At 63.3% G+C, this 57,413-nt stretch carries 51 protein-coding genes, 2 tRNA genes and 1 other RNA gene; 11 read left to right on the forward strand and 43 right to left on the reverse strand.

All coding sequences use genetic code 11. From position 1 onward, the window contains the following. The coding region (locus BVH06_RS06530; protein ID WP_177345391.1) for a transposase domain-containing protein at positions 1–568 on the reverse strand (568 nt) is incomplete at its 3' end. A gap of 127 nt (positions 569–695) precedes the next feature. Beyond that, positions 696–1,700 carry a DUF481 domain-containing protein gene (locus BVH06_RS06535; RefSeq protein WP_075930913.1) on the reverse strand — a complete coding sequence of 335 codons (1,005 nt, stop codon included), beginning with the start codon at positions 1,698–1,700 and terminating at the stop codon, positions 696–698. A 133-nt stretch (positions 1,701–1,833) separates the two neighbouring features. Here BVH06_RS06535 and BVH06_RS06540 point away from each other — a divergent pair, with 133 nt between their 5' ends. Further along, complete coding sequence (locus BVH06_RS06540) at positions 1,834–2,202, forward strand: MGMT family protein (RefSeq protein WP_075933572.1); 369 nt, start codon at positions 1,834–1,836, stop codon at positions 2,200–2,202. Between the two features lie 100 nt (positions 2,203–2,302). Beyond that, positions 2,303–3,847 (forward strand): AmpG family muropeptide MFS transporter, encoded by a 1,545-nt coding sequence (locus BVH06_RS06545; RefSeq protein ID WP_075930915.1) that lies wholly within the window; start codon positions 2,303–2,305, stop codon positions 3,845–3,847. Positions 3,848–3,903: 56 nt separating this feature from the next. Here the strand turns inward: BVH06_RS06545 and BVH06_RS06550 are convergent, their stop codons facing one another. Together BVH06_RS06550 and BVH06_RS06555 are read right to left on the reverse strand one after the other, a co-directional pair. Continuing rightward, a complete protein-coding gene (locus BVH06_RS06550) occupies positions 3,904–4,740 on the reverse strand; it encodes a mechanosensitive ion channel family protein (RefSeq protein WP_075930916.1) in 837 nt (278 codons plus the stop codon). A gap of 116 nt (positions 4,741–4,856) precedes the next feature. Beyond that, positions 4,857–5,336: a YajQ family cyclic di-GMP-binding protein gene (locus BVH06_RS06555; protein ID WP_075930917.1), complete on the reverse strand. Its 480-nt coding sequence runs from the start codon at positions 5,334–5,336 to the stop codon at positions 4,857–4,859. A gap of 262 nt (positions 5,337–5,598) precedes the next feature. On the opposite strand from BVH06_RS06555, the gene BVH06_RS06560 reads away from it, so the two are divergent. From BVH06_RS06560 to BVH06_RS06575, 4 genes are read left to right on the forward strand one after another with little or no spacing between them, the layout of a single operon-like run. After that, positions 5,599–6,561 carry a response regulator gene (locus BVH06_RS06560; RefSeq protein ID WP_075930918.1) on the forward strand — a complete coding sequence of 321 codons (963 nt, stop codon included), beginning with the start codon at positions 5,599–5,601 and terminating at the stop codon, positions 6,559–6,561. Further along, on the forward strand, positions 6,558–7,469 hold the full coding sequence (locus BVH06_RS06565; RefSeq protein ID WP_075933573.1) for a putative 2-dehydropantoate 2-reductase: 912 nt from the start codon (positions 6,558–6,560) through the stop codon (positions 7,467–7,469). The genes BVH06_RS06560 and BVH06_RS06565 overlap by 4 nt, the downstream gene beginning before the upstream one ends. Before the next feature lie 46 nt (positions 7,470–7,515). Beyond that, entirely contained in the window at positions 7,516–9,519 is a 2,004-nt protein-coding gene (locus BVH06_RS06570) for a HAMP domain-containing sensor histidine kinase (protein WP_075930920.1), read from the forward strand. 19 nt (positions 9,520–9,538) lie between these two features. Then, complete coding sequence (locus BVH06_RS06575) at positions 9,539–10,114, forward strand: cob(I)yrinic acid a,c-diamide adenosyltransferase (protein ID WP_075930921.1); 576 nt, start codon at positions 9,539–9,541, stop codon at positions 10,112–10,114. On the opposite strand, the gene BVH06_RS06580 is transcribed toward BVH06_RS06575, so the two are convergent. The 7 genes from BVH06_RS06580 to BVH06_RS06610 form a co-directional block, all read right to left on the reverse strand. Further along, on the reverse strand, positions 10,104–10,988 hold the full coding sequence (locus tag BVH06_RS06580; protein ID WP_075930922.1) for a pseudouridine synthase: 885 nt from the start codon (positions 10,986–10,988) through the stop codon (positions 10,104–10,106). The genes BVH06_RS06575 and BVH06_RS06580 overlap by 11 nt on opposite strands. A gap of 22 nt (positions 10,989–11,010) precedes the next feature. Then, entirely contained in the window at positions 11,011–11,940 is a 930-nt protein-coding gene (locus BVH06_RS06585) for an AEC family transporter (RefSeq protein WP_075933574.1), read from the reverse strand. A 70-nt stretch (positions 11,941–12,010) separates the two neighbouring features. After that, a complete protein-coding gene (locus BVH06_RS06590) occupies positions 12,011–12,961 on the reverse strand; it encodes a Nudix family hydrolase (protein ID WP_075933575.1) in 951 nt (316 codons plus the stop codon). Beyond that, on the reverse strand, positions 12,958–13,590 hold the full coding sequence (locus BVH06_RS06595; RefSeq protein WP_075933576.1) for a glutathione S-transferase family protein: 633 nt from the start codon (positions 13,588–13,590) through the stop codon (positions 12,958–12,960). Before BVH06_RS06595 ends, BVH06_RS06590 begins: the two co-directional genes overlap by 4 nt. Before the next feature lie 137 nt (positions 13,591–13,727). Beyond that, complete coding sequence (gene argJ, locus BVH06_RS06600; protein WP_075933577.1) at positions 13,728–14,945, reverse strand: bifunctional glutamate N-acetyltransferase/amino-acid acetyltransferase ArgJ; 1,218 nt, start codon at positions 14,943–14,945, stop codon at positions 13,728–13,730. A gap of 241 nt (positions 14,946–15,186) precedes the next feature. Continuing rightward, entirely contained in the window at positions 15,187–17,922 is a 2,736-nt protein-coding gene (gene secA / locus BVH06_RS06605) for a preprotein translocase subunit SecA (RefSeq protein ID WP_075930927.1), read from the reverse strand. 167 nt (positions 17,923–18,089) lie between these two features. Further along, the gene (locus BVH06_RS06610; RefSeq protein ID WP_075930928.1) at positions 18,090–19,016 is read right to left on the reverse strand and encodes a M23 family metallopeptidase; all 927 of its coding nucleotides are present in this window, start codon (positions 19,014–19,016) and stop codon (positions 18,090–18,092) included. A gap of 88 nt (positions 19,017–19,104) precedes the next feature. On the opposite strand from BVH06_RS06610, the gene BVH06_RS06615 reads away from it, so the two are divergent. Next, complete coding sequence (locus BVH06_RS06615) at positions 19,105–19,563, forward strand: DUF721 domain-containing protein (protein WP_075933578.1); 459 nt, start codon at positions 19,105–19,107, stop codon at positions 19,561–19,563. A 179-nt stretch (positions 19,564–19,742) separates the two neighbouring features. On the opposite strand, the gene lpxC is transcribed toward BVH06_RS06615, so the two are convergent. The 18 genes from lpxC to rsmI form a co-directional block, all read right to left on the reverse strand. Continuing rightward, complete coding sequence (lpxC, locus tag BVH06_RS06620; protein WP_013792645.1) at positions 19,743–20,654, reverse strand: UDP-3-O-acyl-N-acetylglucosamine deacetylase; 912 nt, start codon at positions 20,652–20,654, stop codon at positions 19,743–19,745. 111 nt (positions 20,655–20,765) lie between these two features. Next, complete coding sequence (gene ftsZ, locus BVH06_RS06625; RefSeq protein WP_075930930.1) at positions 20,766–21,956, reverse strand: cell division protein FtsZ; 1,191 nt, start codon at positions 21,954–21,956, stop codon at positions 20,766–20,768. 77 nt (positions 21,957–22,033) lie between these two features. Next, positions 22,034–23,281 carry a cell division protein FtsA gene (gene ftsA / locus BVH06_RS06630; protein WP_075930931.1) on the reverse strand — a complete coding sequence of 416 codons (1,248 nt, stop codon included), beginning with the start codon at positions 23,279–23,281 and terminating at the stop codon, positions 22,034–22,036. 22 nt (positions 23,282–23,303) lie between these two features. After that, positions 23,304–24,158, reverse strand: a complete 855-nt coding sequence (locus BVH06_RS06635; protein WP_075930932.1) for a cell division protein FtsQ/DivIB — start codon at positions 24,156–24,158, stop codon at positions 23,304–23,306. Positions 24,159–24,160: 2 nt separating this feature from the next. After that, positions 24,161–25,111: a D-alanine--D-alanine ligase gene (locus tag BVH06_RS06640; protein WP_075933579.1), complete on the reverse strand. Its 951-nt coding sequence runs from the start codon at positions 25,109–25,111 to the stop codon at positions 24,161–24,163. Further along, positions 25,108–26,514 carry a UDP-N-acetylmuramate--L-alanine ligase gene (murC, locus tag BVH06_RS06645; RefSeq protein WP_218189108.1) on the reverse strand — a complete coding sequence of 469 codons (1,407 nt, stop codon included), beginning with the start codon at positions 26,512–26,514 and terminating at the stop codon, positions 25,108–25,110. The genes BVH06_RS06640 and murC overlap by 4 nt, the downstream gene beginning before the upstream one ends. Before the next feature lie 34 nt (positions 26,515–26,548). Then, positions 26,549–27,619, reverse strand: a complete 1,071-nt coding sequence (murG, locus tag BVH06_RS06650) for an undecaprenyldiphospho-muramoylpentapeptide beta-N-acetylglucosaminyltransferase (RefSeq protein ID WP_075933580.1) — start codon at positions 27,617–27,619, stop codon at positions 26,549–26,551. After that, positions 27,609–28,829 (reverse strand): putative lipid II flippase FtsW, encoded by a 1,221-nt coding sequence (gene ftsW / locus BVH06_RS06655; RefSeq protein ID WP_075930936.1) that lies wholly within the window; start codon positions 28,827–28,829, stop codon positions 27,609–27,611. The genes murG and ftsW overlap by 11 nt, the downstream gene beginning before the upstream one ends. Continuing rightward, the gene (gene murD / locus BVH06_RS06660; RefSeq protein ID WP_075933581.1) at positions 28,829–30,175 is read right to left on the reverse strand and encodes a UDP-N-acetylmuramoyl-L-alanine--D-glutamate ligase; all 1,347 of its coding nucleotides are present in this window, start codon (positions 30,173–30,175) and stop codon (positions 28,829–28,831) included. The genes ftsW and murD overlap by 1 nt, the downstream gene beginning before the upstream one ends. Before the next feature lie 7 nt (positions 30,176–30,182). Continuing rightward, entirely contained in the window at positions 30,183–31,265 is a 1,083-nt protein-coding gene (gene mraY / locus BVH06_RS06665; RefSeq protein ID WP_075930938.1) for a phospho-N-acetylmuramoyl-pentapeptide-transferase, read from the reverse strand. Beyond that, positions 31,266–32,645 carry a UDP-N-acetylmuramoyl-tripeptide--D-alanyl-D-alanine ligase gene (gene murF / locus BVH06_RS06670; protein WP_075933582.1) on the reverse strand — a complete coding sequence of 460 codons (1,380 nt, stop codon included), beginning with the start codon at positions 32,643–32,645 and terminating at the stop codon, positions 31,266–31,268. Then, complete coding sequence (locus tag BVH06_RS06675; RefSeq protein WP_075933583.1) at positions 32,638–34,101, reverse strand: UDP-N-acetylmuramoyl-L-alanyl-D-glutamate--2,6-diaminopimelate ligase; 1,464 nt, start codon at positions 34,099–34,101, stop codon at positions 32,638–32,640. The genes murF and BVH06_RS06675 overlap by 8 nt, the downstream gene beginning before the upstream one ends. Beyond that, the gene (locus BVH06_RS06680) at positions 34,101–35,837 is read right to left on the reverse strand and encodes a penicillin-binding protein 2 (RefSeq protein WP_168172894.1); all 1,737 of its coding nucleotides are present in this window, start codon (positions 35,835–35,837) and stop codon (positions 34,101–34,103) included. Before BVH06_RS06680 ends, BVH06_RS06675 begins: the two co-directional genes overlap by 1 nt. Then, on the reverse strand, positions 35,837–36,130 hold the full coding sequence (ftsL, locus tag BVH06_RS06685; protein WP_075930942.1) for a cell division protein FtsL: 294 nt from the start codon (positions 36,128–36,130) through the stop codon (positions 35,837–35,839). Before ftsL ends, BVH06_RS06680 begins: the two co-directional genes overlap by 1 nt. After that, positions 36,127–37,068 (reverse strand): 16S rRNA (cytosine(1402)-N(4))-methyltransferase RsmH, encoded by a 942-nt coding sequence (gene rsmH, locus BVH06_RS06690; protein WP_139315590.1) that lies wholly within the window; start codon positions 37,066–37,068, stop codon positions 36,127–36,129. The genes ftsL and rsmH overlap by 4 nt, the downstream gene beginning before the upstream one ends. 2 nt (positions 37,069–37,070) lie before the next feature. Continuing rightward, positions 37,071–37,526 (reverse strand): division/cell wall cluster transcriptional repressor MraZ, encoded by a 456-nt coding sequence (gene mraZ / locus BVH06_RS06695; RefSeq protein ID WP_013792660.1) that lies wholly within the window; start codon positions 37,524–37,526, stop codon positions 37,071–37,073. 301 nt (positions 37,527–37,827) lie between these two features. Further along, an RNA gene (gene rnpB, locus BVH06_RS06700) (RNase P RNA component class A) lies at positions 37,828–38,177 on the reverse strand. Positions 38,178–38,218: 41 nt separating this feature from the next. Further along, positions 38,219–39,088, reverse strand: a complete 870-nt coding sequence (gene rsmI / locus BVH06_RS06705) for a 16S rRNA (cytidine(1402)-2'-O)-methyltransferase (RefSeq protein ID WP_168172895.1) — start codon at positions 39,086–39,088, stop codon at positions 38,219–38,221. Positions 39,089–39,275: 187 nt separating this feature from the next. Here rsmI and BVH06_RS06710 point away from each other — a divergent pair, with 187 nt between their 5' ends. The 4 genes from BVH06_RS06710 to BVH06_RS06725 all read left to right on the forward strand — a co-directional run bounded on the left by BVH06_RS06710 (position 39,276) and on the right by BVH06_RS06725 (position 42,616). Beyond that, on the forward strand, positions 39,276–41,033 hold the full coding sequence (locus BVH06_RS06710) for a penicillin-binding protein activator (RefSeq protein WP_075933586.1): 1,758 nt from the start codon (positions 39,276–39,278) through the stop codon (positions 41,031–41,033). Continuing rightward, positions 40,993–41,391: a YraN family protein gene (locus BVH06_RS06715; RefSeq protein ID WP_075931043.1), complete on the forward strand. Its 399-nt coding sequence runs from the start codon at positions 40,993–40,995 to the stop codon at positions 41,389–41,391. The genes BVH06_RS06710 and BVH06_RS06715 overlap by 41 nt, the downstream gene beginning before the upstream one ends. 101 nt (positions 41,392–41,492) lie before the next feature. After that, a complete protein-coding gene (locus BVH06_RS06720; protein ID WP_075930946.1) occupies positions 41,493–42,086 on the forward strand; it encodes a phosphoheptose isomerase in 594 nt (197 codons plus the stop codon). Next, positions 42,083–42,616, forward strand: coding sequence for a BON domain-containing protein (locus BVH06_RS06725; RefSeq protein WP_075930947.1), 534 nt, complete (start codon positions 42,083–42,085; stop codon positions 42,614–42,616). The genes BVH06_RS06720 and BVH06_RS06725 overlap by 4 nt, the downstream gene beginning before the upstream one ends. A gap of 251 nt (positions 42,617–42,867) precedes the next feature. Here BVH06_RS06725 and pnp read toward each other — a convergent pair whose 3' ends face one another. From pnp to ftsH, 14 genes are all read right to left on the reverse strand, one after another. Further along, positions 42,868–44,973 (reverse strand): polyribonucleotide nucleotidyltransferase, encoded by a 2,106-nt coding sequence (pnp, locus tag BVH06_RS06730; RefSeq protein ID WP_075933587.1) that lies wholly within the window; start codon positions 44,971–44,973, stop codon positions 42,868–42,870. A gap of 189 nt (positions 44,974–45,162) precedes the next feature. Beyond that, positions 45,163–45,432, reverse strand: a complete 270-nt coding sequence (gene rpsO, locus BVH06_RS06735) for a 30S ribosomal protein S15 (RefSeq protein WP_042554902.1) — start codon at positions 45,430–45,432, stop codon at positions 45,163–45,165. Positions 45,433–45,570: 138 nt separating this feature from the next. After that, positions 45,571–46,488 (reverse strand): tRNA pseudouridine(55) synthase TruB, encoded by a 918-nt coding sequence (gene truB / locus BVH06_RS06740; protein WP_075933588.1) that lies wholly within the window; start codon positions 46,486–46,488, stop codon positions 45,571–45,573. Between the two features lie 4 nt (positions 46,489–46,492). Continuing rightward, positions 46,493–46,900, reverse strand: coding sequence for a 30S ribosome-binding factor RbfA (rbfA, locus tag BVH06_RS06745; protein WP_013792669.1), 408 nt, complete (start codon positions 46,898–46,900; stop codon positions 46,493–46,495). A 109-nt stretch (positions 46,901–47,009) separates the two neighbouring features. Next, a complete protein-coding gene (gene infB, locus BVH06_RS06750; protein WP_075933589.1) occupies positions 47,010–49,499 on the reverse strand; it encodes a translation initiation factor IF-2 in 2,490 nt (829 codons plus the stop codon). A 26-nt stretch (positions 49,500–49,525) separates the two neighbouring features. Continuing rightward, a complete protein-coding gene (gene nusA, locus BVH06_RS06755; RefSeq protein ID WP_075930950.1) occupies positions 49,526–51,007 on the reverse strand; it encodes a transcription termination factor NusA in 1,482 nt (493 codons plus the stop codon). Between the two features lie 63 nt (positions 51,008–51,070). Next, the gene (rimP, locus tag BVH06_RS06760) at positions 51,071–51,529 is read right to left on the reverse strand and encodes a ribosome maturation factor RimP (RefSeq protein ID WP_013792672.1); all 459 of its coding nucleotides are present in this window, start codon (positions 51,527–51,529) and stop codon (positions 51,071–51,073) included. 126 nt (positions 51,530–51,655) lie between these two features. Continuing rightward, a tRNA-Met gene (locus BVH06_RS06765) sits at positions 51,656–51,732 on the reverse strand. A 98-nt stretch (positions 51,733–51,830) separates the two neighbouring features. After that, a tRNA-Leu gene (locus BVH06_RS06770) sits at positions 51,831–51,916 on the reverse strand. Between the two features lie 11 nt (positions 51,917–51,927). Continuing rightward, on the reverse strand, positions 51,928–52,314 hold the full coding sequence (gene secG / locus BVH06_RS06775) for a preprotein translocase subunit SecG (RefSeq protein ID WP_075930951.1): 387 nt from the start codon (positions 52,312–52,314) through the stop codon (positions 51,928–51,930). Between the two features lie 4 nt (positions 52,315–52,318). After that, positions 52,319–53,074, reverse strand: coding sequence for a triose-phosphate isomerase (tpiA, locus tag BVH06_RS06780; RefSeq protein ID WP_075933590.1), 756 nt, complete (start codon positions 53,072–53,074; stop codon positions 52,319–52,321). 65 nt (positions 53,075–53,139) lie between these two features. Next, positions 53,140–54,477 (reverse strand): phosphoglucosamine mutase, encoded by a 1,338-nt coding sequence (gene glmM, locus BVH06_RS06785; protein WP_075930953.1) that lies wholly within the window; start codon positions 54,475–54,477, stop codon positions 53,140–53,142. Positions 54,478–54,499: 22 nt separating this feature from the next. Further along, entirely contained in the window at positions 54,500–55,351 is an 852-nt protein-coding gene (gene folP / locus BVH06_RS06790) for a dihydropteroate synthase (RefSeq protein ID WP_075933591.1), read from the reverse strand. 10 nt (positions 55,352–55,361) lie between these two features. Further along, positions 55,362–57,278, reverse strand: coding sequence for an ATP-dependent zinc metalloprotease FtsH (ftsH, locus tag BVH06_RS06795; protein WP_168172893.1), 1,917 nt, complete (start codon positions 57,276–57,278; stop codon positions 55,362–55,364). Between the last annotated feature and the right edge of the window lie 135 nt (positions 57,279–57,413).

A 57,413-nucleotide genomic window follows, 5' to 3' on the forward strand; every position in this document is an offset into this window, starting at 1 on the left:
CGCTGCCCCGATAAGGGCTGAGCTGCGCATCGAGGATCACGTGTGAGCGCACATTCATCAAGGCTACGAGGCGCAGCATCGGAAAGGGTGTCTGGCGCTCGGTGCCCGTATTACCAGAGCCAAAATGCTCCCTCAGCTCAGGAGAATCAGGGGTTCTCAGTAATGCGCCATCTACCGCGAACACTTGCAAGCCGTGCCATTGATCACCTTCGTAGCGCTCGCAACCCCACTGCATGCCTGTTTGGCGGAACAAGGATTCGACCGGATCAGCTCCCAGTCGCTTACGCGCTTCGGTGACTCCGCTGCGCGCCAGCAACTGATCGGAAGCCAGGCCTTGAGCACAGATATTCAGCCGTCTGGCCACCTCATGCACAGGCTCATCGCGGAACAAGGCCATGCCCAGTACCAGCCAAAGCACTTGATCACTCGGCAGGCGCCTGCGCCGAATAGTGGCTTGAGCGGAGAGATTGAGCGCACTGGCGACCCATTCGACAGGAATGTTCTGAGTGAAGGTGCTGAGGTCGGAGAAGTTGAAGAGATCGCCGAGGTCGAGCAACTGCTGCTGAATGGGCATAAAAAATCCGATACCAGGAAGCTGGTATCGGATTTTCTAGAAACCCCGGCTTGGACTCAAATGCTTAAGTGAACAGCATTACGCACGCTGGCGGGGCTTGCTTTCGATACGTCAGCTCGCGTTACCAGCCCACACCGAAACCGATGGTGTAGCGGGTTTCGTCCTTGTCGCCATCCGAGCCACTGACCTGATCTTTCGAGGCCTTCATGTTCAGCGAGGCCCAGTCGGTGACCTTGTAGCGCAGGCCCACTTCGGCATCCAGTGCGTAATCGGCGGCACTGGCAAGCGGCTTGCCCACTTCGCCGGTGCTGAACAATTCGAAGGTCTTGCCGATCAGGTAGCGGTTGTAGTCCCAACGCATACTGATGGCGTAGAAGTTGTCCTGCTCGCCATTGGCATACTCGTAGTCGGAGCGGTTGAGCAGACCGGCAACGGAGAATGCGCCCAGCTCGTTATCCCAGAACTGGTAACCCGGACCGGTACCGATGGTGCGCTGACGCTCCAGGTCTTCGACCTTGTCGCGCTTGTATTCCAGGCGCCCTTGCCAGAACCACTGTTCGTCGAGGAAACGGTCGAGGGCGTATTCGGTGCCCCAGTTGTCGGTGCTGACCACGTCATTGCGCAATTCACGGTTGTAATCGACCGTCGCGTTGTGGCGCCATTTGCCATGACGGGCCTGGGTCTTGAGGTCGACGTCGTAGTCGTCGGTGTCGCTCTCGGCCCGTTTGTAATCCATGGCCACATCGACGTTACCCTTCCACATGAAGTCTTCGACGAAGGGCTTGGGCTTCATGATCTGCTTGATGCTGGCCAGCTCTACGGTCTTCGGCGCGTCGCCATTGGCGAGAATAACCTTGCCCGAATCGGCGGCCTGCAGCGACTTGGCCCGCTCGCCGGTGACGTCGTTTTCCTTGACCAGCAGCTCGCGATCACTTTCCAGGGTGGCGACCTGTTTCCAATCCAGCGGGATGGAACCACCGTAGGCGGTTTCCAGCATCAGTTTGCCGCCGTCGAAAACCTTGATGGTTCCGGTCAGGCGGTCGCCGTTCTTCATCCATACGGTATCGGCCAGCAGCGGAGTGGCGGCTACGCTGAGGCCCAGGCACAACAAGGTACGAGTAAACATAAGCGGATGCTGTTGCTCCGGTTCGCGGTAAATCGGGCATTATCCGCATACCCGACATTTGAGCAAGAAATGACCGACGGAAATGCCTCAAGTTCATCGACGGCCGACAGCCAAGCGGAACCAGGAGCCTGCCATGCCAACACGACAGTCCAATTACAGCGCGCCGCTGGCCGACGGTGACCAGCAGGCCCGCCGTGATGCGCTGTACCTGGTGCTGGCCCAGGTGCCGGCCGGCAAGGTGGTCACCTATGGCGAGCTGGCCGCGCTGGCAGGCCTGGGGCGCGCCGCACGCTGGGTCGGCCGGACCCTCGGTCAACTGCCCGATGGCACCGCCCTGCCCTGGCATCGCGTGGTCGCTGCCGGGGGCCGACTGAGCCTGACGGCGGACTCGCCAAGCGGGGTTGAACAACGTGCCCGATTGCGCGTCGAAGGGGTGCTATCCCACAATGGTCGGGTGGATATCCGACGTCACGGCTGGCGGCCCCTGGAGCACGAGACATGAGACTCGGCGCACCACACGCAACCGGCTTGCACTGACCCGACCCTAGCCCCTAGAGTGCGCCACTTGTTCATGCTTTCTCCCCCCAGGCCGACCCCTTTCAATGCATCGTAAAAGCTGGCGCGACGCGATCGCCGCCTACTCCAGCCCCTCGACACTGGTTCTTCTGGTGCTTGGGTTCGCCGCCGGCCTGCCTTACATGTTGGTGTTCTCGACCCTGTCGGTGTGGCTGCGCGAAGCCGGCGTGGCGCGCGAAACCATCGGCTTCGCCAGCCTGATCGGCCTGGCCTACGCCTTCAAATGGGTGTGGTCGCCACTGCTCGACCAATGGCGCCTGCCGCTGCTCGGCAAGCTCGGCAGGCGGCGCTCCTGGCTGGTGCTGTCACAGATACTGATCGCCATCGGCCTGGCCGGCATGGCACTGTGCGATCCGCACACCCACCTGACCTGGCTGATCGCCCTCGCCGTGCTGGTGGCCTTCGCCTCGGCGACCCAGGACATCGCCGTCGATGCCTACCGCCTGGAGATCGTCGACGACACCCGCCAGGCCGCCCTGGCCGCCAGCTACATGGCCGGCTACCGGGTTGCCGCGCTGCTCGCCACCGCCGGCGCGCTGTACGTCGCCGAGGGCCTTGGCTCGACCACCCTGCTCTACCAGCACGCCGCCTGGGCCGGCACCTACCTGCTGTTCGCACTGCTGATGCTGCCTGGCCTGCTGACCAGCCTGTGGATGAAAGAACCGGCGGTGTCGATGAAGACCCAGCTGGCCGCCGCCAAGTATGGGTTCAGCCATCAGATCGCCTCGGTGCTGGTGCTGATCGTGCTGTTGGTGTCGGTACCGGCGATGTTCACCCAGCTCTACAACACCGACTTCCCCAGCCTGGTGACCGGCGAAGCCACGTTGCTGGACCTGCTGCTCGAGGATCGCGCCTTCCTGCGCGCCATCCTCTATACGATCCTGACCGCCCTGTGCCTGTCGTCGATGGGCCGCCGCGGCCTGGCACCGGTGCTCACGCCGGTCAACGACTTCATCCTGCGTTACCGCTGGCAGGCCTTCCTGCTACTGGGGCTGATCGCCACCTATCGCATGTCCGACACGGTCATGGGCGTGATGGCCAACGTCTTCTACATCGACCAGGGCTTCACCAAGGATCAGATCGCCAGCGTCAGCAAACTGTTCGGGTTGATCATGACCCTGGTCGGCGCCGGTGCCGGCGGGTTGCTGATCGTGCGCTTCGGCATCATGCCGATCCTGTTCATCGGCGGCGCGGCGTCGGCAGCCACCAACCTGCTGTTCATGGCCCTGGCCGGCATGGGCGCCAACCTGCAGATGCTGATCTTCACCATCTCGGCGGACAACTTCAGTTCCGGCCTGGCGACAGCGGCGTTCGTCGCCTACCTGTCGAGCCTGACCAACCTGAAGTTCTCCGCCACCCAGTACGCGCTGCTGAGCTCCATCATGCTGCTGCTACCACGGCTGATCGGCGGCTATTCCGGCGTGCTGGTGGAGAAGTTCGGCTACGCGGATTTCTTCCTGATCACCGCGCTGATGGGTGTGCCGACCCTGCTGCTGATCCTGCTGCAGTGGCATCGCCAGGGCAACCGGGCCAGTGCGATACCGGCCGACGAGCCGCCTAAACAGCAATAACAACGCCCATGAAAAAGCCGACTCTCGTCGGCTTTTTCGTTTCAGCGGGCCGCGTTTCAGCCGGCCTTGCCCTGCTGCACCATCTGCACCAGGCGCGGCGGCTGCGCCAGCTCGACACCCTCGGCGCGCAGACGATCACGCACGCTCTCGTTGAGCATGAAGATCACCGGCCAGTAGTCGCCGGCTGCCGTCCACATGCGCAGCGACAGGTTGATCGAGGTTTCGCCCAGGTTGGATACCACCACCACCGGCGCCGGCTCCTGATGCACGCGCGCGTCCTTGGAGAGCTCCAGCAGCACTTCGCGAGCCTTGGCCAGGTCGGCGTCGTAATCGAGCTTCACGTCGTACAGCACCTGGCGGGTGTTCTGCCGCGAGTGGTTGGTGATGATGCCGTTGGACAAGGTGCCGTTGGGCACGATCACCACCTTGTTGTCGCCGGTTCGCAGCACGGTGTGGAAGATCTGGATGTAGTCCACCGAACCGGAAACACCCTGGGCCTCGATGAAGTCGCCGGCCTTGAAGGGGCGGAACAGCATGATCAGCACGCCGCCGGCGAAGTTCGCCAGGCTGCCCTGCAGCGCCAGGCCGATGGCCAGGCCGGCCGCACCGATCACAGCGATGAACGAAGTGGTCTCCACGCCGATCATCGACGCCACGCTGATGATCAGCAGCACCTTGAGCACGATGCTCGCCAGGCTGCCGATGAAGCTGCTCAGCGCGCGGTCGACCTTGCGGCCGTCCATCAGGGCGCTGACCTTGCCTGTCAGCTTGCTGATCAGCCACCAGCCGATCAGCAGGGTAACGATGGCCAGGGCCAGCTTGCCGCTGTACTGCAGCAATACCGGAATCCAGGCCTGCGACATCACGACCAGCTGGTCGATGCTCATATCCATCGGGCATTCCTTCTAGCAATTCAAACGAAAACGCCATGGCAAGCCATGGCGTTAGCACGGGCGCTCACGAAATTGCGACGCCCGTCGTTCGCCGGGGTTCAATAAACCCCGCCGTATCAGTCGCGGAAATTGTTGTACTGCAGGGGCATACCGAAGTCCTTGCCACGCAGCGAGGCGATGCATTCCTGCAGGTCGTCGCGCTTCTTGCCGGTGACGCGCACCTGCTCGCCCTGGATGGCGGCCTGCACCTTGAGCTTGGCTTCCTTGATGTGGGCGACGATCTTCTTGGCCAGCTCCTTGTCGATGCCTTCACGGAATTCGACTTCCTGCTTGACCACCTTGCCGGACGCGTAGGGGTCCTTGGTTTCCATGCACTGGCTGTCGATCTTGCGCTTGATCAGGCAGCCACGAATGATGTCGAGCATCTGCTCGAGCATGAAATCGGCTTCGGCGGTCAGCGTGACGGCCTTGTCCTTGACCTCGAAGCTGCACTTGCCGCGCAGGTCGAAGCGCCGCTCCAGCTCCTTGGTGGCATTGTCCAGGGCGTTGGTGAGTTCGTGTTTGTCCAGTTCCGAGACCACGTCGAACGAGGGCATGGAATTCCTCCAGATAAAAAGCGCGACCGGGCAGCGCTGCTTCCGATTCGCCTGCTGGCTGCCACCTGTGCAGCGACGCGAGCTGCATCGTGCTGGGCGCCAGTTCGCGAGATCGAGAATAAGTTCTGCGCAAATCGCGCGGATGGCTTGACGATAAAATTGGCGCGATCATTATATCCGCTCTGATACAGACCGCTCGGCGTTGTATTGGTTACTCCCCTTCCCTCGACCCGTTTTCCTGCCAGCGAGTGCCATAAAAAACATGCCCAACCCCCATCTCAGTATTCTGGTGGTGGACGATGCCAAGTTCTCGAGCGCCATGATCGGGCGCGCATTGAGCCAGGCTGGATATCAGGATATTCGCTTCGCCAGCAGCGCTGCCGAAGCCATCAGCAACCTCGAACAACGCCCCGCCAGCGTGCTGCTGGCCGACTGGCTGATGCCCGAAATGGACGGCCTGGAGCTGACCGGACGGGTGCGCCAACTCGACGAGGCGGCCGAGCATTACACCTACATCATCCTGCTGACCGGCAAAGAAGGTGAGAACGTGCTCAACGAAGCCTTCGACCGCGGCGTCGATGATTTCATCAGCAAGTCGGCCATGAACGAACAGTTGCTGCCGCGGGTATTCGCCGCCGAACGCCTGTGCAGTACCCTGCAGCGCCTGCTCCAGGAAAACGCCCTGCTGGTGCAGAACATCGCCAGCCTGGAAGAGCGCAACCTGGTCGACCCGTTGACCGGCCTGGGCAACACCCGCTACCTGAAGCAGAAGATGGCGGACAGCCTTCGCCAGGTGGAATCGCGCGGCGGCGCGCTGTGCTACCTGCTGATCGGCTTGCAGGGCGCCGATGAGCTGGGCGCACGCCACGGCAAGGCCTTCTACAACGAATTGCTGCGCAGCGTGGCCCGTCGCCTGCAACAGCTGGTGCGCCCGCTGGACGTGCTGGTGAGCCTGGACGACCGCCATTTCGCGCTGATCACCCTGCTCGAAGACCTGCAGGAATGCTCGCCGAGCAGCTTCAAGCGCCTGCACGAAGGGCTCAACCTCAAGGCCTTCAAGACCAGCGAAGGCTTCATCAGCCTCAAGGCCGGCATTGCCGTGGTCGGGCTGGACAGCAAGGCCATGCCGATGGAGCAGCAGCAACTGCTCGACCTGGCCACCCGACTGTTACCCGAAGCCCATGCCAGCGGCCGCGTGACCGCCGTACGCTTGCCGCGCACATGAGCTGGCACGTACTCGGCGCCGGCAGCCTGGGCAGCCTGTGGGCCACCCGCCTGTTTCGCGCCGGCGTACCGGTGCAGCTGATTCTCCGTGACCCGCAGCGCCTGGCCGCCTACCGCCAGGGGGGCGGGCTGACGCTCGTCGAACACGGCCAGGCCAGCCTGTACGCCATATCCGCCAGTGACTTGAACGAGCAGGCGCCCATCGACCGTCTTCTGCTGGCCTGCAAGGCCTACGACGCCGTAGAGGCCATCGCGGCGGTAGCCCACCGGCTGACGCCGGAGGCCGAGGTGATCCTGTTGCAGAACGGCCTGGGCAGCCAGGACGAAGTGGCCGTGCAGCTACCCGGACGCCGTTGCCTGCCCGCCTCCAGCACCGAGGGTGCCTTTCGCGATGGTGACTGGCGGGTGGTGTTCGCCGGCCAGGGCCACACCTGGATCGGCGATCCGCTCGATGCCACAGCGCCAGGCTGGTTGAACGATCTGCAGCGCAGCCAGATTCCGCATACCTGGAGCCCGGACATTCTGGCGCGGCTATGGCGCAAGCTGGCGCTCAACTGCGCCATCAACCCGCTGACCGTGCTGCACGGCTGTCGCAATGGCGAGTTGGCCCGCCACCGCGATCAGGTCGATGCACTGTGCGCCGAACTCGACGGACTGTTGCGCAGCTGTGGCCGGGCTGACGCCGCCCAGGATCTGCAACGGGACGTATGGCGGGTGATCGAGGCCACGGCTGCCAACTACTCCTCCATGTACCAGGACGTGGCCGCCGGTCGCCGCACCGAAATCAGCTACCTGCTCGGCTACGCCTGCGCCGCCGCCGAGCGCGCAGCGCTGCAGGTGCCACACCTGAACGCCGTGTACCGGCAACTGCTCGAGCATCTGGACCGCCACGGATTGCCGCGCTATTGAGTCACGCGCTAACCTGCGCCCTCACCTGCCACCACGAAACACGCCCATGCGCCTGCGCCACCGCCTGAAGAACCTTCCCGTTGGCCGAAAACTGCTCGCGGCGCTGCTGGTCCTGCTGGCCGCCGTGCTGGTGGTCGCCAACATGACCTTCATCAGCGCGGCCTACTGGATCTCCCAGGAAAGCGTCGCTCCCCAGGCACTGCAGACCCTCGGCCGGCTGTTCGCCACCCCGGCCCTGAGCCGTGAGGCCCTGAGTTCGCGCGAGGCGGCCCATGAGCTGCTCAAACGCCTGGATGGCTATGGCCCGCTGCGCGCAGCGGTGATCTACGACGCCGCCGGCAACAGCATGGCGCAACTGCAGCGTGGCGAAAAACTCGATTTGCCCACCCAGGTCGATGCCCTGGACAACTGGCGCATTGGCGAATTTCGCGCCAACCAGCTGATCGAACTGCCCCAGGCCGATGCGCCGCCCGGGCACCTGCTGCTGGTCGCCTCCAGCGAGCTGCCGGGCGCTTTCTACACCGGCACCGTGACCGCCAGCCTGGTGATCCTGGGCTTCAGCCTGGTGCTCTGGCTGCTGGTGGCGCGGCAGATCCGCCGCCTGGTCACCAGCCCGATCAAGCGCCTCGAAGAGCTGACCCGCCAAGTCACCCGTGAAGAGAACTACTCGTTACGCGCGCGACGCGGCAACCGCGACGAAATCGGCAGCCTGGCCGAAGCGTTCAACACCATGCTCGAACGCATCGAAGCGCGCGAGCAACAACTCAAGCGCGCCCGCGACGACTCCGAGGAGGCCTACAACCAAGCCCGCGGCCTGGCCGAGGAGACGCGCCTGTCCAACCGCAAGCTGGAACTCGAAGTGCAGGTGCGCAGCAAGATCGAGAAGAAGCTCACCGGTTTCCAGAACTACCTCAACAGCATCATCGACTCCATGCCCTCGGCGCTGATCGCCCTGGACGAACAGCTCTACGTGGCGCAGTGGAATCAGGAGGCCAGCGCGCTGTCCGGTACCTCCATCGACGAGGCGGTCAACCAGCCAGTGTTCCTCGCCTTCCCACTGCTCAAGCCGTACCTGTCCAAACTCAAGCGCACCGCCGAGCAGCACCGGGTCGAGAAGATCGAACGCGTCACCTGGATTCGCGATGACGAGCCCCACCACTACGCCCTGACCTTCTACCCGCTGATCGGCAGCATAGGCCGTGGCGTGGTGATCCGAATCGACGACATCACCCAGCGCCTGAATCTCGAAGAGGTCATGGTGCAGTCCGAGAAAATGCTTTCCGTTGGCGGCCTGGCGGCCGGCATGGCGCACGAGATCAACAACCCGCTGGGCGCCATCCTGCACAACGTGCAGAACATCCGCCGGCGCCTGTCGCCGGAACTGCCGCGCAACCAGGAGCAGGCCGAACTGGCCGGCGTCAGCCTGCCGGCCATCGACCGCTACCTGAGTGCCCGGGAAATTCCCATGCTGCTCGACGGCATCCAGCAGGCTGGCGCGCGGGCCTCGAAGATCGTCACCCACATGCTCAGCTTCAGCCGCCTGAGCAACCGGCAGCTGGCGCCCTGCCAGTTGCCGGCGCTGATCGACCAGGCCGTGGAGATCGCCAGCAACGACTTCGACCTGACCGAAAGCTTCGACTTCAAGAGCCTGCTGATTCAGCGCGAATTCGACCCACAGTTGGGGCCGATCCCCGGCATCGCCAACGAACTGGAACAGGTGCTGCTCAACCTGCTGAAGAACGCCGCCCAGGCCATCCACCTGCGCGACGACGACAGCGTCCCCGGCAAGCTGATCCTGCGTACGCGCCTGGCGCCGCCGTGGGCCGAAGTGCAGGTCGAGGACAACGGTGTGGGCATCCCCGAAGCCGTGCGCAAGCGTATCTTCGAACCGTTCTTCACCACCAAGGAAGTCGGCCAGGGCACCGGCCTGGGGCTCTCGGTCTCGTACTTCATCGTCACCAACAACCACAAGGGCCAGATGGAGGTGCACTCGCGCACCGGCCAGGGCACCTGCTTCACCCTGCGCCTGCCATTGGGCGTAGGCAACTGATCATCGCCACGGAGGCTCCATGGGTTATCGACTCTCGAAAATCTACACGCGCACCGGCGATGCCGGGCAGACCGGCCTGGCCGATGGCCGTCGCGTCGCCAAGGATCATCCGCGCATCGAAGCCATCGGCGAAGTGGACACCCTCAACAGCCAGCTCGGCCTGCTCCTCGCTGACCTGCTCGAGCAGCAGGCGAACCACCCGGGGCTCGGCGAACTGGTCGAGGTGCTCGCGCCCTGCCAGCACCGCCTGTTCGACCTCGGTGGCGAGCTGGCGATGCCCGAGTACCACGCGCTGCAGGGCGCCGAGATCGAGCGCCTGGAAGCGGCCGTCGACCGCTGGAACGAGGAAGTCGGGCCGCTCACCAACTTCATCCTGCCCGGCGGCTCACGGCTGATCGCCCAGGCCCACCTGTGCCGCAGCAGCGCCCGCACCGCCGAGCGACGCTGCGGCCAGCTGCATGCCGTAGAGCCGCTGCGCGGTGAGCTGCTGGCCTACATCAACCGGCTGTCCGACCTGCTGTTCGTGGCCGCGCGGCTGATCGCCAGGCGCCAGGGCATCGACGAAGTGCTCTGGCAGGCCGCCGTCAAAGGCTGAGGCGACTCTCGAAGCGGCGCAGCTCGCCGCTCAGCGGGTCACTGAACGACAGCCCACGGGCCAGCAGCTTCAGCGGCCGCTCGTAGTCGTCGGGCTCACCCTCGGCGCAGCTGACTTCGGGATAGAACGGATCGTTGAGGATCGGCGCGCCCAGGGCTGCCATATGCACCCGTAACTGATGCTTCTTGCCGGTGACCGGCTGCAGACCGTACAACCAGTGCTCGGCGCGCTTCTCGATCACCTCGACACGCGTGCGAGTGTTCGCCACCCCCGGCGCCTCGCGCATGCGAAAGAACGGCTCCCCGGCTTCGAAACGCGTTTCGCGCAGCAGCGGAAACTGCAGCGCCGGCAAGGGAGCAGCCAGCGCCTCGTAGCGCTTGTCGATGGCGCGCTCGCGAAACATTGCCTGGTAGCGCCCGCGAGTGTGCGGGTTGCAGGAGAACAGCACCAGCCCGGCGGTGTGCCGGTCGATGCGATGCAGGGGCACCAGATCGGCATTGCCGGTACGCTTGACCAGCCGCGCCAGCAAGGTCTGCTCGACGTAGGCGCCGGCCGGCATCACCGACAGGAAATGCGGCTTGTCGGCGACCAGAATGTGCTCATCGACATGCAGGATGGCTTCCTCGAAGGGAATCAGCGGCTCGGCGGGCACCTCTCGAAAATAGTGCACGCGCAGGCCGACCCGATACGGGTGATCGACGCCGATGGGCGCGCCTACGGCGTCCAGCACCCGGCCGCGGGCCATGCGCTCGAGCCAGACGTCCCGTGGAATCGCCGAGAAATGCGCGCACAGGCAGTCAAGCACCGTCGCCCAGTCACCGGCAGGCAAGTGAAGGGTGCTGGGGCGCAGGGTCGGCTGATCGGATGGTGGCATGCAGAGGCTCCAGGCGCGGTAGTCAGGGCGCGATCAGGTAGAGACAGATCGACAGCGTCACCAGCGAGCCCAGCGTCGACAACAGGATGGTGCTCGACACCTCGGCACCGTCACGGCGATAGAACTCGGCGAGCATGAACGGCCCGGTACCGGTCGGCAACGCGCTGAGCAGCAGCGCGGCGTGGGCCCACATCGGCGGCAGGCGGAACACGTAGACGGCCAACACCCAGGTAATCAGTGGATGAGCGACCAGCTTGATCAGTACCAGGCCAGTGCCGCGCTGCTTCGGCCCTGCGTGCTTTTCAGCCAGGAACAAGCCAAGGGCGATGAGCGCGCAGGGCCCGGTGGCAGCAGCGAGCAATTTGAGAAACTGGTGCAGGGGCGCCGGCAGCGGCTGCGCCGTAGCCGCCCACAGGCCACCGAGCAGCGGCGCCATGACGATGGGGTTCTTGATCAGGGCGACAGCAACTTTGCGCACCGCAGCCAGCAGGCTCTTCTCGTTCTGCAGGCCCACTTCGATGCACACCACCGCCAGGGCGAACAGCACGCAGATGACGATCAGGCAGGCGATCAGCGCCGGCTCCATGCCGGCATCGCCGAATACCAGCAGGCACAGCGGAATGCCCATGTAGCCAGTGTTGGCGTAGGAGGCGCTGAGCCCACGTAAGCTGGCGTCGGCGAGGCTGCCGGTACGACGCAGGGCTACCAGCAGTACCAGAACGAAGAGCCCCAGGGTGGCGATGCCATAAGCGAGGATGAAGCCGGGCTGCCAGATCTCGTCCCATACCACGGTGGCCATCGCCTCGAACAGCAGCGCCGGCAGGCACAGCCAGACCACCATGCGGTTGATCTCCGAGGCGGCGGTGGCACCCAGCAGGCCCAGGCGCCGGCAGGCGAATCCGGCAAGGATCAGCGCGAAGATCGGCAGGATGACGTTGAGAACGGAGGCCATGGGCCGTGGATCACTCGAAAACAGGACGCCGCAGGGTAGGCGCTACGGCCTGCTCACACAAGCGCAGCCGTCAGCGCTGACGCTCGGGCCAGAACGCACGAATCCCGGCTACGCCCTGGGCACCGGCCTGCCAGGCCTGCTCGACCTGCTGCGGCCCCACACCGCCGAGCAGGTAGCACGGCTGGTTGAAGTCCTTCAACAACTCGATCGCCTGCTCCCAACCCAGCGGCTGGGCATCGGGATGGCTTGCGGTGGCCTGCAAGGGCGACAGGGTGACGAAATCGGCACCGATTTGCGAGGCCAGCTCGAGTTCTTCGGCATTGTGGCAGGAAGCAGCCAGCCAGCGGCCCTCGGGCAGTGGACGGCCCTTGCTGGCGTACTTGCGTAGCTGCTCGGCAGTGAGGTGCCAGCCGGCTGCGGGGAAATCGCCCAGCCACTCCAGCGGACCCTTGAGCATCAACTGCGCCTTGCCGGCACAAAGCCCCTGGACGTCCACGGCGATGTCCCGGTACTGGGCATCGAACATCGCTGGCGCCCGCAGCTGGATCAGACGAATACCGCTGGCAATCGCTGCACGCACGCCAGCCAGCAGCTCGGGGCCGTCCAGGCCTTCCGGGGTGATCAGGTAATGCTCGGGCAGCCGAGCAGCGGCGACGATCGGTCGGTTGGCGGCAGGAAATTCGTAGTCGCCCAATTGCCGTGCGCTGACCCACGCCAGCGGCTGGCCTTCGGCGCCGTGGGGTTCACCCGCGAAGCGGCTGACTTCCCAGACATCCAGCAGCACATGCTTGTCGCTGTAATCGTGGCGCACCTGGATCAGCGGCCGCGCCGCCTCGACGGTAATGCCCAGCTCCTCGTGCAGCTCGCGCGACAGCGCCGCCAGAACGCCCTCGCCCCCCTCGACCTTGCCGCCTGGGAACTCCCATAGCCCGCCCTGGTGTTTGTCATCAGGGCGTTTGGCGATCAGGATCCGGCCATCGTCACCGCGGATTACCGCGGCCACTACATGCACGCGTTTCACGTCTTCTCCTTCAAAGCATCCTGCAGCCAGCGCTGGAACGCCGGCCACTGAAAAATGGTGTCCACATAGGCCGCTGCATCCGCCGGAAGTTGCACGCCGTAGCTGCGCAACCGGCTGGCGACCGGGGCGAAATAGGCGTCGGCAATACTGACGTCGCCGAACAGGTATGGACCGCCCTGGCCGAAGCGCTGGCGGCAACCGGCCCACAACGCGACGACACGCTGGATATCGTGCTTGACGTCGTCCGCCACGCTGGCCAGCGGCGCATTGCGCTGCATGTCCATCGGCATGTGGCTGCGCAGCGCACCGAAGCCGCTGTGCATCTCCGCGCAGACCGAGCGGGCCATGGCACGGGCAGCCACATCACGCGGCCACAGTGCCACCTCGGGAAAGCGCTCGGCCAGGTATTCAGCGATCGCCAGGGAATCCCAGATCACCCCGGCATCCTCGGTCTTGAGCACCGGCACTTTGGCGGTCGGCGAATGCTCCAGCAGCCTTGCGTGGGTGTCGGCCCGAAACAGCGGCACCAGGGTTTCCCGGTACGCCGCGCCGCTGAGATCGAGCAGCAGCCAGCCGCGCAGCGACCAGGACGAGTAATTCTTGTTGCCTATCACCAATTCGAGCGACATCTATTTCTCCAGCGATCAGAAGGAACAGAACGACAGCTTCGCCGTTGGCTGCCGGCAAGGCAAATTCCGCTCGCTCATGGGGCCATGCACGAGCGGAATGAACGCGCCAGCCGCCCTGTCGGCGACCGGCACGAGGCTCAGGTGCGGTATTCGGCGTTGATCTTCACGTACTCGTGGGACAGATCGGTGGTCCAGATGGTCTCGCTGCAGGTGCCACGGCCCAGTTCGATGCGGATGGTGATCTCCTCTTCGGCCATCACCGCGGAGCCCTGCTCTTCGGTGTAGGTCGCGGCGCGGCAACCCTTGCTGGCGATGCACACGTCGCCCAGGAACACGTCGATCTTGCTGACGTCCAGCTGCGCCACGCCGGCACGGCCGACGGCGGCGAGGATGCGCCCCCAGTTGGGGTCGGAGGCGAACAGCGCGGTCTTGATCAGCGGCGAATGGGCCACTGCATAGCCGACGTCCAGGCACTCCTGGTGCGTCGCCCCGCCGTTGACCTGCACGGTGACGAACTTGGTAGCGCCTTCGCCATCACGAACGATGGCCTGAGCCACGTCCATGCACACCTCGAAAACCGCCTGCTTCAACGCGGCGAACAGCGCGCCGCTGGCCTGGGTGATTTCCGGTAGGGCCGCCTTGCCAGTGGCGATCAGCATGCAGCAGTCGTTGGTGGAGGTATCACCGTCGATGGTGATGCGATTGAACGACTTGTTCGCGGCGTCACGCAGCAGGTCCTGCAACACGCCCTGGGCGACCTTGGCGTCGGTGGCGATGTAACCGAGCATGGTGGCCATGTTCGGCTTGATCATGCCCGCGCCCTTGCTGATGCCGGTAACGGTGACGGTCACGCCCTCATGGGTGAACTGGCGGCTGGCACCCTTGGGCAGCGTGTCGGTGGTCATGATGCCGGTGGCGGCATCGGCCCAGTTGTTTTCAGAGAGGTTGTCCAGCGCGGCCTGCAGAGCGCCTTCGATCTTCTCGACTGGCAGCGGCTCACCGATTACCCCGGTGGAGAACGGCAGCACTTCGCTCTCATCGACGCCGGCCAGGCCGGCCAGGCTTGCGCAGGTGCGCATGGCGTTCTGCAGGCCCGGCTCGCCGGTACCGGCATTGGCATTACCGGTATTGGTCAGCAGGTAGCGCACGCTGCCGGAGGCTCGCTTCTTGGCCAGGATCACCGGCGCCGCGCAGAACGCGTTGAGGGTGAACACCCCCGCCACGCTGCTGCCCTCGGCACAGCGCATCACCACCACATCCTTGCGCCCCGGGCGCTTGATACCGGCAGAGGCGATGCCCAGCTCGAAACCTGGAACCGGATGCAGGGTAGACAGCGGGCCAAGACCAACAGCCATGGTGAAGCTCCTCGAATTAGGTGGATGGGCACAGCATGTTCGATGCGAAAACGCCGCGAAGGGCTAGCCCTCGCGGCGTTGGGATTTTACAGCTCAGGTAAAGAACCTGATCACGACCTTGCGAGCTAGAGACCTGCAAGGCGAAAACAGGCGAGGAAGCGGAGTGTACTTTTGTACATGAGCATTCCGAGCCTGTTTTCAACGCCGCAGGGCCGACGCGCAGCTAGTCGTGTTCAGGTTCTCAGTTGACCTGACCGTGGCAGTGCTTGTACTTCTTGCCGGAACCGCAGGGGCACAACTCGTTGCGGCCGATCTTCTGCTCGGCACGTACCGGGGCGGTCGCCACGGCGACATCGCCGTCCTGGCCTTCGGCTTCCGGCTCTTCGAGCGCGGACACTTCGGCGTGCTGGAACTGCATGCGCTGGGCCATGGCTTCGGCTTCGCGGCGCAGACGGGCCTCTTCCTCGGCCGGATCCTCACGGCGAACCTGCACGTGGGACAGTACCCGAATGGTGTCGCGCTTGATCGAATCCAGCAGCTCCTGGAACAGGGTGAAGGACTCGCGCTTGTATTCTTGTTTCGGGTTCTTCTGGGCGTAGCCGCGCAGGTGGATACCGTGACGCAGGTGATCCATGGTCGACAGGTGGTCTTTCCACAGGTCGTCGAGCACGCGCAGCAGGATCTGCTTCTCGAAGGTACGCAGGGCTTCGGCGCTGGCCTGGGTTTCCTTCTCGTTGTAGGCGTCCACCAGTTCCTTGAGGATGCGCTCGCGCAGCGTTTCTTCGTACAGTTTGTCGTCTTCGTCTAGCCACTGCTGGATCGGCAGGCGCAGATTGAAGCCCGCGTAGATCGCTTCCTCCAGACCCGCGATGTCCCACTGTTCGGGCAGCGACTGCGGCGGCATGTGAGCATTGATGGTGCTGTCCAGCACTTCCTGGCGGAAGTCCTCGATGGTCTCGCCGACGTTGTCGGCGGACAGCAGGGTGTTGCGCATGTGGTAGATCACCTTGCGCTGCTCGTTGGCCACGTCATCGTATTCGAGCAGTTGCTTGCGCATGTCGAAGTTGCGGCCTTCGACCTTGCGCTGCGCCTTCTCGATGGCGTTGGTCACCATGCGGTGTTCGATGGCTTCGCCCGGCTGCATGCCCAGGGCCTTCATGAAGTTCTTAACGCGGTCGGAGGCGAAGATGCGCATCAGACTGTCTTCGAGAGACAGGTAGAAGCGGCTGGAACCGGCATCGCCCTGGCGACCGGCACGGCCGCGCAACTGGTTGTCGATGCGGCGCGACTCGTGACGCTCGGAGGCGATCACATGCAGACCACCGGCTTCCAGCACCTGCTGGTGGCGCTTCTGCCAGTCGGCCTTGATCTGCGCGACCTGCTCAGGGGTGGCATTCTCCAAGGCAGCGACTTCAACTTCCCAGTTGCCGCCGAGCAGGATGTCGGTACCACGACCGGCCATGTTGGTGGCGATGGTCAGCGCGCCGGGGCGACCGGCCTGGGCGATGATCTCGGCTTCCTTCTCGTGGAACTTGGCGTTGAGCACCTTGTGCTCGATGCCTTCCTGCTCGAGCAGGCGCGACACGTACTCGGAGGTCTCGATGGTCGCGGTACCGACCAGGATCGGACGACCCTGAGCCTGGCATTCCTTGATATCGGTGATGATCGCGGCGTACTTCTCTTCCTGGGTCAGGTACACCAGGTCGTTGAAGTCCTTACGGGCGATCGGCTTGTTGGTCGGGATGACCATCACGTCCAGACCGTAGATCTGGTGGAATTCGAACGCTTCGGTGTCCGCGGTACCGGTCATGCCGGACAGCTTGGTGTAGAGACGGAAGTAGTTCTGGAAGGTGGTCGAGGCCAGGGTCTGGCTTTCGGCCTGGATCTGCACGCCTTCCTTCGCTTCGATGGCCTGGTGTAGGCCTTCGGACAGGCGACGGCCCTGCATGGTACGACCGGTGTGCTCGTCGATCAGGATGACCTGGCCGTTCTGCACGATGTACTCGACGTTGCGGTGGAACAGGGTGTGGGCGCGCAGGCCAGCATAGACGTGGGTCAACAGGCCCAGGTTGTGCGCCGAATAGAGGCTCTCGCCCTCGGCCAGCAGACCGGCCTGGGTCAGCATGTCTTCGATGACCTGATGGCCGTCTTCGTTGAGCTCGACCTGGCGGCTCTTCTCGTCGACCTTGTAGTGGCCTTGCTGGGTGACCACGCCCTCTTCTTCCTCGATGTGCTGCTTGAGGCGAGGAATCAGGCGGTTGATCTCGGTGTACATCTTCGAGCTGTCTTCAGCCTGACCGGAGATGATCAGCGGAGTACGGGCTTCGTCGATGAGGATCGAGTCGACTTCGTCGATCACCGCGAAATTCAGCTCGCGCTGGAATTTCTCTTCCAGACTGAAGGCCATGTTGTCGCGCAGGTAGTCGAAACCGAATTCGTTGTTGGTGCCATAGGTGATATCGGCAGCGTAGGCAGCGCGCTTTTCTTCCGGCGGCATGAACGGCGTGACGATACCGACCGACAGGCCGAGGAATTCGTACAGCGGGCGCATCCAGTTGGCGTCTCGGCGGGCCAGGTAGTCGTTGACCGTGACCACGTGCACGCCCTTGCCTTCCAGGGCATTGAGGTACACGGCCAGGGTACCGACCAGGGTCTTGCCCTCACCGGTACGCATCTCGGCGATCTTGCCTTCGTGCAGGGTCATGCCGCCAATCAACTGGACGTCGAAGTGGCGCATGCCCATGACGCGCTTGCCCGCCTCGCGGGCTACGGCAAAGGCTTCGGGCAGCAGTTGATCCAGGGTTTCGCCTTTGGCCAGGCGGGCCTTGAATTCTTCGGTCTTGGCACGCAGTTGCTCATCGGAGAGCGCGAGCATCTGCTCCTCGAATGCATTGACGGCCTGAACCGCCTTGAGCATGCGTTTGACTTCACGCTCGTTCTTGCTTCCAAAGAGTTTTTTCAACAAAGGCGCAAACATATCGACAGGATCTTCCACGCTATGAATGGAGGGCGGCCCCGTGAGTCGCCCATGCAGCCCTTATGGCTGCGTGCGAAGGGGGCATTCTACCCGGAAACGGAATTGAAGAAAGAGCGCGATTGGCACAGGGCCATCGGCGCAGTGCGAGCCGGCCTTGGCCGGCTCGATCAGGGCTCGTCGCTGACGCGGGCGATATAACTGTGCGGATTGACCAGCTCACCGTTGCGGGTGACTTCGAAGTGCACATGATTACCGGTGGAACGCCCGGTACTGCCGACCGTGGCGATCGCCTGACCGCGCTGGACCAGATCGCCGACCTGCACGGTGTTGCTGCGGTTGTGTGCATACAGGGTGACGTAGCCATCGGCGTGGCTGATTTCCACGGTATTGCCGTAGCCGTTGCGGCGCCCGGCGAAGGTCACCACACCGGCACCGACCGCTACCACGTCGCTGCCCGCCTTGGCGGCGAAGTCCACACCCTTGTGCACGCTGATGCGCCCGGTCAGCGGGTCGATGCGCCGGCCGAACGGCGAAGATACATAGCCCTGCAGGACCGGGTGGCCGGACAACATGGTCGCCTCGTCGAGACGACGGTCAGCCAGCAGTTGCTCCAGCACTTCGAGCTGCTGCTCGCGGCTGTCCATACGCAGGGCCAGCTCATCGAGCGTACTCATGAACGGCGGCGGCGCATAAGCCGCCCCGCCAATCGGCTCTTCCGGGCCGCCCTGGCCTACACCCAGCGAAAAATCGAATTCGCTGGCGTCCAGCTCGGCCAGCTCGGTAAGCCGCTCACCCAGAGCATCGAGCCGGGTCAGGCGGGCCTGCAGTTCGGCAACGTGGGCGGCGAAAGCATCCAGTTGGCGCTGGGCGTCGACGCGAACCGCGCCGACCTCTTCGCGCTGGGCATCGAGTGCCTGGCTGACCACGGCGCTGTCCAATACCGGCGCCGATTGCGGCGCCATCCAGGCACCCAGTGCCGCACCACCACCCACCGCCAGCACGGTCAACAACCCCAGGCCGGCCAAAAGCCAGCGCAGATCGAGGCTGAGCGAGCGCGCGGCGCCATGGCGTCGGCTGAGCAAAATGATGTGCATGACATCCCCATCTGAAAAAAGCGGAACCCGAGCGGTCAGCAGAGGTTCTGCTACCATGACGGCCCCAAAACGTAGCAGGCTTCCTGCCATGAGTTTTCGTCCCTTGCCGGCCAAGGCGCCCGCCGCGCTACTGCGCGAGGCGAAGCCGCTGAAAGCCCTGTTCAACCAGGCTCAACGCCTCGACCACCTGCAACAGGTGGTGGAAACCCAGCTGCAGCCTGCCGCCCGTGAACACTGTCGCGTGGCATCGTGGCGGGAGGGCTGTCTGCTGCTGATCGTCACCGATGGCCACTGGGCCACTCGGCTGCGTTATCAACAAAAACGCCTGCAACGACAATTGCAGGCGCTCGAAACGTTCGCGACCTTAACGAAAATCCTCTTCAAGGTGCAACCTTCGAGCGGCGAGAAACGCGAGGCACCACGGCCTTTCGAGCTCTCCGACAGCGCCGCCGACAGCATCCAGGAAACCGCCGAAGGGGTCAGTGATCCGCGCCTGAAAGCCGCTCTGGAGCGTCTCGCCAGTCATCGTCGCCGCAGCCATTCCTAAACCCATCAGCTGGTTAGATCCACCAGACCGCGAACGCCATGAAAATGACAGCCCGATAACCGATGCGCGCCTGACGCGCATCGTATGCCTCCGTGGCCGTCTGTCGGCCACTTGATCGCGGCATAAAAAAAGGCCACCCGAAGGTGGCCTTGAAAGAGATAAAACTAGGAGAGAGTGCCTTACACCGCCGCAGCCGGGCGCATGTAAGAGATCGGAGCAGTGTCGGCGTCTTCGAACGTCACCGTTTCCCAAGCATCCGGCTGTGCGATCAAGGCTCGCAGCAGACGATTGTTCAGGCCATGGCCGGATTTGTAGCCGCGGAACTCACCGATCAGGCTGTTGCCGAGCAGATAGAGGTCACCGATCGCATCGAGAATCTTGTGCCTGACGAATTCGTCCTCGTAACGCAGGCCGTCTTCATTGAGCACACCGTCTTCGTCCACCACGATGGCATTGTCCACACTGCCGCCGCGCGCCAGGTTGTGCGAACGCAGGAATTCGATATCACGCATGAAACCGAAGGTGCGGGCACGGCTGACTTCCTTGACGAACGAGGTGCTGGAAAAATCGACACTCGCGGTCTTGGTGCGGTCGTGGAATACCGGGTGATCGAAGTCGATCTCGAAACTCACCTTGAAGCCATCGAACGGAACGAAGGTGGCGCGCTTGTCGCCGTCCGTCACGGTCACTTCACGGGTGATGCGGATGAACTTCTTGGGGGCGTCCTGCTCTTGCAGACCAGCCGACTGAATCAGGAAAACAAAGGGACCCGCACTGCCGTCCATGATCGGCACTTCACAGGCAGAGAGCTCGACGTAGGCGTTATCGATGCCCAGGCCAGCCATGGCCGAGAGCAGGTGCTCCACCGTATCCACCTTGACATCACCATTGACCAGCGTGGTCGACATGGTGGTCTCGCCGACGTTCAGGGCGTGCCCTTTGACCTCCACCACAGGGTCGAGGTCGGTACGGCGGAACACGATACCGGTATCCACCGGAGCCGGCTTCAGGGTCAGGTAAACCTTTTCCCCGGAGTGCAGGCCGATACCCGTGGCGCGGATGATGTTCTTCAGGGTGCGTTGTCTGATCATGGGTCTGGCCGCTTTACGCTAGGTGCGAATTGTTTTCAACAAAGGCTGGCGATAATAGCAGAACCGACCTTTGCTGAACACCAATCACCTTTATGCTCCTGATAGATTTCATTAATCCGCCTGACGACGCAGGAATGCCGGAATGTCCAGGTAATCCAGGTCGTCCTGCGGGTTCATTTTTGCCGCAGTGGCAGCGCCACCATGGCTCTGACGCTGAACGGTCGGGCGCTCGTAGTCTTTGTAGTTGACGTTCTGCTCGGCGCGAACCGGAGCGGCTACCGGCGCTACGGCTTGAGCAGCGGCGACCTGTACGGTGTTGTCGACCACCTTGACCGGCTTCTCCATGCGCGCACCCAGGCCAGTGGCGACCACGGTCACGTGCAGCTCGTCACGCATGTCCGGATCGATCACGGTGCCGACCTTGACGGTGGCATGCTCGGAAGCGAACTGTTCGATGATGTTACCCACATCGGAGTACTCACCCAGGGACAGGTCCGGGCCAGCGGTGATGTTCACCAGGATGCCGCGGGCGCCCTGCAGGTTGACGTCTTCGAGCAGCGGGTTGCGGATGGCCGCTTCGGTGGCTTCACGCGCACGGTTCGGACCACTGGCGCAGCCGGTGCCCATCATCGCCATGCCCATTTCGCTCATCACGGTCTTCACGTCGGCGAAGTCGACGTTGATCATGCCCGGACGCTTGATGATGTCGGAGATACCACGCACGGCGCCGCTCAGCACGTCGTCGGCCTTGGAGAAGGCGGACAGCAGGCTGGCGTCCTTGCCGAGGATGGTCAGCAGCTTCTCGTTGGGGATGGTGATCAGCGAGTCGACGCTTTCCTGCAGCGCGCGGATGCCTTCGTCGGCGATCTGCATGCGCTTGCGGCCTTCGAACGGGAATGGACGGGTCACCACCGCAACGGTGAGGATGCCCAGCTCCTTGGCCACTTCGGCGATCACAGGCGCCGCACCGGTACCGGTACCGCCGCCCATGCCGGTGGTGATGAACACCATGTCGCAGCCCTGCAGCACTTCGGCGATGCGCTCACGGTCTTCGATTGCGGCCTGACGGCCGACTTCCGGGTTGGCGCCAGCGCCCAGACCCTTGGTAACGCCAGTACCGAGTTGCAGCACGGTACGTGCGCCGATGTTCTTCAGTGCCTGAGCATCGGTGTTGGCGCAGATGAATTCGACGCCTTCGATGTTGCTCTTGGCCATGTGGTTGACTGCGTTGCCACCGCCACCACCGACACCGATAACCTTGATGACCGCGCTTTGCGGAAGGTTGTCTACGAGTTCAAACATGGTCTCTCTCCTGTATTTTCTAGTTTTTAACGCCTACTGCCGGTGACGCCGCACACGCCCGTGCCGCGCCGCCCACATTAGAAATTGCCCTGGATCCAGCGCTTGAGCCGCTCCAGGACGGGTGCCTTGGTTTCATCACCGTACCCGCCATTGCCGGGCATCGGGATGTCGTCGGACTGCTTGCGCAGGCCATACATCAACAGGCCAACGCCCGTCGAGTAAATCGGGTTGCGGACCACGTCGCTGAGCCCCTTGACGCTGTGGGGTACACCGAGGCGAACCGGCATGTGGAAAATCTCTTCGGCCAGCTCGACCGCGCCTTCCATCTTCGCCGTACCACCGGTGAGTACGATGCCCGCCGGGATCAGATCCTCGTAGCCGCTGCGGCGCAGCTCGGCCTGGATCAGGGTGAACAGCTCGTCGTAACGCGGCTCGACCACTTCGGCCAGGGACTGGCGCGACAAGTCGCGCGGCGGACGATCACCGACGCTCGGCACCTTGATGGTCTCACCGGCACCGGCCAGCTTGGCCAGGGCGCAGGCGTAACGGATCTTGATCTCTTCGGCGTACTGGGTCGGGGTGCGCAGCGCCATGGCGATGTCGTTGGTGACCTGGTCGCCGGCGATCGGGATCACCGCGGTATGACGGATCGCGCCTTCGGTGAAGATGCAGATGTCGGTGGTGCCGCCGCCGATATCGACCAGGCACACGCCCAGCTCTTTCTCGTCGTCGGTCAGCACCGCATACGCGGAAGCCAGCTGCTCGAGGATGATGTCGTCTACTTCCAGGCCGCAACGGCGCACGCACTTCTCGATGTTCTGCGCCGCGTTCACTGCACAGGTGACCACGTGCACCTTGGCTTCCAGACGCACACCGGACATGCCCAGGGGCTCGCGCACGCCTTCCTGGTTATCGATCACGTAGTCCTGCGGCAGGGTGTGCAGCACACGCTGGTCGGCAGGAATGGCCACCGCCTGGGCGGCATCCAGCACGCGCTCCAGGTCGGCGTTGCTGACCTCACGGTCACGGATGGCAACGATACCGTGGCTGTTCAGGCTGCGGATGTGATTGCCGGCCACGCCGACGAATGCCGAGTGGATGCGGCAGCCGGCCATCAGCTGGGCCTCTTCGACCGCACGCTGGATCGACGCCACGGTGGACTCGATGTTGACCACCACGCCCTTCTTCAGGCCGCGCGATGGGTGAGTACCGATGCCGACGATTTCCAGCTGACCATCAGCGGTCACTTCGCCTACCAGCGCCACCACCTTGGAGGTACCGATGTCGAGGCCGACGATCATCTTGCCGCTCTGCACGTTTGCCATGTTTCCTGCCTTCTCTCTCTATTCACTGCACCGCAGCGGTATCGACCGCTGCCGATGCCGGCGGCTCGCGCCACGCGACGGCCAGGCCGTTGGCGTAGCGCAGATCGACCCGCGCGATATTGTCTTTCTGATCCTTCAGCGCCTTGCTGTAGATGGCGCCGAAACGACGTATTTTTTCCACCAGATGGTCGCGCCCCAGCAGCACTTCGATCCCCTGCCCCGTAGACAGGAACCAGCTACCACGCTCACGCAGCTCCAGGCGTGCCACGGTGAATCCCATTGGGCGCAGCATCTGGCTCAGCACCTGATACTGCTGCATCACTTGTTGCTGGGCCCGTTTCGGGCCGTACAGTTGCGGCAAATTCTCGTAATGCGCCAGCTCCTTGGGCGCGAACGCCTGGCCCTGGTTGTTGAGCAGCGCCTCGTTGCCCCAGCGGGCGATTGGCAGTTGCTCTTCCAGTCGCACCACCACCTGATCGGGCCACACACGGCGAACTTCGGCGTGGGCGATCCATGGCATCTGCTCCAGTTCGTGGCGCATACCGACAAGGTCGACACTGAAGAAGCTCGCGCTGACAAAAGGTTCAATGCGTTGTTGCACCGATTGCTGGCTGATGTAGCTCAGGTCGCCTTCCACGCTGATCTTGGCGATCGGCCGATCGGCGTAAGGCAGCAGGCGCAACGACAGTTCATAGGCGCCAAAGCCCAGTACCAGCAGCATCACCGGCCAGGTCAGACGCTTGAACAGGCTGAAGTTCGGCCGCGGCAAACGCACGCTGATCGGCTCCTTGGCCACCAGGCGGCTCGCACCGCGCGGCACGGCCTTGCCGCGTACCGGCGTGCCTGAACCTGGCTGATGACGAAGGATGGCGCCCATGCTTACCCCCGTGCCTCGACGCTGTCGGCGAGAATCGCCAACACCAGTTGCTGGAAGTCCAGACCGGCTGCCTGGGCCGCCATCGGCACCAGGCTGTGGTCGGTCATGCCCGGAACGGTGTTCACCTCCAGCAACCAGAAACGCCCATCGGCGTCCTGCATCACATCGGCGCGTGCCCAACCCTGGGTACCGACGGCCTCGCAGGCGCGCGCGGTCAGGGCCTTCAGCTCGGCCTCCTTGTCGGCCGAGAGGCCGCAAGGCACGCGGTACTGGGTGTCATCGGCCAGGTACTTGGCGTCGTAGTCGTAGAAGCTGTGCGAGGTGCCCAGGGCGATCGGTGGCAGCACCTGGCCACGCAGCATGGCGATGGTGAACTCCGGGCCATGGATCCACTGCTCGACCAGCACCTGGCTGTCGTAGCAGGCGGCGTCCTGCCAGGCGGCGATCAGGGCGTCCACGTCGCCGACCTTGGCCATGCCGATGCTGGAGCCTTCGTGCGCCGGCTTGACGATCAGCGGGAAGCCCAGCTCGTCAGCGGCGCGACGGCAATCGTCGGCGCTGGCCAGCACGGCGTGGCGCGGCGTGGACAGGCCGAGGCTCTGCCACACCTGCTTGGTGCGCAGCTTGTCCATGGCCAGCGCCGAGGCAAGGATGCCGCTGCCGGTATAAGGAATGCCGGCGCACTCGAGCAGGCCCTGCATGCTGCCATCTTCACCGCCACGGCCATGCAACACGATGAAGGCGCGGTCGATCTTCTCGCTGCCCAGGCGGGTAACGAAGTCGTCACCCACGTCGATGCCGAATGCCTCGACGCCAGCGCTCTGCAGCGCGCTCAGCACGGCATTGCCGGACTTCAGCGATACCTCGCGCTCGGCGCTCTTGCCGCCGAACAGCACGGCAACACGGCCGAATGCCGCTACCGGCAGTTGGGATTTCAGGGTTTCGGCACTCATTTGCGTTGACCTTGCGCGCTGAACAGCGGGCTCTGCAGCAGTTGTGGGGCGACGCCGCCGATGTCACCGGCGCCCTGGCAAAGCAGGATGTCGCCAGCACGCAGCAGCGGCTTGATCAGCGGTGCCAGGTCGGCGCCGCGCTCGATATAAATGGGATCCAGCTGACCGCGCTGGCGAATGCTGTGGCACAGCTGACGGCTGTCGGCACCGGGGATCGGCTCTTCGCCGGCCGGGTAGACCTCCATCAGCAGCAGCACGTTGGCGTCAGTCAGCACTTGCACGAAATCGTCGTACAGATCGCGGGTACGGCTGTAGCGGTGCGGCTGATAGACCATCACCAGGCGACGCTCCGGCCAGCCGCCGCGCACGGCCTTGATCACTGCCGCCACTTCGCGCGGGTGATGACCGTAGTCGTCGACCAGCATCACCTCACCGCCTTCGACCGGCAGTTGGCCATACACCTGGAAGCGTCGACCGACGCCCTGGAACTGCGACAGCCCCTGGACGATGGCCTCGTCACTGATGCCTTCATCGGTAGCGATGCAGATGGTTGCCAGGGCATTGAGCACGTTGTGGTTGCCCGGCATGTTCACCGACACGTCAAGCGGCTCGCAGTCGGGGCGCAGCACGGTGAAGAAGGTCTGCATGCCCTGCTGGCGCACGTTGATGGCGCGCACGTCGGCATCTTCGCTGAAGCCATAGGTCACCGTCGGGCGGCCGACCTGAGAGAGGATCTCGCGTACCACCGGATCGTCCACGCACAGCACGGCCAAGCCATAGAACGGCAGGTTGTGGAGAAACTCGATGAAGGTCTTCTTCAGTTTGTTGAAGTCGCCCTCATAGGTGCTCATGTGATCCATGTCGATGTTGGTCACCACCGACACCATGGGCTGCAGGTGCAGGAAGCTGGCGTCGCTCTCGTCGGCTTCGGCGATCAGGTAGCGGCTCGAACCGAGCTGGGCGTTGGTGCCGGCAGCGTTCAGGCGGCCGCCGATCACGAAGGTCGGATCCAGGCCACCAGCGGCGAACACCGAGGCCAGCAGGCTGGTGGTGGTGGTCTTGCCATGGGTGCCGGCCACGGCGATGCCATGGCGATAGCGCATCAGCTCGGCGAGCATTTCGGCGCGCGGCACCACGGGAATGCGGCGCTCGAGCGCGGTCGCCACTTCCGGGTTAGAGGTGTTGATCGCGCTGGAGACCACCAGCACGTCGGCGCTCTCGGCGTTTTCGGCACGGTGGCCGATGAAGATCTGTGCACCGAAATTTTCCAGGCGCTCGGTGACGGCCGAGGTCTTCAGGTCGGAACCGGACACTTCGTAGCCCAGGTTGAGCAGGACTTCAGCGATACCGCACATGCCGGCGCCGCCGATGCCGACGAAGTGAATGCGGCGGATACGACGCATGCGCCGCACTTCTGCCTTGACCGCTGCGGGGGATTTAGCCACGGGCCACCTCCAGGCAGACATCGACGACGGTACGGGTAGCATCAGGCTTGGCCAGGCGACGTGCGGTGCTGGCCATTTGTTTGAGTCGTTCGGGGTGCATCAAGACCTCGGTCAGCTGCGCTGCCAGATCGGCAGCGTCAGTGGAGCGTTGTGGCAGAAGAACGGCGGCACCGTCCTTCGCGAGATAGCTGGCGTTGCGCGTCTGGTGGTCGTCGATCGCGTGGGGCAACGGCACCAGGAAAGCCGGCAGGCCGGCGGCAGCCAATTCGCTGACGGTCAGCGCACCGGAGCGGCAGACCACCAGGTCGGCCCTGGCGTAGGCGCGGGCCATGTCGCCGATAAAGGGCGCGACCTGCGCTTCGACGCCCGCTGCGTTGTATCGTTCGCCGGTCACCTCGGCGTGTTGCTTGCCGGCCTGGTGGAAGACCTCCGGGCGCAATTCGGCGGACACCTGCGCCAGTGCCTCTGGCAGCAACTTGTTGAGCGGTTCGGCGCCCAGGCTGCCACCCAGAATCAGCAGGCGTGGCCGACGACCGGTCAGCGCATCGCGCGGCGTTTCCAGGAACAGCTCTTCGCGTACCGGGTTGCCGGTGGTGCGGCGCTTGTCCGACGCGGCGAAGGTATCGGGGAAAGCCTCGCAGACCCGGCTGGCGAATGCCACCAGACTGCGATTGGCGGTACCGGCCACGGCATTCTGCTCGTGAATGATCAGCGGCACGCCGGCCAGCTTGGCTGCCAGGCCGCCCGGGCCAGTCACGTAGCCGCCCATGCCGAGCACGCAGACCGGCTGCAGTTCGCGCACCACCTTGCGGGCCTGGAACAGCGCCTTGAGCAGCTGCAGCGGCGCCTTGAGCAGCGACAGCTTGCCCTTGCCCCGCAAGCCACTGACGTTAATCAGGTGCAGCGGCAGGCCGGCAGCCGGAACCAGTTCGTTCTCGATGCCACGCGGCGTGCCCAGCCAGTGCACGCGGTAGCCGCGTGCCTGGAATTCACGGGCGCAGGCCAGCGCCGGGAACACATGCCCGCCGGTGCCACCCGCCATGATCAGTACGTTACCGGCCATGCTGCACCTCCCGCTCGGGCTCGGGGAAGTCGCTTTCGTCGAACTCGACGTCTTCGCTGCCCAGACCATTGCGCGCTTCCCACTCGATGCGCAGCAACAGCGCCAGGCTGACGCAGCAGATCACCAGGGAGCTGCCGCCGTAACTCAGGAACGGCAGGGTCAATCCCTTGGTGGGCAAAAGACCGATGTTCACGCCGATGTTGATCAGGAACTGGCCGATCCACAGGAAGCCCAGGCCGAAAGCCACATAGGCCGAGAAGAACTGCTTGGCCTTCTCGGCCCACAGGCCGATGTACAAGGCGCGCACGCTGACGAACACGAACAGGCCGACGGTTGCCAGCGCACCGACCAGGCCCAGTTCCTCGGCCAGCACGGAGAACACGAAGTCGGTATGTGCTTCGGGCAGGTAGAACTGCTTCTGAATGCTGTTGCCCAGACCGACACCCAGCCATTCGCCACGCCCGAAGGCGATCAGCGCCTGGGTCAGCTGGTAGCCGGAACCGTACTGGTCGGCCCAAGGGTCGGTAAAGGTGATCAGGCGCTGCAGGCGGTACTCCTGGCTCTGCACCAGCACGAACACCGCGCCAACCGCCAGAGCTACCATCAGCAGGAAACGGAACAAGCCGACGCCACCGAGGAACAGCATGGCCATGGCCGCGCCCATCATCACCACGGTCGCCCCGAAGTCGGGCTCGAGCAGCAGCAGGAAGGCCATGGGCAGCAACACCACGAACGGCTTGAAGAAGCCCGCCCAGCTTTCGCGCACCTCTTCCTGGCGACGTACCAGGTAGCCGGCGAGATAAAGCACCACGAATACCTTGGCGATCTCCGAAGGCTGGATGTTGAAGGCACCGAAACCGATCCAGCGCTTGGCACCGTTGACCTCGCGGCCAATGCCGGGCAGCAGCACCATCACCAACAAGGCGATGGCGATCAGCAGCAGCAACCAGCTGTGGCGCTGCCAGGTGGCCAGCGGAATCATCAGCACCACGCCAGCTGCACCCAGGCCGATGGCCAGATAAATCAGGTGACGAATCATGTAGTACAGCGGGCTGCCGGTATTCACCGCCGCCACTTCGGTGGAGGCCGAGGAAATCATCACCAGACCGAGGCCGAGCAGCGCCAGGCAGCCGGCGAGCATCGGGAAGTCCATGTCCAGGCCACGGCGGCCGAGAAGCGGGGACGGATACGGACGCAGGAAGGACAGCATCAGACGAGCGCCTCCACGGCCTGGGCGAACAGGCGCCCGCGTTCTTCGAAATTCTTGAACATGTCCAGGCTCGCGCAGGCCGGCGAAAGCAGTACCGCATCGCCGCTTTGGGCGAGCGCGGCAGCCTGCTCGACGGCAGCCTGCAGGCTGTCGGCGCGCACGATCTCCACCGCGCCATCCAGCACCGCGGCCAGTTTGTCGGCATCGCGGCCAAGCAGCACCACGGCGCGGCAATGAGCGGCGACTGGCTTGCGCAGGCTGGAGAAATCGGCGCCCTTGCCGTCGCCACCGGCGATCAGCACCAGCTTGCCATCGATGTCGGCGCCCAGGCCTTCGATGGCCGCCAGCGCAGCACCGACGTTGGTGGCCTTGGAATCGTCGTAGTAGCTCACGCCACTGCGCTCGCCAACCCACTGGCAGCGGTGCGCCAGACCGGTGAAGGTTTTGAGGGTATCGAGCATGACGGCCATCGGCAGACCCACGGCATGGCCGAGCGCCAGCGCCGCCAGGGCATTGGACTGGTTATGGGCGCCACGCACCTTCAGCTCGCGCACCGGCAGCAGCGCCTCGAACTGATAGGCCAGGTATTTTTCGCCGTTTTCCTCGAGCAGGCCGAAACGCTTGAAGTCCGGCTTGCCGAGGCCGAAGCTCCAGCACGGCACCTGATCGGCGATCATCGGCCGCGACAGCGGATCGTCACGATTGACCACCACTTGCCGCGCGCCCCGGAAGATGCGGTGTTTGGCCAGGTGATAAGCGGGCAGATCGGCGTAGCGATCCATGTGGTCTTCGCTGACGTTCAGGCAGGTGGCCACTTCGGCGTTGAGCAGCTCGGTGGTTTCCAGCTGGAAGCTGGACAGCTCGATGATGTAAAGCTCCACGTCGTCGGCGAGCAGATCCAGCGCCGGCGTGCCCAGGTTGCCGCCCACGGCGACCTTGCGCCCCGCAGCTGCCGCCATCTCACCTACCAGGGTGGTCACGGTGCTCTTGGCGTTGGAACCGGTGATGGCGATGATCGGCGCCTTCGCCGCGCGAGCGAACAGGTCGATATCGCCGGACAGCTTGGCGCCGCGCATGGCCGCTTCCTGCAGAGCCGGCGTAGCCACGGCCAAGCCGGGGCTGACCAGCAGTTCGCTGGCACGGCTGAGGAATTCCACGTCCAGCTCGCCACAACGCACTTCGACCTGTGGGAACTGTTCACGCAAGGTGCTCAGCTCCGGCGGATTGGCACGGGTGTCGGCCACGGCGAAGCGCACGCCCTGGCGCGCGAGGTAGCGCACCAGGGACATGCCGCTCTTGCCGAGGCCGACAACGATGCGGAATTGGTCGGAAGCGATCAGGCTCATGCTGTCCTCAACGCAGTTTCAAAGTAGCGAGGCCGATCAACACCAGAATGACGGTGATGATCCAGAAACGAACGATGACCCGTGGCTCGGGCCAACCCTTCAACTCGAAATGGTGGTGAATCGGTGCCATGCGGAACACGCGCTTGCCGGTCAGCTTGAAACTGGCGACCTGGATGATCACCGACAGGGTTTCCATCACGAACACGCCGCCCATGATGAACAGGACGATTTCCTGGCGCACGATCACGGCGATGGTGCCCAGCGCAGCACCCAGCGCCAGCGCGCCCACGTCGCCCATGAACACCTGCGCGGGGTAGGTGTTGAACCACAGAAAGCCCAGGCCGGCGCCAATCAGTGCGCCGCAGAACACGATCAGCTCACCGGCACCCGGCACGTAGGGAATCAGCAGGTATTCGGAGAAATTCACGTTGCCCGACAGGTAGCAGAAAATGCCCAGGGCGCCGCCGACCATCACGGTAGGCAGGATCGCCAGGCCGTCGAGGCCGTCGGTGAGGTTCACCGCGTTGCTGGAGCCGACGATGACGAAATAGGTCAGCACCACGAAGCCGATACCCAGGGGAATGCTGACGTCCTTGAGCAGCGGCACGATCAGGGTGGTTTCGATCGGCGTCTGCGCAGTCATATAAAGGAAGACGGCCGCGCCGATGCCGAACACTGATTGCCAGAAGTACTTCCAGCGGCTCGGCAGGCCACGCGAGTCCTTCTCGATCACCTTGCGGTAATCATCGACCCAGCCGATGGCGCCGAACAGCAGGGTGACGATCAGCACCACCCACACGTAGCGATTGCTCAGGTCAGCCCACAGCAGGGTGCTGATGGCGATGGCCGAGAGAATCAGCGCACCGCCCATGGTCGGCGTGCCCTTCTTGGACAGATGCGACTGCGGGCCGTCGTTGCGCACGGCCTGGCCGATCTGGCGGATCTGCAGGGTACGAATCATCCAGGGGCCGAGGAACAGCGCCAGCGCGAGCGCCGTCAGCACGCCTAGAATCCCGCGCAGGGTCAGGTACTGAAAGACCGCGAAGCCCTTGTGGAACTGTTGCAGATACTCTGCCAGCAGCAGCAGCATTTAGTGACTCTCCCCACTGTCGCCACACAGCGCGGCGACGACGTTTTCCATCGCGGCGCTGCGTGAACCTTTAATTAGAATGGTGCTGTCGCCGGGCTCGGCGCGTACCGCGTCGATCAGCGCGGCCTGGTCGGCGAAATGCCGCGCCCCGGCGCCAAAGGCCTGCACGGCATGTTTCATCTGAGGACCGACCGCATAGAGCACATCGGCCTTGCCGACTGCGTAGTCGCCCACGTCGCGGTGGCCCTGCTCGGACCAGGCGCCCAGCTCGCCGATATCGCCCAGCACCAGCACCTTGCGGCCGTAGAAGCCGGCGAGGATGTCGATGGCGGCGCAGATCGAAGCCGGATTGGCGTTGTAAGTGTCGTCGATGACCCGGGCGCCGTTCTGCGCCAGTTGCGCAACGGCACGGCCCTTGACCGGCAGCAGGCTTTCCAGGCCGTTCTTGATGGCCACCAGCGGCACCGCCAGGGCATGGGCGGCAGCGGCAGCGGCCAATGCATTGGTCACGTTGTGCTCACCGAGCAGATTCAGTTGTACGCGGGCCTGGCCTTCCTGGCAGAACAGCATGAATGCCGGGCAGCCACGTGGATCACGGCTCAGCTCACGGGCATGGAAGTCGGCGCTGCTGTCGCGCAGCGCAAAACTGAGAACTCGGCGCCCGTCTGCACGCTTGACCCAACGCTCGAACGCCACGTCGTCACGGTTGAGCACGGCAATGCCGGTCTCACCCAGACCTTCGAGAATTTCGCCCTTGGCCAGCACGATGTTCTCGGGGCCGCCGAACTCACCCACGTGGGCGTTGCCGGCGTTGGTGATGATCGCCACTTGCGGTTTGGTCAGGCCGACGGTGTAGGCGATCTCGCCGATACCCGAGGCGCCCAGTTCGATGACTGCGCCAGTGTGTTCCGGGCCCAGTTCCAGCAGGGTCAGCGGTACGCCCAGCTGGTTGTTGAGGTTGCCGCGGGTCGCCAGCACAGCACCGCCGTCCTGAGCGCAGGCCGAGCGCAGGATAGCGGCCAGCATTTCCTTGACGGTGGTCTTGCCGCTAGAGCCGGTCACGGCGGCCAGCAGGCCACCGTAGGCCTGGCGATTGAGCGCGCCCAATTGGCCGAGGGCCAGCGTGGTATCGGCGACCACCAGTTGCGGCAGGCCGACGCCCGCGACTTCGCGCGTTACCAGCGCCGCCACAGCGCCTTTGGCAGCGACCTGGGCCAGGTAGTCATGCCCATCGAAACGCGGGCCGCTCAAGGCGACGAACAGCTGGCCCGGCACGATGCTGCGGCTGTCGGTGCTGACGGCCGAGAAGGCGCAGTCATCACCGACCACGCGACCGCTCAGGGCGCTGGCGATTTCGCTCAACCGCAATGCCTTAAGCATGTGCCGCCTCCCATGCAGCCAGTGCACGACCGGCCTCCAGCAGATCGGAAAACGGCTGACGCACACCGTCGATTTCCTGGTAATCCTCGTGGCCCTTGCCGGCCAGCACGACCACGTCGCCGACCTGGGCTTCGCCGATCAGCTGGGCGATGGCATTGCCACGACCGTGCATGAAACGCACGTGCTCGGCTTTGCCGAAACCGGCACGGATGTCGTCGAATATCTGCTCGGGCGACTCGGTACGCGGGTTGTCGTCGGTAACCAACGCGGCGTCAGCCAGGCGCTCGACCACTTCGGCCATCAGCGGGCGCTTGCCGCGATCACGGTCACCACCACAGCCGAACAGGCACAGCAGTCGACCCGTTACATGGGGGCGCAGCGCACCCAGCACCTGCTCCAGCGCGTCCGGGGTGTGGGCGTAGTCGACGACCACCAGCGGTGCATCCTGACCGCCGAGGCGCTGCATACGGCCAATAGGGCCCTGCAAGCGCGGAAGCACCTTGAGAATTTCGTCCAGCGGGTAATCCATGGCGACCAGCGCACCGACCACGGCGAGCAGGTTACTGAGGTTGAAGCGGCCCAGCAGCGAGCTGCGCAGGCTGCCCTCGCCGCGCGGCGTAACCAGCGTGGCGCGCACGCCCTGGTCATCGAAATGAATATCGCGGCAGAACAGATAGGCGCTCGAATCCTGAAGGCTGTAGCCGATCAGCCGGGAGTCACGCTCCTGAGCAGCCAGTTCGCGGCCCATGGCATCGTCCAGATTGATGACGCGAGCACGCAGGCTCGGCCAGGCGAACAGCGCGGCCTTGGCGGCTTGGTAGGCCTCCATCGAACCGTGGTAATCGAGGTGATCGCGGGACAGGTTGGTAAACACCGCCACGTCGAAATCCAGTGCGGCGACGCGGCCCTGATGCAGGCCGTGGGACGATACTTCCATGGCGATGGCCCGCGCGCCGTTCTTTTTAAGGCCAGCCAGGGTCGCCTGTACGCCGATCGGATCCGGCGTGGTGTGCAGGCCCTGAGCCAGCGTGCCGTAGAAGCCGTTGCCGAGGGTGCCGACGATGCCGCACGGCTCGCCGAGCAGGTCCAGGGCCTGGGCCAGCAACTGACTGACGCTGGTCTTGCCGTTGGTGCCGGTGATGCCGACCATGTGCAGGCCGCGGCTTGGCTCGCCGTAGAAGCGGCCAGCAATGGCCGACAGCTGACCGGCCAGGCCTTTGATGGCGACCAGTTCGGCACTTTCGGCGGTCATCGGCAGCGAGCCGTCGGTCTCGAAGGCAACCGCGGCAGCGCCACGGGAAATCGCGTCGGCGATATGCACGCGGCCATCCTGACGAGTGCCCGGCACGGCCAGGAACAGGTCGCCGGGGCGCACCTGGCGGCTATCGAGGGTCAGTTCACGGATCAACACGCCGCTGCTCGCCTGGGGCAACAACTGGTTCAATGGCATGGGCATCAGCCGCGCCCTCCATTGTTGGCTGCCGCTGGCGCTTCGGCTTGCACGGCCGTGGTCTCGGGCAGGTTATCCGGGGTGATGTTCATCAGGCGCAGGCCGCCGGCCATTACGCGACTGAACACGGGGGCCGATACCAGGCCGCCGTAGTAGCCACTCTTGCTTGGCTCGTCGATGACCACGGCAACGGCGATGCGCGGGTTGCTGGCCGGTGCGAAGCCGGCGAACAGCGAGCGATAGGCGTTGGCCTGGTAACCTTTGGTACCGGCAGCGGTCTTGCGCGCCGTGCCGCTCTTGCCGGCTACATGGTAACCCGGCACCTGGGCACGGAATACGCCGCCCGGGGCCTCGATCACCTGCTGGAGCATGCCCTGCAGGGTGTGGGCAACGTCTTCGGGGATCACCTGCACGCTGTCGCGCACGCGATCGGTACGTGTCAGCGACATCGGTACGCTGCGCCCGTTGTTGCCCAGCACGGCGTAGGCATGGGCCAGCTGCACGGCAGTGACCGACAGGCCATAGCCGTAGGAAAGGGTCGCGGTTTCTGCCTTGCGCCACTCACGGTGGTTGGGCAGGTTGCCGACGCGCTCACCCGGGAAGCTCAGGCCGGTGTCCTGGCCCAGACCGACCTGCTGCATCACGTCATAGATAGCCGCGCCACCGATATCGAAAGCGACCTTGCTCATGCCCACGTTACTGGACTTGATCAGAATGCCGGTCAGGTCGAGCACGCCGTCCGGCGCGCGGGACACGTCCTTGATGGTGTAACGGCCGATCTGCAGCGTACCGCCATGCACGTCGACCTTGTCGGTTGGTTTCCAGCGCCCGGTTTCCAGGGCGGCACTCATGGAGAACGGCTTCATGGTCGAGCCTGGCTCGAAAACGTCGATCATGGCGCGGTTACGCATGGCAGCCGGCTGCAGGTTGCGACGGTTGTTGGGGTTGTAGGTCGGCTGGTTGACCATGGCGAGGATCTCGCCGGTCTTCACGTCGAGCATCACCAGGCTGCCGGCCTTGGCACCGAACTCGACCAGCGCGTTGCGCAGTTCGCGGTGGGCCAGGTATTGCAGGCGCAGGTCGATGGACAATGCCAGCGCCTTACCGGCCTTGGCGTTCTGGGTGACCTGCACGTCGCGGATCAGACGGCCACGGCGATCCTTGAGTACCTGACGCTTGCCAGGTACGCCGGCCAGCCAGTCCTCGAACGCCAGTTCGACGCCTTCACGACCGCGGTCATCGATATCGGTGAAGCCGACCATGTGGGCAGTCACTTCACCAGCCGGGTAGAAACGACGAAACTCCTCGATGGAGTAAACGCCCGGAACCTTGAGATCGAGCACGCGCTGGCCCTGTTCGGGGGTCAGGCCGCGCACCAAGTACATGAATTCACGCTCGGCGTTGGCCTGCAGGCGCTGGGCGAAGGCATTCGGCTCCTGACCCAGCGCGGCCGCCAGTACCGGCCACTGCGCCTTGCCAGCCTGAAGCTCCTTACCATTGGCCCACAGGGTGGTGACCGGCGTACTGACCGCCAGCGGCTCGCCGTTACGGTCGGTGATCAGACCACGGTGCGCCGGAATCGGAATATGCCGCACGCTGCGCGCGTCGCCATGGGCCTTGAGGAAGTCATGATCGAACACATGCAGCTCGAAGATGCGCGCCGCGATGGCCGCGACCATCAGCGCGAGCAGCAGCATCACCAGGCGGAAGCGCCACGGGTAAAGAGCCCCTTCGAGCTTCATCATGGCGCCACCATACGCACTTCGGCGGCGTCGGGGATGCGCATTTTCAGTTGTTCGCTGGCCAGGGTCTCGATCCGGTTGTGAGCCGTCCAGGTGCTCTGCTCGAGGATCAGCCGACCCCACTCGGCTTGCGCCTTGTCACGCACACTGAGCTCGCCGTACAGGCTGTTGAGCAACTGGCGATTCCAGTGCGCGCTGTAGGACACCGCCAGCGCTGAACCGAGCACGCCGACGAAGAGCACCAGCATCAGGAGGCTGCCCTTGGGAAAACGCTTGAGGCCCACGCCGCTCATCGCAGTTTCTCCGCGACACGCATGACTGCACTACGCGAGCGTGGGTTGGCCTTGAGTTCGGCCTCGGAGGCGAACTGTGGTTTGCCGATCAGTTTCAGGCGCGGCTCGAAGGCCTTGGGGATGATGGGCAGGTCACGCGGCAGCTTGTCCATCTCGCCCTTGGCGTGCTTGCGCATGAACTGCTTGACGATGCGGTCTTCCAGGGAGTGGAAGCTGATCACCACCAGACGGCCGCCCACTTCCAGGTTCTCCAGCGCGGCGTCGAGGCCACGTTCCAGGTCGCCCAGCTCATTGTTGACGTGGATGCGCAGCCCCTGGAACGCACGGGTCGCCGGGTTCTTGCCTTTCTCCCAGGCGGGATTGGCGACGGTCAGCACCTGCGCCAGGTCGGCAGTGCGCTCGAAAGCCAGCTCCTGGCGACGAGCCACCACGGCGCGCGCCATGCGCTTGGCGAAACGCTCCTCACCGTATTCCTTGAATACGCGGGCGATCTCGTCTTCATCGGCAGTGGCGATGAACTGTGCAGCGCTGACGCCCCGCGAAGGGTCCATGCGCATGTCCAGTGGGCCGTCGTTGAGAAAACTGAAGCCGCGCTCGGCATCATCGAGCTGCGGCGAGGACACACCCAGATCCAGCAGAATGCCGCTCACGCCACCGGCCAGGCCGCGGACAGCGAGTTCGTCGCCAAGTTCCGCAAAGCTTCTCTGTACAACGACAAAGCGGCCGTCTTCGGCCGCTAGCGTATTTCCAGTCGCGATTGCGAGAGGGTCCTTGTCGAACCCCAGCAAGCGACCGCCAGGCCCGATCCTTTCTAGGATCAGCCGGCTATGCCCACCCCGCCCGAACGTGCCATCTACATAGCAGCCATCGGCGCGCGGCGAGAGCGCCGCAACGGCCTCTTCGAGCAACACGGTGATATGGCGGAAGGTAGAGGTCATGTTCACAGAATCAGGTCACGAAGGTCATCGGAAAGAGCACCCGGTTGCTTGATGGCGGCCAGATCGGCATCGGCCACGGCATTCCAGGAATCCTCATCCCACAGTTGAAATTTATTGAGCTGCCCCACCAACATCGCGCGCTTGTCCAGCTTGGCGTATTCGCGCAACCGCGGCGGAACCAGAAAACGACCGCTGCCATCCAGTTCGAGATCGACGGCATTACCAATCAGCAGACGTTGCAGGCGGCGGTTCTCTTCACGAAAGGAAGCCAGCTCGCGCAGCTTGTTCTCGATGATTTCCCACTCCGGCAACGGGTAGACACAAAGGCAGGGATCGATGGCGTCGATGGTGACGATGAGCTGGCCAGCCGAACGCGAAACGAGCTCGTCCCGATACCGACTTGGCATCGCGAGCCGCCCCTTGGCGTCAAGACTTATGGCGTTAGCTCCGCGAAACACGATCGCGTTTCCCCTTTATTCAGCCATCCGCATCCAAAAAAACCCACTTCATGCCACTTTTTACCACCGGAGCACACTATAGGAACGCGCATACCCCACCGTCAAGGCGCGCCAGAACGGAAAATTCCTTATAGAACGGAGATTTAGCGAATAAATGAGAAGTGGGGCGAGCGCCCAAAGCGGGAAAGATGGCTAAAAAACAACCACATACAAGAACCTACCCAACGAACTTAAAGTAGTTTGTTAAGAGTAAGATTTTTTCGGTATTAGAAATGAGGAGAAGAAGCAAAAGCAGTAGGAGGTGGAGAGTCGATCTATAAGCCGGGTTCTGTCGAGGACAGCCATTCCTCTACGACGTACATCACTGCACGCCTTTAGCAACCTACCCGGTTCCAGCGCGGGCCACGCCAATGGAACCCTATTTGGTCTTGCTCCGAGTGGGGTTTGCCTAGCCACGGACTGTTACCAGCCGTGCGGTGCGCTCTTACCGCACCTTTTCACCCTTACCGGCGCCGAAGCACTTAGGCGGTTGTTTTCTGTGGCACTTTCCGTAGGCTCGCGCCTCCCAGGCGTTACCTGGCACTCCGCCCTATGGAGCCCGGACTTTCCTCCCCCTTCCAGATGGAAGGCAGCGACTGTCCGATCGACTCTCCGCCGCCTAGGGTAACCGCTGGGACCCGGCAAGAACAAGTTCAACCGTCCTGCTGGCGCTCCAGCGCTGCCTGATAGAGCAGGTTCTTGCGCACGCCGGTGATCTGCGCGGCCAGCGCTGCCGCGCGCTTGAGCGGCATTTCGGCAAGCAACAGATCGAGCACGCGCAGCGCCTCGACACTCACCGCCGCCTCGTCTTCGGGCGCCTGCCAGCCTGCCACCAGCACCACGCATTCACCGCGCTGCTGATTGGCATCGGCCGCCACCCACTCGCACAACTGATCGAGCGGCATGCCCTGCAGGGTTTCGAAGGTCTTGGTCAGCTCCCGAGCCAGCAACGCCTGGCGCTCGCCGCCGAATACCTCGCGCATGTCCTGCAGGCACTCGAGGATGCGATGCGGCGCCTCATAGAAGATCAGCGTACGCGGCTCTTCGCGAACCAGTTCGAGGCGCGCCCGCCGCCCGACCGTCTTGGCCGGCAGAAAGCCTTCGAAGACGAAGCGATCGGACGGCAGGCCGGCAGCCGACAGCGCCGCGATCAGTGCGCAGGCACCAGGCACCGGAACCACGCGAATCCGGGCGGCCCGGGCCTGGCGCACCAGGTGATAGCCCGGGTCGGAAATCAGCGGCGTGCCGGCATCGGAAATCAGCGCCACATCGTCTCCCGCCAGCAGGCGCTCGATGAAGCGATTACCTTCGTCACGCTCGTTGTGCTCATGGCAGGCCGCCAGCGGCGTACCGATACCGAAGTGCTGCATCAGGCGCGCCGAGTGTCGCGTGTCTTCGGCGGCGATCAGCGAGACATCGCCGAGCACCTTCAGCGCCCGGGCACTGAGGTCGTCGAGATTGCCAATGGGCGTCGCCACCACGAACAGGGTGCCCGCAGCGGATCGGGGAGCTTCATTAGCGATCACGGAAATGCCTCATCAATAGCTGGAAAGGCGCCATTGTAACGCGAGCGAACCGCCAGGGCGGAAACGCGTCGCCAGCGCGAACAGCTGCGACCTCTGCGTACCGGTTAACACCTTCATCGTCGCGCCAAGGCGGTGCCTTGGGTACAATCCGGCGTTCATTTGCTCAAGACCCGGAATCGCTTACATGATTGCCTGCCTGCGTCCGCTCTCTGCACTCTGCCTAGCCGGCCTGCTCGTTGCCTGCAGCAGCTCGCCTTCCTCGAACCTTGGCGAACTGCCTCGCACGCCCCAGGCCAGCGTGGAGCAGATGCTCCAGCAAGCCGGCACCAGCCAGAGCGAAGACGCCCAGCTGTTGCGTCTGTCGGCCGCCGACCTGGCCGCCAAGCAGGGCAACGCGCAACGTGCCGAGAGCATTCTCGGGCAGGTCGACCTGCAACTGCTCAAGCCAGCGCAGCAGATCTACGCCAGCACCCTCAAGGCGGAACTGGCCCTGGCGCGTAACGATGCCAAGGCCGCCCTCGACGCTCTGGCCCACCCCAGCCTCGATCGCCTAGGCGAACTGCCGGTCGAGCAGCAGACCCGTACCCAATTGGCCCGCGCCAACGCCCTGGAAAAAGATGGCCAGATTCTCGCCGCGGCCCGCGAGCGGGTATTCATTGCGCCATTGCTGAGTGGCGACGACGCGCAGCGCAATCAGGATCACATCTGGAAACTGGTCTCCAGCCTGCCGGCCGAGCCGGCACCGACCGCCGACGACGCCGACTTGGCCGGTTGGCTGTCGCTGGCCCAGGTGGCCAAAACCGTTGGCACGCTCAAGCAGCAGCAGGACGCAATCGACAACTGGCTGGCTCAGCACCCTACCCATCCCGCGGCCCAACAGCTGCCCAAGGCCCTTGCCGACCTGCGCGCCCTGTCGAGCAAGCCGCTAGAGAAGATCGCCCTGCTGCTGCCCCAAGAAGGCCAACTGGCCTCGGTGTCGCGCGCCCTGCGTGACGGTTTCCTGGCCGCCCATTACCAGGCCCAGCAGGCAGGCGAAAACCCACCGCAGATTCAGCTGTACGACAGCGCCCGCCTGACCTCCCTGGACGATTTCTATCGCCAGGCCCAGGCCGATGGCGTGGAGCTGGTGATCGGCCCGCTGGAGAAGAACCTGGTCACCCAACTGGGTAACCGCGGCCAGTTGCCGATCACCACGCTGGCCCTGAACTACGCCGACCCAGGCGCCAAGAACCCCGCACAACTGTTCCAGTTCGGCCTGGCCGCCGAGGACGAAGCCCGCGAAGTCGCGCGCCGCGCCTGGGCCGACGGCATGCGCAACGCCGTCGCCCTGGTACCCAAGGGCGACTGGGGCAACCGTGTACTGGACGCCTTCCGCCAGAGCTGGCAAGCCGCCGGCGGCACCTTCCTGGGCGCTGAGCAGATCGACCAGCCCGTGGACATGGCAGGCCAGGTCGCTCGCCTGCTGCAGGTCAGCGGCAACTCGCGCCGCCAGGACGTGGACTTCATCTTCCTCGCCGCCACGCCGCAGCAGGCCCAGCAGATCAAACCGACCCTGGCTTACCAGTACGCGGGCGACGTGCCGGTGTATGCCACTTCGCACCTGTTCAGCGGCAGCATGAGCGCGGCCCAGTACCGCGACCTGGACGGCATCCGGTTCTGCGAAACCCCCTGGCTGCTGGACGCCAACGATCCGCTGCGCCAACAGGTCAACAGCCAGTGGCCGCAAGCCGGCGGCAGCCTGGGTCGCCTTTACGCCATGGGGGTCGACGCCTTCCGCCTGGCGCCGCGCCTCGACCAACTCAAGACCCTGCCCGACAGCCGCGTCGAAGGGCTGTCCGGCAACCTGAGCCTGAATACGTCGCAGCGCGTCGAGCGCCAGCTGCCCTGGGCACAATTCAGCAATGGCCAGGTTCAGCGCCTGCCAGAAACCAACATTGAGTGACGATCCACGCCATGCCAGCGGGCGAGCGGCCGAAGCCCTCGCATGCGAGCACCTGCAAGGTCATGGACTGAAGCTGATCGAGCAGAACTGGCGCGGACAGCGGGGCGAACTCGATCTGGTCATGCTAGATGGCGATACAGTAGTATTCGCCGAAGTGCGCTACCGCAAGCACAGTGCATGGGGTGGCGCGGTCGAAAGCGTCGACAGACGCAAGCGTGACAAGCTGATCGCCACGGCCATGCAATTTCTGCAGCAGGAGAAGCGCTGGGCCAAACATCCCTGCCGTTTCGATGTCATAGCCGTAGGCCATGGCAGACCCGCATCACTGGAATGGATTAGAAACGCTTTCGACAGTTGAAGCTCAGGCTCGCTGCGATACCCTGATCCACCGCCGTTTCCAACGACAGCGCCGCGCGCCCAAGGGCCGGGGCCTCGTTATAGTCAAGGTCAAAGCTCTACATGGATATGCAAGCCCGTATTCGCCAACTGTTTCACGGCAGTATCGAAACCAAGCACCACGCCATGGAGGTCCTGCCTCCGTTCATCGAGCATGCCAGCCAGGTGATGGTTCAGGCACTGCTCAGCGAAGGCAAGATCCTGTCCTGCGGCAACGGCGGCTCGGCCGGCGATGCACAGCATTTCTCCTCGGAGCTGCTCAACCGCTTCGAACGCGAGCGCCCCAGCCTGCCGGCGATCGCCCTGACCACCGACAGCTCGACGATCACCTCGATCGCCAACGATTACAGCTACAACGAAGTCTTCTCCAAGCAGATCCGCGCGCTAGGCCAACCAGGCGACGTGCTGCTGGCGATTTCCACCAGCGGCAACTCCGCCAACGTAATCCAGGCCATCCAGGCCGCCCACGACCGGGAAATGACCGTGGTTGCCCTGACCGGCCGCGATGGCGGCGGCATGGCCTCGCTGCTGCTGCCCGAAGATGTCGAGATTCGCGTGCCGTCGAAGGTCACGGCGCGCATTCAGGAAGTCCATCTATTGGCCATCCATTGCTTGTGCGACCTTATCGACAGTCAACTGTTTGGGAGTGAAGAATGACCCGTTCACCACTGATCTTCGCCGCCTTGGCATTGAGCCTGATCCTGGGCGGCTGCGGCAGCCGCAGCATCGGCAACAAGATCGACGACCAGTTCGTCGGCCCGGATGTCGCCAATGCCATCACCCGTGCTCACGCCGACCTCGCCAGCCCCACCTCGCACATCGTGGTGACCAGCTATAACGGCGTGATCCTGATCGCCGGCCAGACGCCCCGCGCCGACCTGAAAACCACGGCCGAACAAGCTGCCCGCCGCGTTCAGGGCGTGCGCAAGGTACACAACGAGCTGCAGGTTCAGCAGCCCAGTTCACTGCTGGCGCGTAGCAACGACTCGCTGCTGACCACCAAGATCAAGACCCAGATGCTGGCCGACAGTGGCGTGCCGGGCAGTCGCATCAAGGTGATCACCGAGAACGGCATCGTCTACCTGCTCGGCGTTGTCAGCCGCCAGGAAGCCAATGCGGCAAGCAACGTGGTGCAGAACACCTCGGGCGTGCAGAAGATCATCAAGCTGTTCCAGTACACCGACTGATCACGGCGGCACAACGAAAAACGCCAGTCAGGCGGCACCTGACTGGCGTTTTTTTATACCTGAGGCTTGAGCGGCCAGCGCGATATCGCGCCCGGACCCAGTCACGGGCCTACCTTGGGATGACCAACCCGAGCCTCGCATTGCGGCAAGGCGACGTCGCTGCCCCCACCCGCAATGCCAAACGACAGGCAATAAAAAAGCCAGTCAGGTCACCCTGACTGGCTTTCTCGACGCAGCGGCTTCAGCCCGGATCAGACACCCGAGGCTTTGGCAGCAGCGACGTCCTTGATGGACAGCTTGATACGGCCGCGGTTGTCCACGTCCAGTACCAGCACTTCCACTTCCTGGCCTTCCTTGAGGATGTCGGTGACCTTCTCTACGCGCGCATCGCTGAGCATGGAGATGTGCACCAGACCGTCCTTGCCCGGCAGGATGTTGACGAAGGCGCCGAAGTCGACGATACGCTCGACCTTGCCGACGTAGATCTTTCCGATCTCGGCCTCGGCGGTGATCGCCAGTACGCGCTGCTTGGCAGCATCGGCGGCTTCCTTGGTTTCGCCGAAGATCTTGATCGAGCCGTCGTCTTCGATGTCGATCGAGGCCTTGGTCTCTTCGCAGATGGCGCGGATGGTGGCGCCGCCCTTGCCGATGACGTCACGGATCTTGTCCTGGTCGATCTTCATCGCCAGCATGGTCGGGGCGTTGGCTGACAGCTCGCTGCGCGACTGGGCGATCACCTGGTTCATCTGGCCGAGGATGTTCAGACGCGCTTCCAGGGCCTGGTTCAGGGCGATTTCCATGATCTCTTCGGTGATGCCCTGGATCTTGATGTCCATCTGCAGCGCGGTGACGCCATTGGCGGTACCGGCTACCTTGAAGTCCATGTCGCCCAGGTGGTCTTCGTCACCGAGGATGTCGGTCAGTACGGCGAATTTCTCGCCTTCCTTGACCAGACCCATGGCGATACCGGCAACCGGCGCCTTCATCGGTACACCAGCGTCCATCAGGGCCAGGGAAGCACCGCAAACGGAGGCCATGGAGGACGAACCGTTGGATTCGGTGATCTCCGAGACGATACGGATGGTGTACGGGAACTCGTCAGCGCTCGGCAGCATGGCGGCAACGCCACGACGAGCCAGGCGGCCGTGGCCGATCTCACGACGACCGGTGGCGCCCATGCGACCACACTCGCCCACCGAGTACGGCGGGAAGTTGTAGTGCAGCATGAAGGGGTCTTTCTTCTCGCCTTCGAGGGTGTCGAGCAGCTGTGCATCGCGGGCGGTACCAAGGGTGGCCACGACCAGCGCCTGGGTTTCGCCGCGGGTGAACAGAGCCGAACCGTGGGTCTTGTCCAGCACGCCGACCTCGATGTTCAGGCCACGTACGGTACGGGTGTCACGACCATCGATACGCGGCTTGCCGTTGACGATGTTCTCGCGCACGGTGCGGTATTCGATTTCGCCGAAGGCGTCTTTGACTTCGCCGGCGCTCGGCTGACCTTCCTCACCGGAGAACTTGACAACCACCTGGTCGCGCAGCTCGCCCAGGCGCGCATAGCGATCCTGCTTGATGATGATGGTATAGGCGTCGGAGATCGCGGCACCGAACTCGGCGCGGATGGCGTCCAACAGGCTGGTGTTGGCGGCAGCGGCCTGCCAGTCCCAACGCGGCTTGCCCGCTTCGGCGGCCAGCTCGGTAACGGCCTGGATGACGGCCTGGAATTCGTCATGGGCGAACAGCACGGCGCCCAGCATCTGGTCTTCGGTCAGCTCTTTGGCTTCGGATTCGACCATCAGTACGGCGTCTTTGGTACCGGCCACGACCATGTCCAGGCTCGATGCCTTGAGCTGCTCGTAGTTCGGGTTCAGCAGGTAGCCGGTCTCGGGGTGGTAGGCAACACGGGCGGCACCGATGGGGCCGTCGAACGGGATGCCGGAGATGGCCAGGGCAGCCGAGGTACCGATCATCGCTGCAATGTCCGGGTCGGTCTTCTTGCTGGTGGAGACCACGGTGCAGATGACCTGCACTTCGTTTTGGAAGCCTTCCGGGAACAGCGGGCGGATCGGACGATCGATCAGGCGCGAGGTCAGGGTTTCCTTCTCGCTCGGGCGCGCTTCACGCTTGAAGAAGCCGCCAGGGATCTTGCCGGCTGCGTAGGTCTTTTCCTGGTAGTGCACGGACAGCGGGAAGAAACCCTTGCTCGGGTCGGCAGACTTGGCGCCTACCACGGTGACCAGCACGGTTACGTCGTTGTCGACGGTGACCAGCACGGCGCCGGAAGCCTGACGGGCGATACGGCCAGTCTCGAGGGTGACGGTCGACTGACCGAATTGAAATTTCTTGATTACCGGGTTCACGGTGTTTTCCTTCTCTCTGTTGCCTTTGGGGGAAACGGTTCTTGCGAATTGGTGGGCAATCGCTGCGGGAGTCGGCCCGGCGCTGTCCAAAGTGGCTGAAGCCATAAAACGGGTGAAGCATAAACGCAAAAGCTGGAAGCAGGGCGAGCCCACTTCCAGCTTTTGCGGTCAACGACAGCTAAGCATTGCTTAGCGACGCAGACCCAGGCGACCGATCAGGGCGCTGTAACGGCTGGTGTCCTTACCCTTCAGGTAGTCCAGCAGCTTGCGGCGCTGGTTGACCATACGGATCAGGCCACGACGCGAGTGGTGGTCTTTGCCGTTGGCCTTGAAGTGGCCTTGCAGCTTGTTGATGTTGGCGGACAGCAGAGCAACCTGGACTTCCGGGCTACCGGTATCGCCTTCAGCTTGCTTGTAGTCGTTAACGATCTGGGCTTTTTCTTCAACGCTGAGTGCCATGTGGGCATCCTCTCATCTGGAGACGGTCGCAAGGACAGTCTCAATAGGCCGGGAATCGCTTCCCGTGTTTTAAAGGAGGTATGACCGTGCCTATTGACAGCCACCCTCGTTACGAGCCGCCGGAGCGGCTCGCCACGGTCACGCGGACCGAATCAGACGACGCGGCGCAATGCGCCCGTCTTCGCTCACTTCACCAATACCGATGAAGCGACCGTTGTGATCTTGCACCCGAACCATGCCGAACTTCGGCGCGTCCGCGGCGCGAACCGGCTGCCCTTGCAGCCAATAGAACGAACTGTGCTCCGAAAAGCTCAGCAGCGGCCAATGCTCCAGCCCGCTGTCCACCGGCAGCAGGAAGCGATCGACGGCTTCGTTGCCACCCTCCTCATGGGCCTGCAGCAGTTCGTCCAGGCTGATACTCTGGGACAAGTCGAACGGGCCGGCCTTGGTACGGCGCAGCTCGGCGACATGGGCACCACAGCCCAGCAGGTGCCCGATATCCTCGACCAGCGTACGGATATAGGTACCTTTACTGCAGTCCACCGCCAGGCTCGCCTTGTCGGCCGCACTGCTCAGCAACTCCAGGCGCGCAATAGTAACAGAACGCGCCTCGCGCTCCACTACTTCTCCGGCACGCGCAAGTTTGTACAGCGGCTGGCCGTCGCGCTTGAGCGCCGAATACATCGGCGGCACCTGGCTGATGTCACCACGAAAACGCGGCAGCAGCGCCTCGATGTCCGAGGCGTCGACATTCACTTCGCGGCGCTCGATCACCTCACCCTCGGCATCGGCCGTGGTGGTGGTGACGCCGAGCTGCATGACCGTCTCATAGCCCTTGTCGGCATCGAGCAGGTACTGGGAAAACTTGGTCGCCTCGCCGAAGCACAATGGCAGCACGCCGGTGGCCAGCGGATCGAGACTACCGGTGTGCCCGGCCTTCTCGGCATTGAGCAACCAGCGCACCTTCTGCAACGCCGCGTTGGAGCTGAAGCCCTTTGGCTTGTCGAGCAGGATGATGCCGTCAACCTTGCGACGAATACGCTTAACCTGGGCCACGCGCTTACTCCTTGGCCTCGGTGTCGCTGTCGACGTGCTTGCTGTCCTCGGTCACCGCACGCTCGATCAGCGCCGATAACTGGGCACCACGCACGATGCTTTCGTCGTAATGGAAACGCAGGTGCGGCACGCTGCGCAGCTTCATCGCCTTGCCCAGCTGCATGCGCAGGAAACCACTGGCGTCGTTCAGTACCTTGAGGCTCTGCGCGATGGGGTCTGAACCCTCTTGCGGCTCGGCGCCCATGACGGTGACGAACACCTTGGCATGGCTGGCGTCACGGCTGACATCGACCGCCGTAACGGTGACCAGGCCACCCAGGCGCGGGTCTTTGACTTCGGTACGAATCAGCTGCGCCAATTCGCGTTGAATCTGGTCGCCGATACGCTGGGCACGGCTGTAGTCTTTTGCCATCGTTGCTACCTTCCACTCGTCTCGCCGCCTGCAAAAGCAGCGGACTCAAAAGCGGCAAACGCCCGGCCGCGCAGATGCGGGGCCGGGCGTTGCGTGTTGCGACTCGCGATTACAGGCTGCGAGCCACCTGGACTTTCTCGAACACTTCGATCTTGTCGCCGACCTTGACGTCGTTGTAGCTCTTCACCGCGATACCGCACTCCATGCCGTTACGCACTTCGGCCATATCGTCCTTGAAGCGACGCAGGGACTCCAGCTCGCCTTCGAAGATCACCACGTCGTCACGCAGTACGCGGATCGGACGGTTACGGTAGACCGTACCTTCGACCACCATACAACCGGCGACCGCACCGAACTTCGGCGAACGGAACACGTCGCGCACTTCGGCGATGCCGAGGATGTTCTCGCGAACGTCGCTGCCGAGCATACCGGTGAGCGCCTTCTTGACGTCCTCGATGATGTCGTAGATGACGTTGTAGTAGCGCATGTCCAGACCTTCGGCCTCGACGATCTTGCGCGCACCAGCGTCAGCACGGACGTTGAAGCCGAACAGCACGGCGTTCGACGCCAGGGCCAGGTTGGCATCGGACTCGGTGATACCACCGACGCCGCCACCGACCACACGCACCTGTACTTCGTCGTTGCCCAGGGTGCTGAGCGAGCCCTGCAGAGCCTCGAGAGAACCACGCACATCGGACTTGAGAACGATGTTGAGGGTTTTCTTCTCTTCCTGGCCCATGCTCTCGAAGATGTTCTCCAGCTTGCCGGCGTGGGCACGTGCCAGTTTCACTTCGCGGAACTTGCCCTGACGGAACAGCGCAACCTCGCGGGCCTTCTTCTCGTCGGCCACGACGGTCATGTCATCGCCCGCCTCTGGCGTGCCGTCCAGGCCGAGGATCTCGACCGGGATGGACGGGCCGGCTTCCTTAACAGGCTTGCCGTTTTCGTCCAGCATGGCGCGGATGCGGCCGTAGTTGGAGCCGACCAGCACCATGTCGCCCTGGCGCAGCGTACCGTCCTGAACCAGCACGGTGGCTACCGGGCCGCGGCCCTTGTCCAGACGCGATTCGACGACCACGCCACGACCAGGCGCCGTCGGCATGGCCTTGAGTTCGAGAACTTCGGCCTGCAGCAGAACTGCTTCGAGCAGCTCGTCCACGCCGGTACCCATCTTGGCCGAGACATGCACGTAGGGTGCGTCGCCGCCCCACTCTTCCGGAATCACGTCCAGCGCGGCCAGGCCGTTCTTGATGTTGTCCGGGTTGGCATCGGGCTTGTCGATCTTGTTCACCGCGACCACGATCGGCACGCCAGCCGCTTTCGCGTGCTGAACCGCTTCCTGGGTCTGCGGCATCACACCGTCGTCGGCCGCCACCACGAGGATGACGATGTCGGTAGCCTTGGCACCACGGGCACGCATCTGAGTGAACGCAGCGTGACCCGGGGTATCGAGGAAGGTCACCATGCCGCGCTCGGTTTCCACGTGGTAGGCACCGATATGCTGCGTGATACCACCTGCTTCACCGGACGCGACCTTGGCACGACGAATGTAGTCGAGCAGCGAGGTCTTACCATGGTCGACGTGACCCATGACGGTCACCACCGGCGCACGGGAAATCGCCTCACCTTCGAACTTCAGGGACTCGGCCAACTGCTCTTCGAGCGCGTTGTCGCTGACCAGCTTGACCTTGTGGCCCAGCTCTTCGGCGACCAGTTGAGCGGTTTCCTGATCCAGCACCTGGTTAATGGTGGCAGGCGTGCCCATCTTGAACATGAATTTGATGACTTCAGCAGCCTTCACCGACATCTGCTGGGCCAGTTCGCCCACGGTGATGGTTTCGCCGATCGACACTTCACGCACCACCGGGCCGGCCGGAGCCTGGAAGCCATGCTGGTTGCGCTTCTTGAGCTTGGACTTGCCACGGCCACCGCGGCGGAAACCATCGCTCTCTTCGTCGATGGTACGCGGCGCGACACGTGGAGCAGGCGCCTTTTCCTTGACGGTCGGGCGGTGCTGAGTGGTCTTGCGCTCACCACCACGGCGGTCGGCATCGTCACTACGCGCCTTGTCGGGGCGACGCGGCTCGTCCTTCTTGCGCTCGTCGACAGCCGGAGCAACCGGCGCGTCGACGACGGCCGGCGCCACAGCCGCTTCGACGGCGCGCGCGGTCGGCGCTGCGGCCGCCTGGCGCTTGGCGTCTTCTTCGGCCTGGCGCTTGGCTTCTTCCTCAGCCTTCAGACGAGCAGCTTCCGCCGCAGCACGTTGCTCTTCGAGCTCGCGCTGTTTCTCGGCTTCGATCTCTTCGTTGCTGCGCTTGACGAAGGTCTTCTTCTTGCGCACTTCAACGCTGATGGTCTTGCTACCAGCAACCCTGAGGGTACTGGTGGTCTTGCGCTGCAAGGTAATCTTGCGCGGTTCCTCGGCTTTCTTGTCGCCGTGGCTGCTCTTCAGGTGAGCAAGCAGGGCCTGCTTTTCGTTATCGGTGACAACTTGCTCGGCACTGCTGTGCGGCAAACCCGCCTCTCGCATCTGCTGCAGCAGGCGCTCTACCGGTGTGTCGACCACTTGGGCCAGTTCTTTCACCGTGACTTGCGTCATGCACTTCTCTCCTCAGGCCGTAAAACTTACTCGAACCAGTGGGCTCGGGCGGCCATGATCAGCTTGCCGGCACGCTCTTCGTCGATGCCGTCGATGTCGAGCAGGTCGTCGATCGACTGCTCGGCCAGGTCTTCACGGGTAACCACCCCGCGTACTGCCAGTTCCTGCGCCAGGCCTTTGTCCATACCCTCGACTTCGAGGAGGTCTTCGGCCGGCTGGGCGTCTGCCAGTTTTTCTTCCGTGGCGATGGCCTTGGTCAGCAAACGATCCTTCGCTCGAGAGCGCAGTTCGTTGACGATTTCTTCGTCGAAACCGTCGATGCTGAGCATCTCTTCCATCGGCACGTAGGCGATTTCTTCCAGGCTGGTGAAGCCCTCTTCGACCAGCACCTGGGCCAGTTCTTCGTCGACTTCCAGCTCGTCGATGAAGCTCTGCAGAATGTCACCGGTCTCGGCCTGCTGCTTGGCCTGGATGTCCGACTCGGTCATCACGTTCAGCGTCCAGCCGGTCAGCTGACTGGCCAGGCGCACGTTCTGGCCGCCACGGCCGATGGCCTGGGCCAGGTTGTCCTCGCCAACGGCGATGTCCATGGCATGGGCATCTTCATCGACGATGATCGCCGCAACTTCGGCCGGCGACATGGCGTTGATGACGAACTGCGCCGGGTTGTCGTCCCACAGCACGATGTCCACACGCTCGCCGACCAGCTCGCCGGAAACAGCCTGAACGCGCGAGCCACGCATGCCGATACAGGCGCCTTGCGGGTCGATGCGCTTGTCCTTGGAACGCACTGCGATCTTGGCGCGCGAACCCGGGTCACGGGAGGCGGCCTTGACTTCGATGAGGCCTTCGGCGATTTCCGGCACTTCGATACGGAACAGCTCGATCAGCATTTCCGGCGCAGTACGCGACAGGATCAGCTGAGGGCCGCGGTTCTCGGTGCGGATTTCCTTGAGCAGTGCACGCAGGCGCACGCCGACACGGAAAGTCTCACGCGGGATGATGTCTTCGCGTGCCAGCAGAGCCTCGGCGTTGGCACCCAGGTCGACGATGACGTTGTCGCGGGTAACCTTCTTGACGGTACCGGCGATGATTTCACCCAGACGCTCGCGGTAGGCCTCGACGACCTGCGCACGCTCGGCTTCACGTACCTTCTGCACGATGACCTGCTTGGCCGTCTGGGCAGCGATACGACCGAACTCGATGGACTCGATCTTCTCCTCGAGCACATCGCCGACCTTGGCGTTGGCCTCGACCGCACGCGGCATGTCAGTCGTCACCTGGTGCGCTGGATCTTCGAAGTTTTCCTCGTCGACCACGGTCCAGCAGCGGAAGGTCTCGTAGCTACCACTCTGGCGGTTGATCGCCACCCGCAGTTCGACTTCATCTTCAAAACGTTTCTTGGTCGCCGTGGCCAGCGCCAACTCCAGCGCCTCGAAAATCACAGCGGCCGGTACGCCCTTTTCATTGGATACCGACTCAACAACCAGCAGTACTTCTTTGCTCATCGTACGCCTCGCCTTTCGCAATCCATTGGGATCGACACATTCCGATCCCGCGGGATCCGTGTCTCAATCAAATCGGGGGATAATGTTGGCCTTGTCGATCATATCGATCGGCAAAAGAAACTCGTGGTCATCCACCTGCACCACCACGTCCTCTTCCTCCACACCGCGGAGCAGACCCTGAAAGTTGCGGCGCCCTTCGAACGGTGAGCGCAACTTGATTTTCACCTGCTCGCCGACGTGACTGGCGAACTGGGCCAACGTGAACAGTGGCCGATCCATGCCAGGCGAAGACACCTCGAGGGTGTATTCGGCACTGATGGGATCCTCGACATCGAGAACGCCGCTGATCTGCCGGCTGACCTTCTCGCAATCGTCGATAAGAATGCCGTCGGCATGATCGATGTAGATACGCAGCAGCGAATGCCGCCCCTGAGACAGGAACTCGATACCCCAGCATTCGTAGCCAAGCGCTTCGACTACCGGGGCCACCAAGGCCTGCAACTGTTCTAGCTTGCTCGACACCTGAACCCCTCGCGCATGCTGTGCAAATAAAAAATGGGCGAAACGCCCATCTACAAGACCGCCCAGATGGCGGAAAATCTGTCTCCCAGCTAACAAAAAGCCCCTTGAAAGGGGCTCAGTGACAACTGGCTGCGGGGGGATGGACTTGAGCCAACGACCTTCGGGTTATGAGCCCGACGAGCTACCGGACTGTTCACCCCGCGCTAAAACTGGGAGCGGATTATACGGCTGAACCGCCACGCGGGTCAACCAACCCCCCAGATACAGAAAAGCCCGCATGCAGCGGGCTGTTCTGTTCAATTGGTACCGAGAAGGGGACTCGAACCCCTACAGCCTATGGCCACTACCACCTCAAGGTAGCGTGTCTACCAATTCCACCACCTCGGCAAATTTGACACTTACTGCGCTTCGGGAGCCTGAGGTACGTCTTGCTCACTCGAAGTTGGCGCTTGCTGTTGCTCAAGCACCGGTACATCTTCTGCAGGCTTGTTGCCCTGCGGCACTTCCATCACTGCCGGATCTGGCAAACCAGCCTGACCCAGTGTATCAGACTTTTGATTAGCAAAATACGCTAACCCCAAGCTGGTAATGAAAAAACTGGCGGCGAGTATAGCAGTAACTCGGCTCAGAAAGGTAGTGGTTCCTTGACTACCGAAAACGGTATTCGAAGCACCCGCACCGAACGAAGCACCTGCATCGGCACCTTTACCCTGCTGCAGCAGAACCAGCACAACCACACCGATCGCTGCCAGCAGATGAAGAACTACAACGCCTGTTTCCAGCATATTCTTAGTTTCCTGCAGCGCGACAGATCGCACCGAACTCATCCGCATTCAGAGAGGCTCCACCCACAAGCCCCCCATCGATATCAGGCATGCCGAAAAGCTCGGCTGCATTGGCGGCCTTGACGCTGCCGCCATAAAGAATTCTCAAACCACTCGCCACCTGCGGGTCTTTCGCAGCGACCTGCGCACGAATTGCCGCATGCACGTCCTGCGCCTGCTGGGGCGTCGCCGTCAGCCCGGTACCGATAGCCCAGACCGGCTCATACGCCACCACCGCACTCGAGAACACCGCAACACCCAGCGCATCGATCACGCTATCGAGCTGACCAGCAACCACCTTGAGGGTTTCGCCCGCCTCGCGCTGCTCCAGGGTCTCCCCAACGCACAGCACCGGCACCAGCCCGCTGACCTGAGCCGCCGCAAACTTGCGCAAGACCTGCTCGTTGCTATCACCCAGAATCAGGCGACGCTCGGAATGACCGATCAGCACCAGCTTGCAACCCGCATCACGCAGCTGCTCGCCCGACACCTCACCAGTCAATGCACCCTGGCCGGCCTCGACGGCACAGTCCTGGGCGCCTACCGACACCGCAAGACCACTGAGCCCCTCGACAACCTGACCGAGATGAACACTGACAGGAAACACCGCAACCTCGACATCGGCAGGCAGTGCCTGCCGATTCAGACCATCGATCAGCTCTGCGACACTAGCGCGGGTACCGTGCATTTTCCAGTTACCAGCAACCATTGAGCGACGCATGCTTTACCTCGTTGGTCAAAGAGGGCGCAGATGTTACCCAACCGCTTGGGGACTGGCAAGCCGAATCAAGCACAGACACGTGAGACAATTTCAGCCAATTCATCGGCATAGGCTCGAACCTGGGTTTCATCCTCGCCTTCGACCATCACCCGCACCAGCGGCTCGGTGCCGGACTTGCGCAGCAGCACACGGCCGCGACCGGCCATGCGCTGGGTCACACTGTCGCTTGCGGCCTGTACGTCGGGATGTTTGAGCGGGTCGACGCCACCGCTAAAACGCACATTGACCAATACTTGCGGGCATTTGCGCAACCCTTGGCGGGCCTCGGCCAGGCTCTGACCGCGACGACGAATGGCCAGCAGCACTTGTAGCGCGGCGACGATGGCATCGCCGGTCGTCACATGCTGGAAACACACCAGATGCCCAGAGTTTTCGCCACCCACCTGCCAACCGCGCTCGAGCAACTCGGCGATCACATAACGGTCGCCGACGTTGGCACGCACGAAGGGAATATCCAGCTCCTTGAGGGCGAGCTCGAGGCCCAGATTGCTCATCAACGTGCCGACGACACCGCCCTGCAGCTTGCCACGGGCCTGCAAATCCCTGGCGATGATGAACAGCAACTCGTCGCCATCGACTACCGCACCGGTGTGATCGACCATCAACACCCGATCAGCGTCGCCGTCGAAGGCGATGCCCAGATCGGCGTGGCGCGCCTTGACTTCAGCCTGCAGGTTCTCGATATGGGTCGAACCGCAATCAGCGTTGATATTCAGCCCGTTGGGCTGGGCCGACAGCACCGACACCTCGGCACCCAGCTCTTGGAATACCGCCGGCGCCACTTTGTAGGCGGCACCGTGGGCGCAATCGAGCACGATTTTCAGGCCCGAGAAATCGGTACTGGTCGGCACGCTGCTCTTGCAGAATTCGATATAGCGGCCGGCGGCGTCGTTGATTCGCGACACCTTGCCGAGCTGCTCGGACTCGACCACGGTCATCGCTGCATCAAGCAGCTCTTCGATCATCAGCTCGACTTCATCAGGCAGCTTGGTGCCCTGCCCCGAGAAGAACTTGATGCCGTTGTCATGGTGCGGATTGTGCGAAGCGCTAATGACGATACCCGCCTCAGCATGAAAGGTACGCGTCAGGTAGGCGATCGCCGGCGTCGGCATCGGCCCCAGCAGCATCACGTCAGCCCCGGCTGCGGAGAGCCCCGCCTCCAGCGCCGATTCGAACATGTAGCCGGAGATGCGCGTGTCCTTGCCGATCAGGATGCGACACTTGCCCTGTTTGCGAAACGCCATGCCGGCGGCCCAGCCCAGCTTGAGCATGAAGTCTGGAGTGATGGGGTACTGACCAACGCGCCCACGGATACCGTCGGTGCCAAAATACTTGCGACTCAAAACGACAACTCCCTTTTTCTATTTACTGCGCCGCTTCGACCGCAGCGACCATGCGCACCACGTCCACGGTTTCCGCCACATCGTGCACACGCAGGATATGCGCGCCCCTGGCTACCGCCAGGGCCGCCAGAGCCAGGCTGCCATAGAGGCGACCATCGACTTCGCGCCCCAGCACGGCGCCAATCATACTCTTGCGCGACACGCCGACCAGCAGCGGCAGACCGAGAGCCTGCAGCGCCGGCATGCGCCGGAACAGGCTGAGATTATGCTCCAGCGTCTTGGCGAAGCCGAAACCTGGGTCGAGCACGACGCGCTGCGCCGGTATACCGGCGGCCTCGCAGACCGCCAGGCGTTCGCGCAGAAAGTCGGCCACCGCCTCCAGCACGTCATCGTACCGGGGGCTTTGCTGCATGGTCGTGGGCTCGCCACGCATGTGCATCAGGCACACCGGCAAACCGCTCTCGGCTGCCGCCTGCAAGGCACCATCGCGCTGTAGCGAACGCACGTCGTTGATCAGCCCAGCACCTAACCTTGCCGACTCGCGCATCACCTCGGGCGTGGAAGTATCCACCGAAATGATCACGTCCAGCTCGGCGGCGACCGCCTCGACCATCGGCGCTACGCGCTCGAGCTCCTGGGCTGCCGAGACCGGGGCTGCACCCGGCCGCGTGGATTCGCCGCCGATATCGATCAGCGTCGCACCGGCGCGCACCATGCTTTCGGCATGCCGCAGCGCCGCATCGCGCAGGGCGAAGCGGCCACCATCGGAAAAGGAATCTGGGGTGACGTTGAGGATACCCATCACTTGCGGATGGCTTAAATCAAGAAACCGGCTGCCACAAGGCAGCCGGTCGTTTGTTTGCACGAGAGACATGGGACGACTTTTATACCTCGGCAGCAGGCCCGCCGATGGGTTTCTCAGGACGATCCGCCTCGTCAGGCTTGGCGGATGGCTTGCCCGCATCGTTGCCGCCACCGGTCCAGTCCTTTGGCTCACGAACCGTACGGCCGCTCATGATGTCGTCGATCTGATCGATATCGATAGTCTCGAATTTCATAAGCGCTTCGGCCATGGCATCGAGCTTGTCACGGTTGTCGGTCAGGATCTGCTTGGCCGTGTTGTAGCAACCGTCGATGATCGCGCGCACTTCGGAGTCGATCATCTTGGCGGTTTCACCCGACACGCTGGCACCGGAAGAACCGCCACCGCCACGCAGGAACGGCTGATCGTCGTCTTCCGCATAGAGCAGCGGGCCAAGCTTCTCGGAAAGGCCCCATTTGGTGACCATGTTCCGGGCGATCTGGCTGGCACGCATGATGTCATTGGATGCACCGGTGGTGACACCGTCGAACCCCAGAGTCATCTCTTCGGCGATGCGACCGCCGTACAGCGAGCAGATCTGGCTGGTCAGCGCACGTTTGCTGAGGCTGTAGCGATCTTCCTCGGGCAGGAACATGGTCACACCCAGGGCACGGCCGCGGGGAATGATGGTGACCTTGTAGACCGGGTCGTGCTCTGGCACCAGGCGACCGACGATGGCGTGGCCTGCCTCATGATAGGCGGTGTTGAGCTTCTCCTTGTCGGACATGACCATGGTCTTGCGCTCGGCACCCATCATGATCTTGTCTTTGGCCAGCTCGAATTCCTTCATTTCCACAAGGCGCTTGCCGGCGCGCGCGGCGAACAGCGATGCCTCGTTGACCAGGTTGGCCAGGTCGGCACCGGAGAAGCCAGGCGTACCACGGGCGATGACCGCTGCCTTGACGTCTTCGCCCATGGGGATCTTGCGCATGTGCACGTTGAGGATTTGCTCCCGGCCACGGATGTCCGGCAGGCCGACGACCACCTGACGGTCGAAACGACCCGGACGCAGCAGCGCCTGATCGAGCACGTCCGGGCGGTTGGTGGCGGCGATGACGATGATGCCATCGTTCATTTCGAAGCCGTCCATCTCCACCAGCAACTGGTTGAGGGTCTGCTCGCGCTCGTCGTGACCGCCACCCATACCAGCGCCACGGTGGCGACCAACGGCGTCGATCTCGTCGATGAAGATGATGCACGGGGCGTGTTTCTTGGCCTGCTCGAACATGTCGCGCACGCGGGAGGCGCCGACACCGACGAACATCTCGACGAAGTCGGAACCGGAAATGGTGAAGAACGGCACCTTGGCTTCGCCGGCAACGGCCTTGGCCAGCAGCGTCTTACCGGTACCTGGTGAGCCGACCATCAGCACGCCACGCGGAATGCGGCCGCCCAGTCGCTGGAACTTGCCCGGATCACGCAGGAATTCGACCAGCTCACTGACTTCTTCCTTGGCCTCGTCGCAACCAGCGACGTCAGCGAAGGTGGTCTTGACCTGGTCTTCGGATAGCAGGCGCGCCTTGGACTTGCCGAAGCTCATGGGGCCGCCCTTGCCGCCCGCCCCGCCCTGCATCTGGCGCATGAAGAACATGAACACGGCGATGATCACCAGAATCGGGAAGCTGGCGACCAACAACTGGGTCCAGATGCTCTGCTGCTCAGGCTGCTTGCCGACGATCTCGACGTTGTTGTCCATCAGGTCCTTGATCAGACCGTTGTCCTGGATCGCCGGGCGCACGGTTTCGAACGAGGAGCCGTCGGAACGCATGCCGCTGATGATGTAGCCATCGACGGTGACGCGCTTGACCCCGCCGCTCTGTACCTGCCCGATGAATTCCGAGTAGTTGAGCTTGTTGGTCTCACTGGGGCTCGAGAAGTTGTTCATCACCGTGACGAGGACGGCGGCGATGATCAGCCACAGGATCAGATTCTTTGCCATGTCGTTCAATTAGCTACCCTCTGAAGCAGGCCCCTTGCCGAAGCGTGCTTCGCATGACGACCAGTTATAAACCGATCTAACTTACTACAAACGCCCGCTCGTGGCTGACACCGTCTGTAACCCTTTATGAGACAT

Source organism: Pseudomonas sp. PA27(2017) (genome assembly GCF_001945445.1).
Lineage (GTDB): Bacteria > Pseudomonadota > Gammaproteobacteria > Pseudomonadales > Pseudomonadaceae > Aquipseudomonas.

What these genes read in the sequence shown, in the direction of transcription:
- BVH06_RS06720 (WP_075930946.1), top strand. Translation starts at nt 41,493, where the DNA reads ATGGATATGCAAGCCCGTATTCGCCAACTGTTTCACGGCAGTATCGAA.
- BVH06_RS06710 (WP_075933586.1), top strand. Translation starts at nt 39,276, where the DNA reads ATGATTGCCTGCCTGCGTCCGCTCTCTGCACTCTGCCTAGCCGGCCTG.
- infB (WP_075933589.1), bottom strand. Translation starts at nt 49,499, where the DNA reads ATGACGCAAGTCACGGTGAAAGAACTGGCCCAAGTGGTCGACACACCG.
- BVH06_RS06575 (WP_075930921.1), top strand. Translation starts at nt 9,539, where the DNA reads ATGGGTTATCGACTCTCGAAAATCTACACGCGCACCGGCGATGCCGGG.
- BVH06_RS06580 (WP_075930922.1), bottom strand. Translation starts at nt 10,988, where the DNA reads ATGCCACCATCCGATCAGCCGACCCTGCGCCCCAGCACCCTTCACTTG.
- secA (WP_075930927.1), bottom strand. Translation starts at nt 17,922, where the DNA reads ATGTTTGCGCCTTTGTTGAAAAAACTCTTTGGAAGCAAGAACGAGCGT.
- rpsO (WP_042554902.1), bottom strand. Translation starts at nt 45,432, where the DNA reads ATGGCACTCAGCGTTGAAGAAAAAGCCCAGATCGTTAACGACTACAAG.
- BVH06_RS06615 (WP_075933578.1), top strand. Translation starts at nt 19,105, where the DNA reads ATGAGTTTTCGTCCCTTGCCGGCCAAGGCGCCCGCCGCGCTACTGCGC.
- rsmH (WP_139315590.1), bottom strand. Translation starts at nt 37,068, where the DNA reads ATGACCTCTACCTTCCGCCATATCACCGTGTTGCTCGAAGAGGCCGTT.
- BVH06_RS06570 (WP_075930920.1), top strand. Translation starts at nt 7,516, where the DNA reads ATGCGCCTGCGCCACCGCCTGAAGAACCTTCCCGTTGGCCGAAAACTG.
- tpiA (WP_075933590.1), bottom strand. Translation starts at nt 53,074, where the DNA reads ATGCGTCGCTCAATGGTTGCTGGTAACTGGAAAATGCACGGTACCCGC.
- lpxC (WP_013792645.1), bottom strand. Translation starts at nt 20,654, where the DNA reads ATGATCAGACAACGCACCCTGAAGAACATCATCCGCGCCACGGGTATC.
- ftsL (WP_075930942.1), bottom strand. Translation starts at nt 36,130, where the DNA reads ATGAGCGGCGTGGGCCTCAAGCGTTTTCCCAAGGGCAGCCTCCTGATG.
- secG (WP_075930951.1), bottom strand. Translation starts at nt 52,314, where the DNA reads ATGCTGGAAACAGGCGTTGTAGTTCTTCATCTGCTGGCAGCGATCGGT.
- BVH06_RS06640 (WP_075933579.1), bottom strand. Translation starts at nt 25,111, where the DNA reads ATGAGTGCCGAAACCCTGAAATCCCAACTGCCGGTAGCGGCATTCGGC.
- BVH06_RS06560 (WP_075930918.1), top strand. Translation starts at nt 5,599, where the DNA reads ATGCCCAACCCCCATCTCAGTATTCTGGTGGTGGACGATGCCAAGTTC.
- BVH06_RS06675 (WP_075933583.1), bottom strand. Translation starts at nt 34,101, where the DNA reads ATGCCCATGCCATTGAACCAGTTGTTGCCCCAGGCGAGCAGCGGCGTG.
- rbfA (WP_013792669.1), bottom strand. Translation starts at nt 46,900, where the DNA reads ATGGCAAAAGACTACAGCCGTGCCCAGCGTATCGGCGACCAGATTCAA.
- murC (WP_218189108.1), bottom strand. Translation starts at nt 26,514, where the DNA reads ATGCGTCGTATCCGCCGCATTCACTTCGTCGGCATCGGCGGCGCCGGC.
- argJ (WP_075933577.1), bottom strand. Translation starts at nt 14,945, where the DNA reads ATGGCTGTTGGTCTTGGCCCGCTGTCTACCCTGCATCCGGTTCCAGGT.
- mraY (WP_075930938.1), bottom strand. Translation starts at nt 31,265, where the DNA reads ATGCTGCTGCTGCTGGCAGAGTATCTGCAACAGTTCCACAAGGGCTTC.
- ftsZ (WP_075930930.1), bottom strand. Translation starts at nt 21,956, where the DNA reads ATGTTTGAACTCGTAGACAACCTTCCGCAAAGCGCGGTCATCAAGGTT.
- folP (WP_075933591.1), bottom strand. Translation starts at nt 55,351, where the DNA reads ATGTCTCTCGTGCAAACAAACGACCGGCTGCCTTGTGGCAGCCGGTTT.
- BVH06_RS06595 (WP_075933576.1), bottom strand. Translation starts at nt 13,590, where the DNA reads ATGTCGCTCGAATTGGTGATAGGCAACAAGAATTACTCGTCCTGGTCG.
- BVH06_RS06585 (WP_075933574.1), bottom strand. Translation starts at nt 11,940, where the DNA reads ATGGCCTCCGTTCTCAACGTCATCCTGCCGATCTTCGCGCTGATCCTT.
- BVH06_RS06555 (WP_075930917.1), bottom strand. Translation starts at nt 5,336, where the DNA reads ATGCCCTCGTTCGACGTGGTCTCGGAACTGGACAAACACGAACTCACC.
- BVH06_RS06725 (WP_075930947.1), top strand. Translation starts at nt 42,083, where the DNA reads ATGACCCGTTCACCACTGATCTTCGCCGCCTTGGCATTGAGCCTGATC.
- ftsH (WP_168172893.1), bottom strand. Translation starts at nt 57,278, where the DNA reads ATGGCAAAGAATCTGATCCTGTGGCTGATCATCGCCGCCGTCCTCGTC.
- BVH06_RS06680 (WP_168172894.1), bottom strand. Translation starts at nt 35,837, where the DNA reads ATGAAGCTCGAAGGGGCTCTTTACCCGTGGCGCTTCCGCCTGGTGATG.
- murG (WP_075933580.1), bottom strand. Translation starts at nt 27,619, where the DNA reads ATGGCCGGTAACGTACTGATCATGGCGGGTGGCACCGGCGGGCATGTG.
- BVH06_RS06535 (WP_075930913.1), bottom strand. Translation starts at nt 1,700, where the DNA reads ATGTTTACTCGTACCTTGTTGTGCCTGGGCCTCAGCGTAGCCGCCACT.
- BVH06_RS06550 (WP_075930916.1), bottom strand. Translation starts at nt 4,740, where the DNA reads ATGGATATGAGCATCGACCAGCTGGTCGTGATGTCGCAGGCCTGGATT.
- BVH06_RS06565 (WP_075933573.1), top strand. Translation starts at nt 6,558, where the DNA reads ATGAGCTGGCACGTACTCGGCGCCGGCAGCCTGGGCAGCCTGTGGGCC.
- BVH06_RS06715 (WP_075931043.1), top strand. Translation starts at nt 40,993, where the DNA reads ATGGCCAGGTTCAGCGCCTGCCAGAAACCAACATTGAGTGACGATCCA.
- BVH06_RS06610 (WP_075930928.1), bottom strand. Translation starts at nt 19,016, where the DNA reads ATGCACATCATTTTGCTCAGCCGACGCCATGGCGCCGCGCGCTCGCTC.
- ftsA (WP_075930931.1), bottom strand. Translation starts at nt 23,281, where the DNA reads ATGGCAAACGTGCAGAGCGGCAAGATGATCGTCGGCCTCGACATCGGT.
- BVH06_RS06545 (WP_075930915.1), top strand. Translation starts at nt 2,303, where the DNA reads ATGCATCGTAAAAGCTGGCGCGACGCGATCGCCGCCTACTCCAGCCCC.
- BVH06_RS06635 (WP_075930932.1), bottom strand. Translation starts at nt 24,158, where the DNA reads ATGGGCGCCATCCTTCGTCATCAGCCAGGTTCAGGCACGCCGGTACGC.
- murD (WP_075933581.1), bottom strand. Translation starts at nt 30,175, where the DNA reads ATGAGCCTGATCGCTTCCGACCAATTCCGCATCGTTGTCGGCCTCGGC.
- BVH06_RS06540 (WP_075933572.1), top strand. Translation starts at nt 1,834, where the DNA reads ATGCCAACACGACAGTCCAATTACAGCGCGCCGCTGGCCGACGGTGAC.
- ftsW (WP_075930936.1), bottom strand. Translation starts at nt 28,829, where the DNA reads ATGCTGTCCTTCCTGCGTCCGTATCCGTCCCCGCTTCTCGGCCGCCGT.
- murF (WP_075933582.1), bottom strand. Translation starts at nt 32,645, where the DNA reads ATGCTTAAGGCATTGCGGTTGAGCGAAATCGCCAGCGCCCTGAGCGGT.
- nusA (WP_075930950.1), bottom strand. Translation starts at nt 51,007, where the DNA reads ATGAGCAAAGAAGTACTGCTGGTTGTTGAGTCGGTATCCAATGAAAAG.